Origin of the sequence: Methanothrix sp., from assembly GCF_016706325.1 — an archaeon.
Classification (GTDB): Archaea; Halobacteriota; Methanosarcinia; order Methanotrichales; family Methanotrichaceae; genus Methanothrix.
In genome coordinates this window covers 632,309-688,233 of record NZ_JADJJX010000001.1, presented here as the reverse complement: position 1 = coordinate 688,233, position 55,925 = coordinate 632,309, and the positions used below count along the sequence as shown (strand labels likewise).

At 55.3% G+C, this 55,925-nt stretch carries 60 protein-coding genes, 1 tRNA gene and 1 pseudogene (2 of these 62 running past the window's edge); 27 read left to right on the top strand and 35 right to left on the bottom strand.

Annotated features, from left to right (window positions below):
- Positions 1-123: the 5' portion of a hypothetical protein gene (locus IPI63_RS03595; protein WP_292476680.1), read on the bottom strand. It extends 42 nt beyond the left edge of the window; the window shows 123 of its 165 coding nt (coding positions 1-123); it begins with the start codon at positions 121-123; its stop codon lies off the left edge, out of view.
- Positions 124-195: 72 nt separating this feature from the next.
- Positions 196-384, bottom strand: coding sequence for a hypothetical protein (locus tag IPI63_RS03590; RefSeq protein ID WP_292476679.1), 189 nt, complete (start codon positions 382-384; stop codon positions 196-198).
- Positions 385-665: 281 nt separating this feature from the next.
- On the opposite strand from IPI63_RS03590, the gene IPI63_RS03585 reads away from it, so the two are divergent.
- The 9 genes from IPI63_RS03585 to IPI63_RS03545 all read left to right on the top strand — a co-directional run bounded on the left by IPI63_RS03585 (position 666) and on the right by IPI63_RS03545 (position 6,753).
- Positions 666-1,454 (top strand): DUF4198 domain-containing protein, encoded by a 789-nt coding sequence (locus IPI63_RS03585; protein ID WP_214065358.1) that lies wholly within the window; start codon positions 666-668, stop codon positions 1,452-1,454.
- Between the two features lie 65 nt (positions 1,455-1,519).
- Entirely contained in the window at positions 1,520-1,804 is a 285-nt protein-coding gene (locus IPI63_RS03580) for a hypothetical protein (RefSeq protein WP_292476677.1), read from the top strand.
- A gap of 213 nt (positions 1,805-2,017) precedes the next feature.
- Positions 2,018-2,809 (top strand): DUF4198 domain-containing protein, encoded by a 792-nt coding sequence (locus IPI63_RS03575; protein ID WP_292476674.1) that lies wholly within the window; start codon positions 2,018-2,020, stop codon positions 2,807-2,809.
- Positions 2,810-2,925: 116 nt separating this feature from the next.
- Entirely contained in the window at positions 2,926-3,696 is a 771-nt protein-coding gene (locus tag IPI63_RS03570; RefSeq protein WP_214065359.1) for a DUF4198 domain-containing protein, read from the top strand.
- A gap of 8 nt (positions 3,697-3,704) precedes the next feature.
- A complete protein-coding gene (gene cbiM / locus IPI63_RS03565; RefSeq protein WP_214065360.1) occupies positions 3,705-4,334 on the top strand; it encodes a cobalt transporter CbiM in 630 nt (209 codons plus the stop codon).
- Position 4,335: 1 nt separating this feature from the next.
- Positions 4,336-4,656 carry a hypothetical protein gene (locus IPI63_RS03560; RefSeq protein ID WP_214065362.1) on the top strand — a complete coding sequence of 107 codons (321 nt, stop codon included), beginning with the start codon at positions 4,336-4,338 and terminating at the stop codon, positions 4,654-4,656.
- A 4-nt stretch (positions 4,657-4,660) separates the two neighbouring features.
- A complete protein-coding gene (locus IPI63_RS03555; protein ID WP_214065363.1) occupies positions 4,661-5,068 on the top strand; it encodes a hypothetical protein in 408 nt (135 codons plus the stop codon).
- 59 nt (positions 5,069-5,127) lie between these two features.
- Complete coding sequence (gene cbiQ, locus IPI63_RS03550; RefSeq protein ID WP_214065364.1) at positions 5,128-5,877, top strand: cobalt ECF transporter T component CbiQ; 750 nt, start codon at positions 5,128-5,130, stop codon at positions 5,875-5,877.
- Between the two features lie 36 nt (positions 5,878-5,913).
- Positions 5,914-6,753 carry an energy-coupling factor ABC transporter ATP-binding protein gene (locus tag IPI63_RS03545; protein WP_214065365.1) on the top strand — a complete coding sequence of 280 codons (840 nt, stop codon included), beginning with the start codon at positions 5,914-5,916 and terminating at the stop codon, positions 6,751-6,753.
- Positions 6,754-6,916: 163 nt separating this feature from the next.
- On the opposite strand, the gene IPI63_RS03540 is transcribed toward IPI63_RS03545, so the two are convergent.
- The 5 genes from IPI63_RS03540 to IPI63_RS03520 form a co-directional block, all read right to left on the bottom strand.
- Positions 6,917-7,708 (bottom strand): hypothetical protein, encoded by a 792-nt coding sequence (locus IPI63_RS03540; protein WP_214065366.1) that lies wholly within the window; start codon positions 7,706-7,708, stop codon positions 6,917-6,919.
- A gap of 150 nt (positions 7,709-7,858) precedes the next feature.
- Positions 7,859-8,974 (bottom strand): fructose-1,6-bisphosphate aldolase/phosphatase, encoded by a 1,116-nt coding sequence (fbp, locus tag IPI63_RS03535; protein WP_292476670.1) that lies wholly within the window; start codon positions 8,972-8,974, stop codon positions 7,859-7,861.
- 235 nt (positions 8,975-9,209) lie between these two features.
- The gene (locus IPI63_RS03530) at positions 9,210-9,845 is read right to left on the bottom strand and encodes a hypothetical protein (protein ID WP_292478193.1); all 636 of its coding nucleotides are present in this window, start codon (positions 9,843-9,845) and stop codon (positions 9,210-9,212) included.
- Positions 9,808-10,605: a hypothetical protein gene (locus tag IPI63_RS03525; RefSeq protein ID WP_292476668.1), complete on the bottom strand. Its 798-nt coding sequence runs from the start codon at positions 10,603-10,605 to the stop codon at positions 9,808-9,810. Before IPI63_RS03525 ends, IPI63_RS03530 begins: the two co-directional genes overlap by 38 nt.
- Positions 10,606-10,685: 80 nt before the next feature.
- The gene (locus IPI63_RS03520) at positions 10,686-11,633 is read right to left on the bottom strand and encodes a class 1 fructose-bisphosphatase (RefSeq protein WP_292476667.1); all 948 of its coding nucleotides are present in this window, start codon (positions 11,631-11,633) and stop codon (positions 10,686-10,688) included.
- 286 nt (positions 11,634-11,919) lie between these two features.
- On the opposite strand from IPI63_RS03520, the gene IPI63_RS03515 reads away from it, so the two are divergent.
- The 11 genes from IPI63_RS03515 (at position 11,920) to IPI63_RS03465 (ending at position 21,880) form a co-directional block, all read left to right on the top strand.
- A complete protein-coding gene (locus IPI63_RS03515) occupies positions 11,920-13,083 on the top strand; it encodes a RuBisCO large subunit C-terminal-like domain-containing protein (protein WP_292476666.1) in 1,164 nt (387 codons plus the stop codon).
- 156 nt (positions 13,084-13,239) lie between these two features.
- A complete protein-coding gene (ahaH, locus tag IPI63_RS03510; RefSeq protein WP_214065377.1) occupies positions 13,240-13,566 on the top strand; it encodes an ATP synthase archaeal subunit H in 327 nt (108 codons plus the stop codon).
- 10 nt (positions 13,567-13,576) lie between these two features.
- Positions 13,577-15,592, top strand: a complete 2,016-nt coding sequence (locus IPI63_RS03505) for a V-type ATP synthase subunit I (RefSeq protein ID WP_292476664.1) — start codon at positions 13,577-13,579, stop codon at positions 15,590-15,592.
- A gap of 67 nt (positions 15,593-15,659) precedes the next feature.
- Positions 15,660-15,926, top strand: a complete 267-nt coding sequence (locus IPI63_RS03500; protein ID WP_013719982.1) for an ATP synthase C subunit, lipid-binding protein — start codon at positions 15,660-15,662, stop codon at positions 15,924-15,926.
- A gap of 27 nt (positions 15,927-15,953) precedes the next feature.
- Complete coding sequence (locus tag IPI63_RS03495; RefSeq protein WP_292476661.1) at positions 15,954-16,502, top strand: V-type ATP synthase subunit E; 549 nt, start codon at positions 15,954-15,956, stop codon at positions 16,500-16,502.
- A 41-nt stretch (positions 16,503-16,543) separates the two neighbouring features.
- Entirely contained in the window at positions 16,544-17,557 is a 1,014-nt protein-coding gene (locus IPI63_RS03490; protein ID WP_292476659.1) for a V-type ATP synthase subunit C, read from the top strand.
- A gap of 1 nt (position 17,558) precedes the next feature.
- Entirely contained in the window at positions 17,559-17,858 is a 300-nt protein-coding gene (locus tag IPI63_RS03485) for a V-type ATP synthase subunit F (RefSeq protein WP_214065381.1), read from the top strand.
- Positions 17,849-19,579 carry a V-type ATP synthase subunit A gene (locus IPI63_RS03480; RefSeq protein ID WP_292476658.1) on the top strand — a complete coding sequence of 577 codons (1,731 nt, stop codon included), beginning with the start codon at positions 17,849-17,851 and terminating at the stop codon, positions 19,577-19,579. Before IPI63_RS03485 ends, IPI63_RS03480 begins: the two co-directional genes overlap by 10 nt.
- 13 nt (positions 19,580-19,592) lie before the next feature.
- A complete protein-coding gene (locus tag IPI63_RS03475) occupies positions 19,593-20,981 on the top strand; it encodes a V-type ATP synthase subunit B (RefSeq protein WP_214080088.1) in 1,389 nt (462 codons plus the stop codon).
- A gap of 4 nt (positions 20,982-20,985) precedes the next feature.
- Positions 20,986-21,684, top strand: coding sequence for a V-type ATP synthase subunit D (locus IPI63_RS03470; RefSeq protein WP_292476655.1), 699 nt, complete (start codon positions 20,986-20,988; stop codon positions 21,682-21,684).
- Positions 21,685-21,691: 7 nt separating this feature from the next.
- Positions 21,692-21,880, top strand: coding sequence for a hypothetical protein (locus IPI63_RS03465; protein WP_292476653.1), 189 nt, complete (start codon positions 21,692-21,694; stop codon positions 21,878-21,880).
- A 200-nt stretch (positions 21,881-22,080) separates the two neighbouring features.
- Here the strand turns inward: IPI63_RS03465 and IPI63_RS03460 are convergent, their stop codons facing one another.
- From IPI63_RS03460 to IPI63_RS03440, 5 genes are all read right to left on the bottom strand, one after another.
- Positions 22,081-23,205 (bottom strand): ATP-NAD kinase family protein, encoded by a 1,125-nt coding sequence (locus IPI63_RS03460; protein WP_292476651.1) that lies wholly within the window; start codon positions 23,203-23,205, stop codon positions 22,081-22,083.
- Positions 23,206-23,228: 23 nt separating this feature from the next.
- Positions 23,229-24,581 carry a TrpB-like pyridoxal phosphate-dependent enzyme gene (locus tag IPI63_RS03455; protein ID WP_214064508.1) on the bottom strand — a complete coding sequence of 451 codons (1,353 nt, stop codon included), beginning with the start codon at positions 24,579-24,581 and terminating at the stop codon, positions 23,229-23,231.
- 172 nt (positions 24,582-24,753) lie between these two features.
- A complete protein-coding gene (locus IPI63_RS03450) occupies positions 24,754-25,545 on the bottom strand; it encodes a hypothetical protein (RefSeq protein ID WP_292476649.1) in 792 nt (263 codons plus the stop codon).
- Between the two features lie 202 nt (positions 25,546-25,747).
- On the bottom strand, positions 25,748-26,029 hold the full coding sequence (locus IPI63_RS03445; RefSeq protein ID WP_292476648.1) for a hypothetical protein: 282 nt from the start codon (positions 26,027-26,029) through the stop codon (positions 25,748-25,750).
- Between the two features lie 85 nt (positions 26,030-26,114).
- Positions 26,115-26,189 (bottom strand) — tRNA-Met (locus IPI63_RS03440).
- A 122-nt stretch (positions 26,190-26,311) separates the two neighbouring features.
- Here IPI63_RS03440 and rnhB point away from each other — a divergent pair.
- Together rnhB and IPI63_RS03430 are read left to right on the top strand one after the other, a co-directional pair.
- Positions 26,312-26,944 carry a ribonuclease HII gene (gene rnhB / locus IPI63_RS03435; protein WP_292476646.1) on the top strand — a complete coding sequence of 211 codons (633 nt, stop codon included), beginning with the start codon at positions 26,312-26,314 and terminating at the stop codon, positions 26,942-26,944.
- 34 nt (positions 26,945-26,978) lie between these two features.
- A complete protein-coding gene (locus tag IPI63_RS03430) occupies positions 26,979-28,124 on the top strand; it encodes an alanine--glyoxylate aminotransferase family protein (protein WP_366850521.1) in 1,146 nt (381 codons plus the stop codon).
- A 45-nt stretch (positions 28,125-28,169) separates the two neighbouring features.
- Here IPI63_RS03430 and IPI63_RS03425 read toward each other — a convergent pair whose 3' ends face one another.
- Together IPI63_RS03425 and IPI63_RS03420 are read right to left on the bottom strand one after the other, a co-directional pair.
- Complete coding sequence (locus IPI63_RS03425) at positions 28,170-28,913, bottom strand: MBL fold metallo-hydrolase (protein ID WP_292476645.1); 744 nt, start codon at positions 28,911-28,913, stop codon at positions 28,170-28,172.
- Positions 28,910-30,202: an ATP-binding protein gene (locus IPI63_RS03420; RefSeq protein ID WP_292476643.1), complete on the bottom strand. Its 1,293-nt coding sequence runs from the start codon at positions 30,200-30,202 to the stop codon at positions 28,910-28,912. The genes IPI63_RS03425 and IPI63_RS03420 overlap by 4 nt, the downstream gene beginning before the upstream one ends.
- A 213-nt stretch (positions 30,203-30,415) precedes the next feature.
- On the opposite strand from IPI63_RS03420, the gene IPI63_RS03415 reads away from it, so the two are divergent.
- The gene (locus IPI63_RS03415) at positions 30,416-32,077 is read left to right on the top strand and encodes an aldehyde dehydrogenase (protein ID WP_292476641.1); all 1,662 of its coding nucleotides are present in this window, start codon (positions 30,416-30,418) and stop codon (positions 32,075-32,077) included.
- A gap of 66 nt (positions 32,078-32,143) precedes the next feature.
- Here the strand turns inward: IPI63_RS03415 and IPI63_RS03410 are convergent, their stop codons facing one another.
- Genes IPI63_RS03410 through trpD form a run of 5 tightly spaced genes read right to left on the bottom strand, consistent with a single transcriptional unit; the run spans position 32,144 to position 36,531 of the window.
- Positions 32,144-32,875 (bottom strand): indole-3-glycerol-phosphate synthase, encoded by a 732-nt coding sequence (locus IPI63_RS03410; RefSeq protein WP_292476640.1) that lies wholly within the window; start codon positions 32,873-32,875, stop codon positions 32,144-32,146.
- A complete protein-coding gene (locus IPI63_RS03405) occupies positions 32,863-33,444 on the bottom strand; it encodes an aminodeoxychorismate/anthranilate synthase component II (protein WP_214066125.1) in 582 nt (193 codons plus the stop codon). The genes IPI63_RS03410 and IPI63_RS03405 overlap by 13 nt, the downstream gene beginning before the upstream one ends.
- Complete coding sequence (gene trpE, locus IPI63_RS03400) at positions 33,441-34,883, bottom strand: anthranilate synthase component I (RefSeq protein WP_292476638.1); 1,443 nt, start codon at positions 34,881-34,883, stop codon at positions 33,441-33,443. The genes IPI63_RS03405 and trpE overlap by 4 nt, the downstream gene beginning before the upstream one ends.
- Positions 34,874-35,500, bottom strand: a complete 627-nt coding sequence (locus tag IPI63_RS03395) for a phosphoribosylanthranilate isomerase (RefSeq protein WP_292476636.1) — start codon at positions 35,498-35,500, stop codon at positions 34,874-34,876. Before IPI63_RS03395 ends, trpE begins: the two co-directional genes overlap by 10 nt.
- Complete coding sequence (trpD, locus tag IPI63_RS03390; RefSeq protein ID WP_292476634.1) at positions 35,497-36,531, bottom strand: anthranilate phosphoribosyltransferase; 1,035 nt, start codon at positions 36,529-36,531, stop codon at positions 35,497-35,499. The genes IPI63_RS03395 and trpD overlap by 4 nt, the downstream gene beginning before the upstream one ends.
- A gap of 188 nt (positions 36,532-36,719) precedes the next feature.
- On the opposite strand from trpD, the gene IPI63_RS03385 reads away from it, so the two are divergent.
- Positions 36,720-37,481, top strand: coding sequence for a Rossmann-like domain-containing protein (locus tag IPI63_RS03385; protein WP_214066130.1), 762 nt, complete (start codon positions 36,720-36,722; stop codon positions 37,479-37,481).
- A gap of 93 nt (positions 37,482-37,574) precedes the next feature.
- On the opposite strand, the gene IPI63_RS03380 is transcribed toward IPI63_RS03385, so the two are convergent.
- Positions 37,575-37,853, bottom strand: a complete 279-nt coding sequence (locus IPI63_RS03380) for a hypothetical protein (RefSeq protein ID WP_214066128.1) — start codon at positions 37,851-37,853, stop codon at positions 37,575-37,577.
- A gap of 164 nt (positions 37,854-38,017) precedes the next feature.
- On the opposite strand from IPI63_RS03380, the gene IPI63_RS03375 reads away from it, so the two are divergent.
- Positions 38,018-39,142 (top strand): EF-Tu/IF-2/RF-3 family GTPase, encoded by a 1,125-nt coding sequence (locus IPI63_RS03375; protein ID WP_292476631.1) that lies wholly within the window; start codon positions 38,018-38,020, stop codon positions 39,140-39,142.
- Between the two features lie 10 nt (positions 39,143-39,152).
- Here the strand turns inward: IPI63_RS03375 and IPI63_RS03370 are convergent, their stop codons facing one another.
- From IPI63_RS03370 to IPI63_RS03345, 6 genes are all read right to left on the bottom strand, one after another.
- Positions 39,153-39,407, bottom strand: a complete 255-nt coding sequence (locus IPI63_RS03370) for a hypothetical protein (RefSeq protein ID WP_292476629.1) — start codon at positions 39,405-39,407, stop codon at positions 39,153-39,155.
- Positions 39,408-39,519: 112 nt separating this feature from the next.
- Positions 39,520-40,491, bottom strand: coding sequence for a methenyltetrahydromethanopterin cyclohydrolase (gene mch / locus IPI63_RS03365; RefSeq protein WP_366850855.1), 972 nt, complete (start codon positions 40,489-40,491; stop codon positions 39,520-39,522).
- A 232-nt stretch (positions 40,492-40,723) separates the two neighbouring features.
- Positions 40,724-41,308 carry a hypothetical protein gene (locus IPI63_RS03360; RefSeq protein WP_292476627.1) on the bottom strand — a complete coding sequence of 195 codons (585 nt, stop codon included), beginning with the start codon at positions 41,306-41,308 and terminating at the stop codon, positions 40,724-40,726.
- A gap of 133 nt (positions 41,309-41,441) precedes the next feature.
- Complete coding sequence (locus IPI63_RS03355; RefSeq protein WP_292476625.1) at positions 41,442-42,182, bottom strand: ABC transporter ATP-binding protein; 741 nt, start codon at positions 42,180-42,182, stop codon at positions 41,442-41,444.
- On the bottom strand, positions 42,175-43,335 hold the full coding sequence (locus IPI63_RS03350) for an FtsX-like permease family protein (RefSeq protein ID WP_292476623.1): 1,161 nt from the start codon (positions 43,333-43,335) through the stop codon (positions 42,175-42,177). Before IPI63_RS03350 ends, IPI63_RS03355 begins: the two co-directional genes overlap by 8 nt.
- A gap of 9 nt (positions 43,336-43,344) precedes the next feature.
- On the bottom strand, positions 43,345-44,532 hold the full coding sequence (locus IPI63_RS03345) for an FtsX-like permease family protein (protein WP_292476621.1): 1,188 nt from the start codon (positions 44,530-44,532) through the stop codon (positions 43,345-43,347).
- Between the two features lie 108 nt (positions 44,533-44,640).
- On the opposite strand from IPI63_RS03345, the gene IPI63_RS03340 reads away from it, so the two are divergent.
- On the top strand, positions 44,641-45,114 hold the full coding sequence (locus tag IPI63_RS03340; RefSeq protein WP_292476620.1) for a hypothetical protein: 474 nt from the start codon (positions 44,641-44,643) through the stop codon (positions 45,112-45,114).
- A gap of 5 nt (positions 45,115-45,119) precedes the next feature.
- On the top strand, positions 45,120-47,333 hold the full coding sequence (locus IPI63_RS03335) for a S9 family peptidase (protein ID WP_292476619.1): 2,214 nt from the start codon (positions 45,120-45,122) through the stop codon (positions 47,331-47,333).
- Here IPI63_RS03335 and IPI63_RS03330 read toward each other — a convergent pair.
- The 9 genes and pseudogenes from IPI63_RS03330 to IPI63_RS03285 all read right to left on the bottom strand — a co-directional run.
- Complete coding sequence (locus IPI63_RS03330; RefSeq protein WP_292476617.1) at positions 47,266-47,928, bottom strand: class I SAM-dependent methyltransferase; 663 nt, start codon at positions 47,926-47,928, stop codon at positions 47,266-47,268. The two genes, IPI63_RS03335 and IPI63_RS03330, sit on opposite strands and share 68 nt — an antisense overlap.
- Before the next feature lie 105 nt (positions 47,929-48,033).
- Complete coding sequence (locus IPI63_RS03325; RefSeq protein ID WP_214064457.1) at positions 48,034-48,591, bottom strand: 30S ribosomal protein S7; 558 nt, start codon at positions 48,589-48,591, stop codon at positions 48,034-48,036.
- Between the two features lie 5 nt (positions 48,592-48,596).
- Positions 48,597-49,025 (bottom strand): 30S ribosomal protein S12, encoded by a 429-nt coding sequence (locus tag IPI63_RS03320; protein WP_214064450.1) that lies wholly within the window; start codon positions 49,023-49,025, stop codon positions 48,597-48,599.
- A gap of 47 nt (positions 49,026-49,072) precedes the next feature.
- On the bottom strand, positions 49,073-49,504 hold the full coding sequence (locus tag IPI63_RS03315) for a NusA-like transcription termination signal-binding factor (RefSeq protein WP_214064451.1): 432 nt from the start codon (positions 49,502-49,504) through the stop codon (positions 49,073-49,075).
- Positions 49,501-49,809 carry a 50S ribosomal protein L30e gene (locus IPI63_RS03310; RefSeq protein ID WP_214064452.1) on the bottom strand — a complete coding sequence of 103 codons (309 nt, stop codon included), beginning with the start codon at positions 49,807-49,809 and terminating at the stop codon, positions 49,501-49,503. Before IPI63_RS03310 ends, IPI63_RS03315 begins: the two co-directional genes overlap by 4 nt.
- A gap of 5 nt (positions 49,810-49,814) precedes the next feature.
- Positions 49,815-50,954 (bottom strand): DNA-directed RNA polymerase subunit A'', encoded by a 1,140-nt coding sequence (gene rpoA2, locus IPI63_RS03305; protein WP_214064453.1) that lies wholly within the window; start codon positions 50,952-50,954, stop codon positions 49,815-49,817.
- Positions 50,951-53,578, bottom strand: a complete 2,628-nt coding sequence (locus IPI63_RS03300) for a DNA-directed RNA polymerase subunit A' (RefSeq protein WP_292476614.1) — start codon at positions 53,576-53,578, stop codon at positions 50,951-50,953. The genes rpoA2 and IPI63_RS03300 overlap by 4 nt, the downstream gene beginning before the upstream one ends.
- An 8-nt stretch (positions 53,579-53,586) precedes the next feature.
- A pseudogene (gene rpoB / locus IPI63_RS03290) lies at positions 53,587-55,381 on the bottom strand (DNA-directed RNA polymerase subunit B).
- A gap of 28 nt (positions 55,382-55,409) precedes the next feature.
- Positions 55,410-55,925, bottom strand: the final stretch of a protein-coding gene (locus IPI63_RS03285) for a DNA-directed RNA polymerase subunit B'' (RefSeq protein WP_292476612.1). The gene runs 975 nt beyond the window's last position; the window shows 516 of its 1,491 coding nt (coding positions 976-1,491); its start codon lies off the right edge, out of view; its stop codon occupies positions 55,410-55,412.

Sequence of the window (55,925 nt, the reverse complement as noted above, 5' to 3'; positions counted from 1 at the left end):
GCTTCTCGATGAGAGAATATCGCCGAGTTCCAGTAAGTTGAACTGCCTGATGCACAAAAAGTCCATCTCTATTGGTATGTCGGCATCACCATGGATGGAATTATCCTCTCTCCCTTCCCTCATACTCTCCTCCTTCCCTCATACTCTTCTTCTTCCCTCATACTCTCCTCCTTCCCTCATACTCTCCTCCTTCTCTTATACTCTCTCCTCTCTCCCGAGCCGATCTCCTTTGCAGTCGAGATCCTGATCTTCCCGGGCGCCCAGGCGGCGCCCCTCTGCACATTTTGACTGCTCTGTATTGCAGCAGCCTTTGATTATTCCCCGGTCTCTCCACCTTCTTCCCAGATCCTCTCCCATGAAACTGAGGATAGATGAAGATCTCATGCCGGTCAAGTTGGAAGGCTTTCCAGTTAAGCAAGCAATGAGAGTGCACTATGCTTACTATACTTCAATCAGCAACAATAATACTTATCAGCGATTCGATGCTCCATCCAGGCGGCATTCAGTCTCATCCTCCGTCCGGAGAGAGTTTTTCCTGATTCCAATTTAGGGCTACATCGACCTGATCTTCTATACGCAAGATGGTCTCTGATTGTCTTGACGATAGATGACGCGGCTTATTAAGCAGAAAGCTTTAAATGCTACAAAATATTACTATTCTTTTGGTGATTAATACGCGAAATGCATTAGTACTCTTCCTGCTCCTCATCGGAGCAGCGACGATGAATGCCAGCGCCCATGGCGTCTGGGTAGAGCTGAAGGATCTGGTTGATGTCGGCGAGAGCCAGGATGCCTATGTCTTCTACGGACATGCCAACGACCCGGCGGGCTTTGCCCTTCCCATCATGGACTCCCCATATCTCATGACCCCTGGAGGAGAGAAGATCGCATTGAATGCAAACAAGGTGGAAGGAGAATGGCTTCCCGGATATGGCTGGACAGGAGACTATGCAGTCAGCACCATTGTCGCTTACCTTCCTGGCAACTATGTCTATGTCGCGCCCCGCGCCCCCACCTACAGCAATAGAACCCTCCGCCTGACCTACAGCGCCGCTGAGGCGGTCATCAATGCCGGCAACGACAGCTCCGCCAGCTTCAGCTCTGGCCTGCCGGTGGAGATATCATCTGAAAAGCCCCTCTATCAGATCAAGAACAAGGAGAATGTGACCTTCACCGTCAAGTATAATGACCAGCAGGTCAATGCAACTTACTCCGCTTATCCTCAGATGACAGCGACCAAAGTGCAGAAGGGATTCACTGCTGATAAGGACTCCTTCGTCATCAACTTCAACCAGACCGGCATGTGGGTTCTCAACTGTTACTATGATGTTATCGGCGATGGGGAGTGGACTGCAACCTACGACTCCAGCAGCAATATCTTCAAGACCGGGGATGTAGTGCCCTTCAATACCACCAGGTACTCCACCATCCTCTCAGTCTGGGTCAGGAAGTAATTGAAGACAGCTACTCTTTTTTCTTTTTTTAGGTGATCATATTGAGATCTCTCATTCTTTTGATTTTGCTTCTGACATTGATGTCCGGAAGCATGACCGCCTGCGGGCACAGGATGTTCGTGGGGCAGAGCTTGACTGTAGGGCTCTCAGCAATCTATGATGATGGCGAGCCGGCGGCTCAGGCATCAGTCCAGGTCTTCCGGGACGGAGTGCTCTATTCCCAGAACCAGACTGATTCCAAGGGATTCTTTCGCATGACCTTGCCGGGAGCAGGCACTGGAGAGTGGCGGTTTGTAATCTCCGGAGATGACCATGAAGAGACGATCCAGTTCAGCATAAAGGAGGGCTAGCAGGGCTTAGCCTGAGAATGGCGGTAGATGAAGAAGAAAAAAGCAGGGGAGCCCTGCTGACCCCACATTGATTTACCCTTTTTTGTATCAGTCAACCCTCTTGAGATCGGCGGTCCAGGCCCCTCTCAACAGTATTATAATAATAATCTTAACACAAATTGTTACTAATGGAAAAGTATTTAACAATGGTGTACAATACGGACTGGTGATAACATGAAAAAGGCCCTTTTGATATTCCTGCTCCTGATCGGGGCAGCGGCAATGAACGCCAGCGCTCACAATGCATGGCTGGAATCGCGGGATCAGGTGAATGTGGGAGATAATGAGAGGCTGTATGCCCTTTATGGCCATCTCGATGATATAACCGGCATAACTGCACCGGCTATTGAATCTGCCATTCTGGTGGCTCCGGATGGGCAGAAGTCGAACCTCGAAATGGATACTGGCGATTGGCTGCCCGGATTTGGCTATGTGGGCTACGCTTACAAAGATGTGGCCTACCTTGAGCCCGGAGATTATGTCTTCGCCCTGCTCCGAACCCCATCTGTTTATGACCCTGCCTGGCATGGCAGCGGCCCCAGCAACCCCAGGCTGGGCTACAGCGTCGGCAAGTTGGTAGTTCATGCAGGAGATGGGAGCCAGGAGAGCTGGGATACAGGGATGCCTTTTGATATCAATCCCAATAAGGCTCCATATGAGATAAAGGTTGGAGATAGTGTAGAGTTTCTGGCAAAATACAATGGCCAGGCTGTGAACGCCACCTACAACGTCCTTCCCAATTTCAATCTGACGAACATCCAGAAGGGTTCTACTGGGGATGATGGGTCATTTACAGTCAAATTCGATGAGGGAGGGCTCTGGCAGGTAGGCGCCAGCTATGATATCAACGAGCCGTCGACCTGGACAGCGACAATGGAGAGCGCTGGCCGCTTCAAGGTTGGAGACTCTGTTCCATACAACACAACCCGGTACAGCACCTATATGTCTGTCTATGTGAAGAAGTGAGGGGGGCCTCCCTTCCACTTTTTCATTTTCTAGAGGAATATGATTTAATGAGAACATGAAAAGGTTTTTTAATACCAAAGAATATCAATTGATGTGGTAATATGAGGGCGGTTGCATTGCTAATCCTTCTGGGGCTGATGATATCATCAGCATCAGCTCATCAGCTCTATGCTGAGTTTCCCCAGAGACTCGACTCTGAAGCAGTAGCCGATTTCTGGATAGCCTACGGCCATGGCGGCTCTGCCGACACAAAGCTGGATTCCTTGCCGTTAGCCCGGCTGATATCGCCAGACGGGAGCGCAAGCGAGGTGGAAGTTGATCCATATCAGGACGGGCTAAAGGGAGCATTCCCTCTCAAAGAGCCGGGCTGCTATATACTGGATCTGCAGATGACGACCACCTTCTTTGATCCAGCCAGCTTTGGATCATCGGGCAGCAAGAGCCTGGTGGAGAAGTACGGCCGAGTTTTAATTCCCTACCAGTCGGGCGAGGGCTATGAGTGGTCGAGCGGGACGGGCCTGGAGATAGTGCCCAAGACAAATCCCTATCAGCTCAAATCAGGAGAGGAGTTCAAGGCCACAGCGCTCTGGAACGGCAAGCCTATCCCTGGCAGCTACAGCGCTGTAATCAATCGGCATCCTGAGGATGTACTGGTGGTCCAGCATGTTCAGGATACGGAGGTCACTGGAGAGAGCAGCGATGGCAGCATCAGCTTCCAGACCGACCAGCCGGGTTTATGGGTATTGAGCTTTGAGGCCACAGTCGCAGAGAGCGGAAGCTGGACTGCGGTTTCGGATGATCCCTCCGGGAACTACAAGAAAGGTGACAAGCTCGAATATGAAGAGGTCGCTCCCACTGCTTACCTCTCCTTCTGGGTGAACGAATGAGGCGGTAAATGGTCCATATATCCGATGGCGTCCTCCCCCCGGCCATGCTGGCCGCGGGGTTCCTCTTCACCATCATCCTGCTCATCCTCTCTATGAGGGGCATGATGATGGAGGAGATTCCCAAGATCTCATTGATCACAGCCGCACTGTTCGTGGCCAGCCTGGTCCACTTCCCTGTGGGCCCGACATCTGTGCACCTGATCATGAATGGCCTTGCGGGCATACTGCTGGGACGGAGGGCCTTTGTCGGTGTCTTTGTAGCCCTGACCCTGCAGGCGGTCTTCTTCCAGCACGGAGGACTCACAGTACTGGGCGTCAATGCCTTCAATATCGGCGTTCCCGCTCTATTCGCCTGGCAGCTATTCGAAAGGAGAAGAGGGCTGGAGTCTCCCCATCTGGAGGTGGTCTTCGGAGCCCTTGCTGGCGGGCTGGCCGTCCTGATGTCAGTGCTGATGGTCTCCTTGGAGCTACTGGCTCTGGGCGAGGCATTCACTGAGATATCGCTACTGGTGATAGGTGCTCACCTGCCAGTGATACTCATAGAGACAGCAGTTGTGGGAGGAGCAGCAGGATTTCTCTTTAGGGTCAAGCCAGAGATGCTGGCTGATAGCAATAGCAGGACTATGGAGGTAAATTGATATGAGGTGGATATCTGCGCTGATTATTGCCGCCCTGCTCCTGGCGGGGGCGGCCAGTGCTCATAGAATGTTTGTAGGCCAGCAGATAACTGTGGATCTCTTCGTCTTCTATGACGATGGCACCCCGGCAGCCAATGCCGAGGTGAAGCTCTATCAGGATAAAGAGCTTTTTGCCGAGAATGTCACCGATGCCACTGGAAGGTTTACCGTCGCCCTTCCGGGAAAAGGAACGGGAAACTGGAGCTATGAGGTCGTGGGAGGAGGACATACTGAGACGGGATCCATAATTATCAACAATGCTCTCTCAGGAACGAGCGGGTGATGGAATGAAGGCCCGATTGGCCCTGGTTTTGCTTCTCCTCTTGGCAGTTCATCCCTGCTCTGGCCACAGGATGATGATGGGCTATCAGGTAAATGAGGTTCAGGTGACCGCCCTTTACGACGACGGCACCCCGGCTCAGGGAGCGGAGATAGAGGTTAAAAGCGGCGGCGAGACCATAGAAAAAGGGATAACGAACGATAGGGGAGCCTACGTCTTCCGGCCCGGCAGGAGGATGGAAGATCTCACATTTGTGAGCTACTCCACTGGACACCGGGCAGAGCTCAGCCTTGATCTGGAGCAGAAGGAGGCCCAAGAGCATATCTCAAGGCCCCTCAGAGCGGCGTCTGGACTTGGCTATCTGCTGGGAGTTGCAGGATTGGCCATGATATTTATATCCAGAAAGAAAAAATAAAAACCCAGGGGAGACAGAAGCGATGGTGAGCGAAAAGCGAAGGTTGAGCAGGGAAGGGCATGAGCGGCTTCGATCCGGAGAGGTACTCGGGGATTGATTCGCCCTTGCACCGCTGGGAGACGCGGGTCAAGCTCATCTCCCTCTTTATCCTGACGATATCCATCGTCATCGTGGGAGAGATCGGTCAGGCCCTGGCAGGGCTTATAATCGCAATTATGCTGGTCTTGATATCAAGGCTTCCATTGCATCACATCCTGAGATTTATGAAGTGGCCTTTCATATTTCTTCTGCCCTTGGTCATCATCCTCCCCTTCACCGTCAAGGGAGAGGCTCTCTTCAGCTACCACTCTCTGGCGATCAGCCGCCAGGGTCTGGATCTCGGACTGCTGTTTTTGATTCGGGGAATTGCCGCCACTACGTTGGCCCTGATCATTGCGGGAACAGCACCATTCAATGTGAACATCAATGGCTTAAAGAGCCTTGGCATGCCCGCCCCTCTCACTCAGATCTTCCTTTTCGCCTATCGCTACATCTTCCTCTTCAATGAGGATCTGCAGACAATGAGAAGGTCTCTTGCATCCAAGGGATTTGAGATGAGGTCATCTGCCAGATCCGCCCGCATAATGGCGATGGCTGTGGCAATGCTCCTCATCAGAAGCTACGAGCGATCGGAGAATGTCTTCAATGCCATGCTCTCTCGCGGCTATCAGGGAGTACTGCCCTCCAGTCAGAAGATGATGCTTGAAAGCAGCGATCTGATCAAGGGCTTTTCGGTCTTGGCCGTGGCTCTATTTATTCAATTTATCTGAAGGATATTCATTTGATCGGCACGATTGGCAGGTATTATGATGAACCGGGAAATGGCCGTAGAGGTTGAGGACCTCAGCTATACCTACTCAGACGGAACGCGCGCCCTGGATAAAGTCAGCTTCTCCCTGGCAGAGGGGCAGTCCCTTGCCCTCCTCGGGCCCAATGGGGCGGGCAAGTCCACACTGCTGCTTCACTTGAATGGCCTTTTAAGGGGTCAGGGGAAGGTGAAGATTCGAGACAGAGAGATAAGCGATGAGAGCTTGAGATGGGTCCGGAGCCAGGTGGGAATGGTCTTTCAGGATCCGGATGATCAGCTCTTCATGCCCCGTCTGGATGAGGACGTGGCCTTCGGTCCGGCGAATATGGGCCTGACTCAAGAGGAGGTGGATGAGAGGGTGAAATGGGCATTGCAAAGCGTCGGCCTCTCCGACCTCTCGGCAAAGGTACCTCATCGCCTCAGCTTCGGCCAGAGGAAGAGGGCCGCTTTTGCCACCGTCCTGTCCATGAGGCCGCCGGTGTTGGTCCTGGATGAGCCCACATCCAACCTGGACCCCCGTTCCAGGATGGAGATGGTCTCCCTTATCCGGGAACAGCAGAGAAAGGGAACGGCGATCATCACCGCCACTCATGATGTGAATCTGGTGCCGCTGCTGGCGGACAGGATTCTTCTTCTCAATAAGAGCATTGTGGCTGAGGGGGATATTCACCAGATCATGAACAGAAGGGATTTGATGGATGATCTGAGCCTGGAGATGCCCATACTCGCCGATCTTTTCAAGACTCTGCAGGAGGAGAGCCTGTATTCCGGAGCCATTCCTTTCAGAAAGGATGAGGCCATTGGGGCGATAAGAGAGATGCTTCAAAAGAAGGCGTGAAGGATCTGTCTGGCAGTTATGCCCTCACCAGATGACTCAACAAGGCCTATGCCGAGTTCTCCTGGGCCCTGAAAAAGACAAAGAAGCCCAGGGAATACTCCTGGGGCTTCAAGGGTCCCTCCTGGAGGGGATGAGAGAGAGGCTCGATCAGAGCCAATGATGATTATTTTAGATGAAATATATAAACAAGCTTTCTCTTCTCCGGCGGAAGCAGAGCCGCCACCGCCTTCTCCACCTCCTCCTGAGCCGGTCCACCTGCGATTATGATCCCCTCGATGGTGGCAAACCAGCCCTCTTTGATCCCAATCTCGCGGAGCCGCTTTCGATGTCTTCTGGCATGCACCTTGCCCATCTCCTGGCTGTAAACAGCCAATAGCTCCGGATCTTTCCGGATCATCTCCTCGATCTCCTGCCAGTGAATGTCCCTGCTCTCCTGGGAGCTCAACAATCCCCTCAGCCTCTCTGAGTCTGAGCTCGCTGACTCTTCTGGGGAGAAGGGAAGGGTGGTTATTATCCCATATCCTGCCTTGGCCTGGCGGAAACGGTCGAGGATATTTCTTTTCATCTCCGGGCCGAAGAAGAGATTGTAGCAGCTGAACGTCCCATCGAAGATGATCTTGTCCTTAAAGGGGATCAGCGTGGCCTCGAGGATCCGGGGCAGATTGGTGACCAGGTCCCACTGCATAGCCAGTCCTTTCACCCCATATGCTCGAGGCGGATGGCTCTCATCCAGGAATACAGCATAGCTTTTCATAAAGCGAATGAGATAGAACCTCCCTTTGATGAAATGCCGCCAGCTGGATATGATCTTCAGCTCTTCATCTGAAAAGCCAGCCGGATTTTCCTGGACATAGGAATCGATCTGGCCAGGGTCTGAGTAGAGCCTCTCCTTGAGCCTCTCTATCTCCTCTGGATCCCGATCGAAGATATCCTTATTTTGGCTGAGGTTTTCCACGATTTTATATTTATTGTTCACATAAATTAGTAACGAATTATAAAGTCTGAGAAATTGCCTCCTTTCATTATCTGGAAGGTTCATAGCCTTGCATAGGCGTTTCGAATACTTAAATCTAATCAGCAAAATGTAATGAAGTCCTCTCGCCAGCTACTCAGCATCCACAAATCGCTCCCTCAGGCATCTTATCACATCGGGCAGGGTGGTGTACTCCATCTCCTCCTCTGCCAGGCGGTGCGGCTCGAAGGGGCCGTGTGCCCTCATATAATCGGCGATCTGCAGGCATCTATGCCGAGCGCGATCGAAGGCCACATCATTGAACAGGTCGACTGGGCCGATGAAGCGCCCATCAGCAAGCTGGAAGCCCGCGGTTATGACCCGGGGCGGGCCATCGAGCCTGGTGGGATGGGCGGTATCAAAGGAGCAGGGCATTATAGGGCCATTATGACTCCCCCGCATCCAGCCGCTCACCAGATGCCCCAGGGCAAAGGGCTCGAGCACCTCACCCAAAGCGGGCAGTCCGGACTGCGCCCTCACTAAGGCCACGGGATCGTCCTTGCCCACATACCTGCCCGCAGTCTGGTAGAGCTTCTCTGTGCTGATTGCCGCCACTGGCTCATCCTCAGGGAGCTTGCCCCCCGGCCTGCAGTAGACCCTCTTGATCACATAGCGGCTCTTGGCACCGATGAGGGCTAACATATCGTACATCTCCTCCGGGCAGTTCATCAGGACCTTCTTATGCTCGAGGACATCCCAGATCTCGAAGGAGAAGCCTTGGTGGAAGGAGGGGTCTATCACCAGGCCGGCGGTGTTGAAGGGATCGGCGAACATCTTGAAGATGGGGAGGTTGAAGGCGCCAGGCTCAGTCTTGTCCATCATAAAGGCGACTATGGGCTCGGCTGTGCGCTCAGTGATCTCCATCTCCGCCACCCCGGGGCCCAAGCCTTTGATGTTGCCGGAGAAGGCATCAGCCAGAAGGTCCTGGCCGCAGCCATAGAGCTTGAGGGCTTCAGCCACCTCAGTGGCCCGCTCGAATGTCTCCCAGGCCAGGCCGTGGATATCGCCACAATCGCAGCCTGTCCTGTGGCTCATGAGCAGCTCCAGGTCGTCCCCGCAGGACATCACCCTGTAGTCCACCAGACAGCCGGCCCTCCTGGCCTCCTCCAGCTTCTCCTCTGCAGCCTTGATCAATTCGGGATGAACTGAGCAGTGGCCGGGATAGCCGCCAACATCGGCTTTTATCAAACTTATAGTGGTCTTTGTCATATCGATCCCACCTGATGCTCCTGGAAGCGATGCTATCAGGAGAATTGCCAATTGATCAGAATCTTCAATCTATCATTATTATCCCTAATCGACCTGTCGATTTATGGCTCTTTTGGTCCTGGGCCTTTGCGGTCCAAAAATATCTTCTGCTGGACCCAAAAGAGTAGAGAGCATCTGGGCCTCCCCCAGATCATTCCCGAGATCATTTGCTTTTTTGCCTGCTCAGCAGATTGCTTCACCCTTTCAGTGCCGCCGGTCTTTCAAGCGGCACATCCACAGGCTTCACAAATCGATCCAGGAGCTGCCTGGTTCCATTGATCTTCAGCTTATCGAACAGGAAGGCGAACTTCCCTTCCAGCTCGGAACAGATCTCATCACGAACATCCGCCGACAGTTCCCACAGCTCCTGCTTGAACGGCCCGAAGCCCTTCTTGCGGGTCTTGTAGATGAACTGCTCCTCGGTATCCTTCTCCTTCCACTCCCCTTTCAGCTCCGAGCGCAGGTGATCGTAGACCTTTGCCCGCAACTGGCCAGGGAAGCTCTTGCTGTCATAGATGATATTCTGAAAGCCAGTGGCCAGATGAATCTCTGCGGTTTGCGTCGCAGGAAAGCGGTCAAAGGCCTCGTCGGGCAATGTTGACGCCCCGTGCTGAACAGCGCCCGCCAGGCCATACCGGGCGCGGGCGGTCTCCGATAGCTTTTGCAATACCTCAAAATCGATCTTGACCTTTGCCACTGTGCCATCTGCCAGGGGCACGCCCCCATGGGTGGTCCCGGTCTGGACGCTGATCTTGCTGATTCCTTTGAGAGTTGGCCCCCTTCTCTCAAGCTCTTCAAGATAACCATCCATGAAGGCCTGCAGCTCCTCCACAGTGCTGTTCTTTCCCCCAACCTCGCCGATCTCCCCCCCCACGGACACTGTAATGCCATCCGGCTCCAGGTCGCGAATCAGGGGCGGTCAGCTCCGCTGCTAAGGTGAAGTTCATTCTCTGCTGATCCTTGATAGTGGGATGAGAGAGATCGACCAGGGTGGAGGTATCGATGTCGATATTATAAAAACTGGCCAGGATGGCCTCTCTGATCAAATCCCTGACCGCCTGTGTCTCCCTCTCCCCCTCCGCCGCGAACTTCTTGGCGTTTATCTGAAAATGATCTCCCTGCAAGAAGACCGGGCCTCGCCAGCCGGTCTTGATCGCTGCTGCCAGCACAGCACAGGCATACTCCAGGGGCCTCTGCCTGGTGTAGCCTATCTCCGAACGGGCGATCTCAAAGATAACCGGACCTGCATCCCCCTTCTTTGCCGCCCGAAATACCGCCTGTGCCACATCGTAGGTAAGGCCACGGATATTGATCGCTGGAACAGTAAATCCACTGACCTCGCCTTTGCCCATGGCCTCATACAGGGATTGGATGGATGCTGGAATGATCCCCAAACGGGCCGCTCCCCGGCGAATCAGAAATGCCGCTGCTTCTTGAATCACTGAATCGGGGCTGAATACGGCAGTGTAGATCAGATCATCGATCAATTCCTCTTGAAAGCTGCGCTCATCCAGGATGCGAACATCACCCTCTCTCCAGTCGAGTATGGATTGGCATCCTTCTTTTAGCTGATCCTCATTCTGGTAAATCATTGCTACACCTCTCCCCTTTAATTGCATTGCCTTATATTACAACTTATATTACTATATAGTTATATTTATTTATTATTACGTTAGTAAGATTCTTCAGACAGGAATTCCCTCGCCATCGCCACCTCTCTCCGCGATCCGATGTAGATGGGCGAGCGTTGATCGACTGAGGATATTTTAAGAGCGAGTATGTCCTCTTTTCCGTCTATAGCCATGCCTCCCGCCTGCTCCACAATGTAGGCCATGGGCTGGAGTTCAAATAGCAGTCGCAGCTTTCCCTGAGGGGCCTTCTTGAGGGCGGGATAGGTGAATATCCCTCCCCGCTTGATTATCACCTGATTGATGTCGGGGACGAATCCACCGCTGTAGCGTAGCTTGTAGCCATCCATCTCCAGCTTATCGATATATCTCCGGTGGCTCTCCGTCCAGTCCCTGCGAAGGCCACCGGGGGAGAAGATGGATCCCCTCTCATTGAGGCGGATATTCTCCTCAGAGAGGACATACTCCCCCTCGCGATCCAGCACGAACTCATGTACTCCCTTTCCGGCGGAGTAGATCATAGTGATGAGCGGGCCATAGGTGATGTAAAGGGCAGCTACCATCGAATTTTTGCCGCAATCAAATATTGAATTTTTGTGAATGCCGATGATCGTCCCGATGGCCAGGTTGGTGTCCACCAGGGAGGAGCCATCCACTGGATCGGCGGTAACGATATATTTTTCCTGACCATGGCCGATGGTGATGATATCATCCAGCTCCTCAGAGGCATACTCGCGAACGAATCCGGAGTTGCGCATCATATTTTTTAATATCTCATCGGAGATGCGGTCCAGAGCCAGTTGGTCCTCGCCGTAGACATTCTTGAAGCCGGCCAGCTTGCGGTTGGACTCATGGATCTTTGCCGAGATATACTTGCCCATCACAGCAATCTGCCAGATGAGCCGCCGCAGCTCTACCTCGATGCCGCTCTTCCACATGTGCCGCCTCAGATCAACAATGAATCGAGTGCGATCATTTATTCTGTTAGCCATGGATTCTCCCCGATATCTTTTTAGCAGTCTGCAGGTTATTCTTTGAAAATAAAAGTGTTGCCCCCATAGCGAAGGATTATGGTTTTGGCCTTCTAGCTGATGTTTTAGTATGAATCAGAAGAAATGAGAAGGGATGAGGAGGGGTGAGAAGGGATGAGTTTTATATCTGCCAGAGATCATCTATGACTGGAACTGGCCGATGAGGCCTCAATGCCACTGGGAATGAATCGTCCTGCTCAGGGGCAGGGGATCTGGCTGGCTTTAGGTTGAGAGCAGGAGAGGTAATATGGAGCTTGTTGCAAAATACCATGTAGAGACGGACCTTCCCATCCAGAAGGCGGCGGAGGCCATAGCTGCTGAGCAGTCCACAGGCACCTGGACTGAGGTGCGGGGCCAGGATAACCCCCTGGCTGCGTGGGTGATATCCGCCCAGGGGAATGAGGTTGAGATCGGCTTTCCCGGGGAGCTCTTCGAGCCGGGGAATGTGCCCCAGTATCTCTCAGTGGTGGCAGGAAACCTCTTCGGCCTGGGGGCTATCCAGAAGGTGCGCTTGCAGGATGTCATCTTTCCTCAGAGCATAACCCGGGCACATAAAGGTCCACGGTTTGGAATAGAGGACGCGCGCAGGATCCTGGGCGTCTTTGGCCGCCCCCTGGTGGGAACCATCATCAAGCCCAAGGTGGGCCTGAACCCGAAAGAGACGGCAGCCGTGGCAGAAGCAGCAGTGCGCGGTGGACTGGACCTGGTCAAGGATGACGAGACCCTCACCGATCAGAGCTTCTGTCCTCTGATCCCCAGATTAGAGGCGGTCATGTCTGCTTTGGATCGGGTGGAGAAGGAGACGGGCAAGAAGGCATTTTATGCCGTCAATGTCACCGCCGGAGCGGAGAAGATCCTGGAACGGGCGGAGAGGGCTGTCGAGCATGGGGCCAATATGGTTATGATCGATGTCCTCACCTCAGGCTTCTCCTCACTGGAGATCCTGGCCCAGAACCTGAATGTTCCCATCCATGTGCACAGAACTATGCATGGGGCCTTCACCCGTGACAAGAGCCACGGCATATCCATGCTGGTGATAGCCAAACTGGTGCGCATGATGGGAGGCACAAATCTCCATACTGGAAGCTATATGGGCAAGATGTCTTTGGAGAGGGAGGAGAACGACCTGTGCCGCGATGCCCTGCGAGATGTCTGGGCGGGCTACAAGAGGGTCTTCCCTGTGGCCTCGGGCGGAGTCTATCCGGGCAAGGTTCACGGAAATCTGGATGGCTATGGCATAGACTGCATCGTCCAGGCAGGTGGGGGAGTACACGGCCATCCCGATGGCACCACTGCTGGAGCAAGGGCGATGGTGCAGGCAACTGAGGCCTGGCAGAAGCATATTGCTCTTGAAGAGTATGCGAAAGACCACAAAGAGCTGGAAGTTGCTCTTAAATTTTGGGGCCGTTGAGCGAGAGAGGGGATAGCCTCTCCTTTCCCTTGACTAAAACCGAAGAGTTTATATTGGTAGATGAGGATGCAAAAGAGCGTTTATCACGAGCCAAAAGCGATGTAGCGCTGTTTGAAAACAGGAGTGGTGTAGTGAGGGAATATGTAGAGGGATCAGATGGCTAGAGACGAAATCTTATCGAAAATCAAATCGGCAGAGGCTCAGGCCAGGGTTGCAGTCCAGCAAGCTCTGGAGGAGAAGGAGAAAAAGATAGCCGCTGCCACTACCGAAGCAATGAACCTCGTCAAATCCGCCGAGACTGATGCACAGGACTACTATGACAAGAGCGTTGCCAAAGCAGAGAGCGATGTGAAGGTAAAGAAGCAATCCATCATCCAGAGTGGTGATAAAAGCGTCGCCTCAATGAGCGGCAGCGCCAGTGCCAAGCTGGACAAAGCAGTTGAATATTTGTTAAAGGAGTTTATGGGGTCGTTACATGCTTAGGCCCGTTAGTATGAGTCGCGTAGTCGTAGCCGGGTCAAAGGACGTAATATCTCCAGTAGTAGAAAAGCTGCATGAGTTGCGCTTATTGCACATTGTGAATTACAATGGCGATCAGCCTGAGTTTGAATTGGGAAAGCCCATAGGCAAAGCGAGGGAGTACTCAGAGAACCTCATTAAGCTCAGATCAGTCACCAGGTACCTTGATATGAAGAACAAGGCTCCTGAGAGAACCTATCCTGAGTCCCAGGTTCTATCCGAGATGGACAATCTCTTAAACAACGTAGGGGGCGATGTCACTGCCACCTTCGAGCGCATAACCGAGATTGAGGCCGAGATCAAGTCCAAGCAGGATCAGATCAAGTCTTTGACTCCTCTGTCCGTCATTCCTTTGCCCCTGGAGGCTTATCATGGTTATGATTCTCTGGCGACATTTGTTGGCACAGCAGTCACGCCTGTGGAAGCAGACGTGGCAAGGGTCTCTCCAGCAAATGAGGTCTTCACCGGAACCGCCAAGAATGCGACTTATGTGGCAGTATTTGTGCCTGTAGAAAAGGCCAGCGAGGTATCTGCAGTCCTTTCCGAGCACGGCTTCTCTGAAATGTCCGTTCCCAAGCTGGAGGGCAACGTCGATTCGGCTATTGCTTCACTGAATGGCAGCATAAAATCTCTGGAAGGCGAGCTTGCTCCTCTCCGAAAGAAGCTTGTCGATGTGAGAAAGCAATACGAAGATCTGATGATGGCAACGGATGAATACCTGTCCATGCAGGTCAACAAATCCGAGTCTCCACTCCGCTTCGCTGAGACGGAGAATGCCTTTGTCATCGATGGCTGGGTTCCAAGCGACCAGTACAGCCGGCTGAAGAGCGAGCTGGAGAGTGCTGCTGGAGGGAAGCTGGATGTCCAATTGATCGCCGACAAGGAGGCAGAAGAGCTTGTCAAAGGCGGGGAGGATGTCCCAACCAAGATGGACAATCCAAGCATTGTCAGGCCATATGAGCTGATCACCAGGCTATTTGCCATCCCGGAGTACAAGGAATTCGATCCAACCCTGCTGATATTCATCTTCTTCCCGATCATGTACGGAATGATCCTGGGGGATGTCGGCTATGGTGTTATCATCCTGCTGATTTTGACATTGCTCAAGAAGAGATTCAAGACTGAAGGATGGCAGCAGCTCACCAGCCTCTTCATGATATCGGGAGTATGGGCGGTCATATTCGGCATACTCTATGGTGAGATGTTCGGGCCCCTTGGCCTGTGGAACTACATGGTAGGGATGATCTCTCATCATGAGATGGAAATGCTACAAAATGCCGGCCTGTTCTTCGGCGAAGGAACATTCGGTCCGCTGGGAAGGCTTGGCCCGCTGGGAATCTTCCCGTTGTATAGATTGGCAACTAATGCTGTTCTGCTTTTGATAGGCGTAAGTTTGTTCGTCGGCGTTATCCATTGTTCAGTGGGATCCATTCTGGGAATCAAGACAGAGCTGAACTATGGCGAGAAGAAGCATGCCTATTTCGAGCGGCTTCCCGTGATGCTCTTCCAGGTGTTCTTCGGCCTGGCATTGCTTGGGCTGGTCATGGGACTGATGGCTATGGTATACATCAGTGTGGCAGTGATTGTGATATCCATAGTGATGATGGTCATGGGTCCGGAGGGAGCCATGGGCCTGGCACACGTGCCATCTTATGTCAGCAATCTGATATCCTACCTTAGGCTTCTGGCCATTGGTTTGGCTTCAGTGGGCTTGGCATATGCTGCCAACCAGTTGTCGTTCTATGTGATAATGCCCATGCTTAGCGGTGGAGCGACGAACAGTGCCGACTTCTCAATACCTGCAATCATAATAGGTATATTGGTATTGGTATCGGTGCACTTCATCAACATCCTGCTGGGAATTCTCTCCCCCTTCATGCATCCTCTCAGGTTGCATTATGTGGAGATGTTCACCAAGTTCTACAGCGCACATGGTGGTGGAGTGGAGTATAGCCCCTTCGGACATGTCCGGAGGTTCTTGAAGGCATGAAGACGACATTTGAAATCAGAAATTTGAGCACAGATTGTAATATTCATAAAAAGGAGGATTGAGGAAAATGGTAGTTGTAGCAGATGCGGGAATACTGTATGGATTGATAGCTGTGGGTGCTGGCCTTGCTACTGGATTGGCAGGCATCGGTGCAGGTGTTGGTGAGCAGGGTATTGGAGCCGCTGTGGTGGGCGTCGTGGCTGAGGAGCCTGGATTCCTGGGTAAGGGTCTCTTCCTCATGCTTCTGCCCGAGACTCTGATCATCTTCGGCCTCGCCGTATCTCTGATCCTGATGTTCGCCTGGACGCCTTTCTCTGCCATAGTGACACCCTGAGCTGGCCATTCCAAAGGGTGAGAGGCAATGGCACTTGATGCAGTTATTGAGTCGGTTCTGGCAACCAGCAAGGATAAGGTCGCTCAGGTAGAGAGCGAAGGAGACCTTGAGGTTGCACGAATACTCAATGAAGCTAGGGAACGTGCCGCTGAAATCAAATCCAGGAAGGAAGCTGAGGTGGGACACGCAGTAGAGGCTATCGAGCGCAGGGAGATCTCCAGCGCCAATCTCGAGGTCAAGAGAGCGGAGCTGAATGTACACAAGGATCTCCTGGAGAAGGCAAGGACAATGCTCCTTGAGAAGATCGCCAATCTTTCCAAGAAGGATAATGAAGCCATGCTCAAAAAGCTGCTCGAGCCCTACGAACTCAAGGATATGAAGGTCTACTCCAATAAGAGGGATGAGGCCTTCATAACCTCTCTCGCCCCTAATTACGGCGGGAACCTGGATATCGCAGGCGGCGTTGTGGTTGAGAGCAAGGATGGAGCTCTACGTTATGATTTGTCATATGAAACTCTTGCGCGTGAGGTCTTCAGTAACCACATGAAAGAGGTTTCCAAGATATTATTCGGGTGAGGACAATGCCTGTACTACGTTTGCCGAAGTTCGGTTTACCGGTGAAGTACGCTTACATCACGGGCAGAGTCCGGGCGATGAAGACCAAGCTCATCCCGGCGGAGATGTATCCCCGCATGATGAACATGGAGATGTCAGAGATCGCACGATACCTGGAGGAGACTCAGTATAAGGATGAAATCGACGCGCTCGCCAAGGATTACTCCGGTGTGGATCTGATTGAGCATGCCACATTTGCCAATATGGCAAAGACCTTCAGGAAGCTGGCTGAGGTCTCTATAGACGAGCCATCCTTCCTGATTCTGGAGTATCTGAGGCGCTGGGATGTCTGGAACATCAAGACCCTCCTGCGAGGAAAGTTCTCGGGGGCCGCCGATACAGAGATCATGAAGTATCTCGTTCCGGCGGGCGAGCTATCCCCTGAGTATCTAGAGGAGCTGGCGAAGAAGGATAGCATTCAGGATATCATCACCGCCTTTGATGGGACCGACTATGCCAGCGCTTTTGCGCAATACGATGGCAAGAATCTCGCATCTTTGGAGAACGCTCTGGATAAACTCTACTACTTCAGAATGGAGCGCGCTGTAGGCGGCACATTGTCGGTAGGTGGAGGACTGCTGCTCAAATATGTTCGCAGGGAGATAGATATCAAGAATCTGATCACTCTCTTCCGGATGAACAAGGCAGGCATCGATGCAGCCATAATACAGGAGAATCTCATTCCTGGAGGAAAGCTGCATGACGAGCTGTCCCGCATGGCAGGCCAGCCTTTTGGCGAGTTCCTGCGTGGACTGGAGGGCTATCCCTTCTGGTCATCAATATCTGATATCGCAACGTCGGATCTTGATGCCGTGAGCAGAGTGGAGGCCAGATTGAAGGCTTATCTCATACGGTATGCATGGGCTCTTTCCAATTATCATCCGTTATCCATCCTGCCGGTGCTCGGGTACATGGTGAGCAAGGAGACAGAGATCTCCAACATCAGGAAGATCGTTAGAGGAAAGGAGGCCGGACTTCCTGCTGAACTCATAGAGGAACAAGTGGTGGTGGCATAGAATGGAGATTGCTTTTGTAGGTGGAAGCGAGAGTGTCCTCGGGTTCAATCTGGCAGGAGTGAAGAAATCATATGCTGCCAACACCGAAGATGAGATGATCTCCAAGATCAATGAGGTCATGGCAGATTCTGGCGTTGGGATCCTGGTGTTGAAGCAAGCGGACTATAACAGGCTGCCCAAGAGGCTTCAGGAGCAGCTATCAGAGTCTATTAAGCCAACCGTCATTTCCATTGGAACCGAGCATAGCACAGAGATGAGAGAGAAGATTAAAAGGGCGATAGGTGTTGATTTATGGAAGTAGGGAAAATAAAGCGAGTCGCCGGACCACTTGTTCAGGCAGTTGGCCTGAAGTCTTCCATGTACGACCTGGTACTGGTCGGTGAGGAAGGTCTGATGAGCGAGGTCATCGGTATTTCCGGCAATAAGCATATCATTCAGGTATACGAGGATACGGGCGGCGTCAGGCCTGGCGAGCCCGTCAAGGAGACAGGCGCTCCCCTCGTAGCGCAGCTGGGTCCTGGCATTCTGACCCAGATCTATGACGGCATCCAAAGACCACTGCCAATGCTGGCAGAGTCCTCAGGGGACTTCATCAGCAGAGGCCTGTTCGTGGACGGAATCGATCACAAGAAGAAGTGGGAGTTCAATCCCGAGGTGAAGAAGGGCGATGTTGTCAAGCCTGGCCAGTCCATAGGCTGGGTTCAAGAGCAGCTTCTCATCAAGCACAAGATCATGATCCCACCCAATCTCAAGGGTGGAACCATCAAGGAGATCCACAGTGGAAACTTCACTGTCGAGGAGACTGTGGCAGTCCTGGACGATGGAACCAAGATCACCATGATGCATAAGTGGCCGGTGAGACAGGCCAGGCCCGTGACCGAGAAGCTGGCACCCACCATTCCCCTCAGCACTGGGCAGAGGGTCATTGACGGATTCTTCTCCCTGGCCAAGGGCGGAACGGCAGCCATTCCCGGCGGTTTTGGTACTGGAAAGACTGTTATGCAGCAGACACTCTCCAAGTGGGCAGATGTTGATGTTGTGGTCTATGTGGGATGCGGCGAGCGCGGCAATGAGATGGCCGATCTGCTCTATGAGTTCCCAGAGCTGCAGGATCCAAAGACTGGACGGCCCTTGATGGAGAGGTCCATCGTTTACGCCAATACCTCTAACATGCCTGTGGCTGCTCGTGAGGCTTCTGTTTACACCGGAATGACCACCTCTGAGTATTACAGGGATATGGGCTATGATGTGCTCATGACTGCTGACTCCACCTCCCGGTGGGCAGAGGCCATGAGAGAGATGGGCTCCCGTCTGGAGGAGATGCCTGGTGAGGAGGGCTATCCTGCATACCTTGGTGCCAGACTGGCCGACTTCTATGAGCGCGCCGGGCGGGCTGAGGTCTTGAATGGTGGTCAGGGCTCAGTCAGCATCGTGGGAGCAGTCTCCCCGCCTGGTGGAGACTTCACCGAGCCTGTGACACAGAATACTCTGAGAATGGTTAAAGTATTCTGGGCCCTTGACTCCAAGCTTACCCAGCGCAGGCACTTCCCGTCCATCAACTGGCTTGACTCCTACTCCCTCTATGATCTGGACCTGGAGCCCTGGTTTGTGGAGAACGTCAGCGCTGATTGGAACAAGAACAAGAGAAGGGCCATGGCCATTCTGCAGGAGAACGCCGAGCTGGAGGAGATTGTGATGCTCGTCGGATCTGATGCTCTGCCCGAGGACCAGCAGGTCACCCTCGAGGTAGCGAGGATGATCATCAACTTCTGGCTGGCACAGAATGCCTTCCATCCTGTGGACACCCACTGCCCCTACAAGAAGCAGTTCGATCTTCTGCAGGCCATCCTGAAGTACAGGGATTATGCCTTTGAGGCCGTCCAGAAGGGCATACCTGTGGGCCAGATCACATCCCTGCCATCCAAGGATGCCCTGGCCAAGGTCAGACTGGAGGATGAGTACGAGCCCATCCTGGCAAAGGTGATGGCTGATATGGAGAATGAGTTCAAGGCGCTGAAGTGAGGAGGGTTCAAAAATGACAAAGGAATACAAGACTATTACTGAGATCTCTGGACCTCTCATCTTCGTAGAGAAGACTGAGCCTGTGGGCTACAATGAGCTCGTTGAGATCAGGACAGGTGGAGAGCTGAAGAGGGGTCAGGTTCTGGACTCCTCAGATGAAATAGTCGTCGTTCAGGTGTTTGAGGGAACGGGCGGCCTGTCCAAGGAAAGCGCCGTCAGCTTCACTGGGGATGTCATCAAGATGCCTCTATCCCCTGCCATTGTGGGCCGTGTCCTGTCAGGATCGGGAAGGCCCAGAGACGGCGGCCCGGAGATCGTTCCCGATGTCTCAAGGGATATCGCTGGAGCGGCCATCAATCCCGCGTCCCGTGAGAAGCCCCGTGCTTTCATCCAGACGGGCATCTCCACCATTGATGGCACCAACACCCTGGTGCGCGGCCAGAAGCTGCCCATCTTCTCTGGTGCCGGTCTGCCTCACAATGATGTGGCTTTGCAGATCGCCAGACAGGCCAAGGCCCTGGGCGAGGCTGAGTCCTTCGCTGTCATCTTCTGTGCTATGGGCATAACCAACGAAGAGGCACAGCACTTCCTCTCTGACTTCGAGAGGACAGGCGCCCTGGAGAGGGCAGTGGTCTTCCTCAACCTGGCCGACGACCCGGCTGTGGAGAGGATCTTGACCCCCAGGCTGGGACTGACCACTGCTGAGTATCTGGCATTCGATCTGGACATGCACGTGCTCATCATCTATACGGATATGACCAACTATTGCGAATCCCTCCGTCAGATGGGAGCGGCTCGCCAGGAAGTGCCCGGAAGGCGTGGCTATCCTGGGTACATGTACACCGACCTGGCCTGCCAGTATGAGCGCGCAGGGATCATCAAGGGCAAGAAGGGATCCATCACCCAGTTCCCCATTCTGACCATGCCCGGCGATGACATCACCCATCCCATACCCGACCTGTCCGGATACATCACTGAGGGCCAGATCATCATCTCCCGGGAGTTGCACAGAAAGGGCATCTATCCGCCTGTCGACATCAGACCCAGCCTGAGCCGGCTGATGAACTCTGGCATTGGAAAGGGCCATACTCGCGAGGATCACCGGGCAGTATCGGATCAGCTCTATGCTTACTATGCAGAGGGCAATGATCTGCGCGGCCTGGCAGCCATCGTGGGCAAAGAGGCTCTCTCGGAGAGGGATAAGCTGGTCCTTGAGTTCGCTGACAAGTTCGAGAAGGAGTTCGTCAATCAGGGAAGAGATGAGGACCGGTCGATCTTCGATACCCTTCAGATCGGATGGGATCTCTTAGCTGACCTCCCAGAGGCGATGCTCACCAGGATCGACGACAAATTCATCAAGCAATATCACCCCAAGTACGCTGCAAGCGCCGCGAAGAAGTGAGATCATGGCCATAATTCCTGGAACGAAACCGACCAGGGCGGTCTTGATCGCTCTCAAGAGGAGGATGAAGGTCGCCGAAACTGGTCACTCGCTCCTCAAAATGAAGCGTGACGGCCTCATGATTGAGTTCTTCGAGGTGCTGAACAGGGCCAAGACAGTGCGAAAGGAGCTGGTAGATGCCCTGCTCAAAGCTGAGCAGAGGCTTCAAATGGCCTCGGCCATCGAGGGCTCGGTTACCATAGGAAGTGTGGCCTATGCCCTCCAGAAGGAGCCAGCCATCCAGCTCGATTCCCGCAACATCATGGGCGTTGTGGTTCCCAAGATCGAGGCTGAAGCCGTGCAGAAGAAGATGTACGAGCGGGGCTACGGTGTGATAGGGACCAGTGCGGCCATTGATGAGGCGGCAGATGCCTATGAGATCTTGCTGGACAAGATCATACTGGCTGCAGAGGTGGAGACCGCCATGATCAGGCTGGTCGAGGATATCGACAGCACAAAGAGGCGGGTCAATGCTCTGGAGTTCAAGGTGGTTCCTGATCTCAAGGATACCATCAAGTTCATTGGCATGGCCCTGGAGGAGATGGAAAGGGACAACATAGTCAAGCTGAAGATGCTCAAGGACAAGGCCGAGAAGAAGGCGGCAGAGGAGGAGGCTAAGAAGAATATTGAGTTGGCTGCCACCTCTGCCAAGGCCTCTGCATGACCGGATAGTGATGTCAAACTGGTTCGAGCGAAAAGCGGAGGACTGGTTCGGGACGCCCGAAAAGAAGATGCGTCTTCTGCAGTGGTTGGTGTATATCACCAACCTCTATGTTATTTTTGGAATATTTGTTCTGATCTGGCTTCTTTATGGCGACTATATCATTCAGGCCTGGGAGTATTTCTCCGGTGCAAGCTGAGAGAGCAGACTGCCCCACTGATCCTACCTATTGATCCTACTGATTGTTTCTACTGACTGTTTCTAATCACTGATCCTGCTCACTGATCCTACCGATTGATCCTAATGACTGTTTCTAATGACTGATTCTACTGACTGCTTCTAAAGGCTAAAAAAAACCTATATGCTGAGATATTTTGTGCGGCAAGATCCATTACAACATCACAACATCGAGGCGGCAAGGGTATCCTTCATCTGCGCTATTCTATAGCCGGTCACCACCTGCCTTCTGCCTGCCAGGGCACAGTCCAGGTCCAGATCTCCCGTATCCACAAGCAGATGAGGGATCTCAGCCAGCTTGTGGGGGGTGGATACTATTATCAGGTTATCTGTGCCCACCCGGCGGACGACATCAGCGCTGAGCTGCTGGTTGCCTCTGCCCAGGATGAAGCCCTGAGCGCCGATAGGAGAGAGGATGATCTTCACATTCGCTTCCCGGCTGAGCAGCTCCAATAGCTCCCTCTCAGAGGCATCCTTGATCATCAGCCTTCCATCCTGAATCACATCCACCCCCAGTAGGGTCTTCTCCACCCCCAGAATATCTGCTATCCGGCTGGTGGTGCTCCCCGCCCCCAGGATGTAGATTGAGCCATCCCTCATAAACTCGCTGGCGAAAAGGGCGATCTGATCCTTGAATTCATCCTCTTGGCTGGAGCTGTAGATCCTCTTTCGCTCCGAGACCAGGACTGGGAGATAGGGGGTCTTGGCCAGGGCGTAAAGCCTCGTCTGGAGCACCCCCCTGCGGTAGAACTCCTCGTCGACATCCACGATCTCCGTCTCCCTCAAATTCAGCTCTCCCTTAACAAATCGCCCTACCAGATCGGCGGCCGCCTGAGGGCTGGCGGCAAAAACCCCGGAGTGCATCTTCACCCCGGCGGGAATGCCCAGGATAGGGGTGTGGCCGGCAATCCCCGCCACATCCCTGGCTGTGCCATCCCCGCCACAGAATAGTATGAGATCTACCCCTTCTGCAATGAAGGCCTGACAGGCCTGGATGGTATCTATGGCGCTGCTCTTGAGCGGACTGGAATAGACCTCCTTGCATTCAAGGCTGCACCCATCAAGGCAGTCTCTGCCCATGGAGCCGCTGGCTGTGAGAAAGAGAATCCTGTCCTTCATCCCAGATAGGAGGCAAAGGCAAGCCCTGGCCCTCTCATTTGCCCTTGCCCTTCCCCCCTTCGATTCTGCCTCCTCAGCCAGGCCATCAGTCCCTTTCAGGCCGACTGGGCCGCCCATGCCGGCTATGGGGTTGATCAGAAAGCCTATCCTGGCCCCAGGGGCTGCCATTCTATCTCGCTCTTCATCCTCGATCAGGGCTTCGGCAGCTTGGCCAGGGACTGACGGACCAGCTCGGCAGGATAGACGTAGTCGACAAGCTTGCCATCATTGTAGGCATCATATGATGCCAGGTCGAAGTGTCCGTGGCCGCTGAGGGAGATGAATATGACCTTCTCCTCTCCAGTCTGCCTGCACTTGAGGGCCTCATCTATGGCCGGCTTGATGGCATGGGCCGATTCCGGTGCCGGGATTATGCCCTCGGTGCGGGCGAAGAGAGTTGCCGCCTCGAAGACCTCGTTCTGCTGCAGAGCTGTGGCCTCGATCAGGCCGTCATGCACCAGGTTGCTCAGCAGTGGTGCATCCCCATGATAGCGCAGCCCTCCAGCATGGATGCCGGGTGGTATGAAGTCATGGCCCAGGGTGTACATCATGATCACCGGAGCCATGCCTGCTGTGTCGCCATAATCGTAGGCGAAGAGACCTTTGGTGAGGGTGGGGCAGGCAGTGGGCTCGCAGGCGACCATTCGCAGCTCCTTTTTGTCCTTGAGCTTATCGGGAATGAAGGGGAAGACCATCCCCGGGAAATTGCTCCCTCCGCCGCAGCAGCCGAACATCACATCGGGATAGTCCTCAGTCAGATCGAACTGCTTTTTCAGCTCAAGCCCTTCTATCGTCTGATGGAGGAGGACATGGTTTAGAACCGATCCCAGGGCATAGTTGGTATCATCATGGCCTGCTGCATCCTCCACCGCCTCGGAGATGGCTATTCCCAGGCTTCCTGGAGTGTCGGGCATCTTCTCTCTTATCTGCCGGCCGTAGTTCGTCCTCTCCGAGGGGCTGGAGAGGCATTCTGCACCCCAGACTCGCATGGCGCTCTTGCGATAGGGCTTGCTATCAAAGCTCGATCTTACCATGTAGACAGTACACTTCATGTCGAACAGGCAGGTGGCCAGGCTGAGGGCTGAACCCCACTGGCCGGCTCCGGTCTCAGTTGCCAGCCTCTCTATCCCCTCTTTCATATTGTAGTAGGCCTGGGGGATAGCAGTATTGGGTTTATGGCTGCCCGCGGGGCTCACCCCCTCATACTTGTAATAGATCTTGGCAGGGGTCTTGAGCTTCTCTTCCAGGGAGGCGGCTCGATAGAGGGGGGTGGGCCTCCAGAGGCGGAGGATATCCCTTACCCTTTCTGGTATCTCTATCCAGCGTTCAGTGCTCATCTCCTGCTGGATGAGCGCCTTGGGAAAGATCGCCTCCATGTCCTGGGCGGTCAGAGGCTTCAGCGTTCCCGGATGCAGAGGATGTTTCAGGGGCGTTGGCATATCTGCAGCTACGTTGTACCATCTCTTTGGCAGCTCTTCTTCATCGAGCAAATACTTGATTTTCATCTGGGACCTCCATCTCTATGCTGAGATGCAATCTAATGTACATCGATGATGCATCCCGTCTTTATTTAAATGCTTTGAAATGGTCTGAATAGTTTTGGGCAGATATAAATGCCATTACTGTTAAAATATTTTAAAAATAAAAAAGGATGTGATTCTCATCACTCAATGCTGCTCAGGCTGCATTCAGCCATCTATCTATTCCAATTGCCCAGGCGATGTCGTTATCCGCACTGCTCCAGTACTCACTATTGATCAGCTTCTGATACTCCTTTAATGCCGCCTTGTTATCCAAACCGGCCTGAGGGCCGAAGCTGGTCTTGGGAACGCCATAGACAGATCCCAGATAATCGGGGCTGGTTACAGTGGTTATGCCCGCCGGTGCTTTTGTGGCAGTTACAGTGCTCAATACATCCACATTCACTGTATTGCTGGCCATTCCATCTACGATGAAGGAGATCTGGTATCTGCCAGGCTTGTCTGCATAAAGCCGGAGCTGGCTGGCGGGGAAGAGGAAGTAGTTGAACTCATATCTCTGACCGCTGGGATGGTATACGATGAAGGTTCCCTGTCCCTCCTTGCTGGAGATGGCCAGAAGATTCACCATTGATCCCTGGGGGACCACAGCATACTGCGACCAGCTAGTTGCTCCAGCAAGCCACAGGGAGTTGCCCACAGCAGCTGGTTGATAGGTGGAATAGTCGACCTTCTGCATAGCCGTGCCGAAATACACATATGCTGGTGCCTTGCCAGTCAGATCAACCTGGACGGGAGCACTGAGCAGAGTGGCTGGCGCTACGCCCATGGTGGATCCATAAAAATCATTGTACAGGGCAGAGTTTTCAAAGTCGATAACTGCACTGCCTTGATAGCCGCTTAATGCCACCGGTTCCGCTGCATTAGCTCCTAGAAGACATGCAAATAGAATGAATGCCATCAGGGCTGATGATAGCCAGTTGATTTTCATATTTCATCCTCCAAATATTGATCTCATCGGGTACGGTTAATTCCATGTATATCTATTTTGCCCGTTAAAGCTAGGCATTAGAATAGTTGGATCTATGATATTTATACGTTTTCTGCCACTGATATTCATATTTATTTTTAAAAGTGATCTATCAATTCAGATCATTTTAAAAATTCAATGACGGATGGCGATAGATCTCTGATTATTCATAACTGGTAAATGGATAGAGATCATCTGGGAAGACCAATCTGAAATCAGCATTCAATGATGCCATCATTACAGCTATCGATGATGCCATCATTACAGCTATCGATGATGCCATCATTACAGCTATCGATGATGCCATCATTACAGCTATCGATGATGCCATCATTACAGCTATCGATGAAGCCATCATTATAGCTATCGATGATGCTATCATTGCTGCGACCATTGATGCTGTCATTACAGTGATCAATGATGTAATCATTATATTATCTATCATTTGCCATCCTCGGGGGGAGGATCTCCCTGCTGCAGCGCTCCTACCAGGGATATATCGCGATTGGCGATAATTGAGAAAAAATTTATAGCGGGGAGTAGATTTGAACTACTGGTCTACGGGTTATGAGCCCGTCGGGATATCCTGACTACCCTACCCCGCTGCATATTGGACATACTCACTGATTTATCCTAGCTTATAAGCCTTGCGCGCAGGAGCCCTGCTTGCAGAGTCCATCTTCGTCAGATTCGCTTACTTAATGTATCAGCAGCGCAATCAACTCTTATGCTGCTGATGGGTGCAGATGAGGCAGGAAAGGGGCCGGTGATCGGCTCCATGTTCGTCGCCGGCCTGGTGATCGAGGAGGAGAGGCTCTTCGACCTGGCTGCCCTGGGGGTGAGGGACTCCAAGATGCTCTCCTCAGTGAAGAGGGAGTCTCTGGCGAGAAAGATCACCTCCATTGCCACAGATCAATACATCCTGGAGGTCAGGCCGGAGGTGATAGATGAACTTCGCCAGGTCATGACCATGAATGAGATCATGGTGAGGAGCTTCTCCCAGGTGGTGGAAAGGCTCCATGCCGACAGGGGCGTGCTCGATGCCTCCGATGTCAATGCGGAGAGGTTTGCCCGTGCAGTTCGCAACCGCTGCAAGAGCAGCATGGATCTGATCGCAGAGCACAGGGCAGATCAGAGGCATCGGGTCGTCTCTGCGGCCTCAATTCTGGCCAAGGTGCGCCGGGATCAGTCCATGCGGGAGCTGGAGCAGAAGATGCAGTGCACCATAGGAAGTGGATATCCCCATGATCGCGATACCATCGCTTTTCTCTCCGGATGGGTGAGGGAGAATAAGGAGCTCCCCTCCTGCGCCAGGCATAGCTGGTCAACGGCGCAGCGCATCAAAGCTAGTTTTATATAGGCTGCCTGAAATCAGGATGCTAAGAAGGGATCAAATGGATATAGAGGATACTTTGCTCATGATTCCAGGGCCGGTCAAGGTCGCGCCTCGCGTGCTGCGAGCTATGTCCAAGCCAATGATCAGCCACAGGAGCGCTGAGTTCGGAGCTATTTACAGCGAGTGCATGCAGCTGCTTGGAGAATTCTTTGAGACCAGAAACCAGATCGCGATAATGACGGGCAGCGGGACTTTAGGCATGGATGCTGCTGTAGCCGGGATCATCGGTCATGAGGATAAGATAGTCACCATATCCAATGGCAAGTTCGGTGAGCGCTTCACTGAGATCGGCGAGAGGTATGGCCAGTCCATTCCCGTGAGATTCGATTGGGGCATGCCCTTCGATCTGGATCGAGTTGCAGCCGCCCTGGAAGAGGGGGCCAAAGCTGTGGCCATGGTCCATAATGAGACCTCTGTGGGCCTCACCAATCCGGCAAAGGAGGTGGGAAGGCTGGCAAAGAAGCATGATGCTGTCTTCATTGTGGATGGCATATCCTCCATCGGGGGCAATGAGTTCCCCACAGACGAGTGGAATGTCGATATCGCCGTCACCGGCTCGCAGAAGGCCCTGGCTGTGCCCCCTGGCCTGGCAGTGGTCTCAGTATCTCCCAGAGCGGAGGAGAGCCTCCTGCCCCAGAGCGCCAGCTACTATGCCGATCTGAAGGCCCATCTGAAGAGCGCGCGAAAGGACCCCGCTCAGACCCCATTCACCCCCGCAGTTCCCCTGTTCTTCGCCATGCAGGAGGCATTGCATATGGCGGCGGAGGAGGGGTTTGCTGCCCGGAGGGCGCGAGCAGCAAAGCAGGCGGAGTCGGTTCGCTCAGCTGCCAGGGCGCTGGATATAGAGCTCTTCCCCCAGACCAATGAGCACTCTCATTACTCCAATACTGTGACCGCCATGAAGATGCCCGCGGGCGTATCGGACGACAGGCTGCGCGGGGGCATGAAGAAGAAAGGGGTCATAGTCTCCGGGGGGCAAGAGCAGCTCAAGGGCAAGATCTTCCGCATCGGCACCATGGGGGTATGCTCCAATGGCGATCTACTGAGGACCATTCAGACCCTGGAGCTGATTCTGCTCAAAGAGGGCAAGCTGTCCGCCTGCGGCGCAGGGGTGGAGGCGATGAGCAGGGTGCTGGAGAGCTGATGCTCTTTGGGCAGGGAATTTATTCCATAAAAAAACCCAACTTTTTTATAATACTATCTCCATCATATCGTGCCCCAGAGGCCACCTCTTCAGAGCCTCCTCATGAGGTGGGTACAGATGGCTCAAATGGGTGAGAATCAGCCTCTTCGTCCCCAGCCTCTCTGCCAGCTCTATGGCCTCATCCGCCGTCATGTGCTTGCTGATGGTATAGCCGGGAGGGGTGATGGCATCGGCTAGCATCAGATCGGCATCTCTCATCAGCTCCAGGCTCTTTTCCGGGATCTCCATCTTGGTATCGCTGGTGATGATCACCACCTTGCGGCCGTCGTCTATCCGTACTCCAGCGGTCTCTATTGGAGGGTGGTTGACCTCGAAGAGGGTGAACTTCATTCCTGCGATCTCAAAGGGCTGCCCGGCTATGACATCATGGCGCACGGGGGCCAGGAAATAGAGATAGTTGAGGATATAGTCCATTGTATCCTTCAGGGCATAGACATCCACGTGGCTTTGCACCCGGTGGAAATCCCCAAAGCCCGCATAATGATCATAATGGGCATGGGTCCAGATCACACCGTCCACGCTTGCTATATCCTTCTTCAATAGCTGCCAGCGCAGGTCCGGGCTGGTGTCCACCAGCACCCGGCCATCATCCTCATCCGACTCGATGAGGACGGAGAACCTCATCCTCCGGCTGCGTCCCCCCCGCAGGGCATCCATGCAGGCCGGACACTTGCAGCCTATCTTGGGAGTGCCTATAGCATCGCCTGTGCCCAGAAGGGTGATCTTCATGAGGAGATGCTCCGCTTGTAGTCAGAGATCCTCTGGCGGAAGTCATCGATGGAGTTGAGGAGATCCTGCTGGCATAGCTCTCTTCTGTTCTCCAGCAGGGCATTGAGCACCGCCTCTCTGATCACCAGCCGCAGGTCGGAGCCCGAGTAGCCGTCGGTCATCTCCGCCAGGGTTGCAGTATCCACATTGGCGTTTATGGGCTCGAGGATCTTCTCCAGGATCCTCTTTCTCGTATCCAGATCGGGCAGGGGGAAGTTGAGCACCTTATCAAACCTTCTCCAGGCGGCATAATCCAGCAGTTGGGGATGGTTTGTGGCTGCCAAGAGAAGGACGCCATGCTCGACCAGATTGATCTCATCTATGGCCTTGAGCAGGGTGTTGACTGCCCTTTTCATGGCGCCATGCTCATCTGAGGTCCTGGTCTTGGCCACGAAATCGAACTCATCAATAAAAAGTATGCAGGGGCTGAGCCTTTTGGCCAGCTCGAATACCTTGTCTATGTTCTTGGAGGTCTCCCCCAGGTACTGGCTGGTGATCATGGATAGGCGGACCTCCACTATGGGGAGGGAAAACCAGCTGGAAAGCGCCCGGGCGGTGGAGGTCTTTCCCGTTCCCGGCGGGCCGATGAAGAGGAGCTTGCCGATCTCATACAGGCCTATCTGGCGGAGGTATTCCCTGTTCTCCAGCGCCTTGCCCGTCTTCTCGATCTCCGTCTTCTGCTCCTCGGTCAGTATCAAGCCAGAGATGCTGTCTCTCACATCCTCTGGCGCTTTTATATAGGCCAGCTTGAGGACCTCATCTGCCTCCTTTTCATCCCTGCACAGCTCCTTTATGCGGGCATTTATCCATTCCCGGTCTGCAGAGAGGGGCTTGTTGTCCTGTCTGGCCTCGGAGTAGCTCACCCCAATGGAGTCATAGTTCTCATAAAAGAAGGCAAGGGTGGGATTGGATCTGATCCTGGCCAGATCCTTCTGATTGGCAAACCATCTGGCGGCGACATCAAATACAGTAAGCCTTAGCTGCGACCCGAACTCCTCAAAGGAGATAAAGCTCAGATCCTTGATGACTGCTTTGACGTTCTCTATGCCATAGATCTCTCGCACATCGCTGCTGGTCACATAAATCGGACGCTTTACGCTCTTTGTATCTGCATCGAAGTAATGCTTGCGAATACTGGGTGGCAGATCATCCTCTGTCAGATTCTCTTTGCGGTTGTACAGATCTGCCGTCAAGAGCAGCTCTGCAACCTCAATCGCTCCGCACTTCTCTAGATCGTTCTCTGTGCCCATCTATCCAACTCTCCGGAACTGAACTAAGGCAGTGGACCATAAAATGAGATAAAGCTTTCTGTGGTCGTGAAGGGATGATCCAGGAAAGGAAGAAGCACCAGCCCGAAATAGGCCAGAGCACAGGAAGATTCCAGGCAGTGTATCAGCCGCACAGCTAAGTTGAGGGCCAAAAATATATGGCGCCCAGAGGATGAAGTCTTGGAGGATGGTGATATGCCAGAGATGAAGACAGATGGAGATGATCTTGACCTGAGGCTGAGCTCTGCCTTTGATGGAATCTATGAGATGGCCGGCGGCCTGCCCACCTTCAGGATGCTGATCGATGGCGCCTGGAGGGAGAGCGAGCGGGATGAGGCCTTTGCTGTCCGCACTCCTATAAACGGCAGCAGCATAGCAAGAGCCCAGGCAGGAACAAAGAGCGATGTGCAGCTCGCCTGCCGCTCAGCAAAAAGGAGCAGAGGAATAAGGGAGATGCCCGGCTGGGAGAGGATGGAGATCTTCAGGATAGCAGCGCAGATGTTAAAAGAGCACCAGGAGGAGTTTTTGCATGCGAGCGATGTGCAGCTCGCCTGCCGCTCAGCAAAAAGGAGCAGAGGAATAAGGGAGATGCCCGGCTGGGAGAGGATGGAGATCTTCAGGATGGCAGCGCAGATGTTAAAAGAGCACCAGGAGGAGTTTTTGCATGCTCTGCAGCTTGAGGCCGGGAAGACAAGATCCGATGCTCAGGGAGAGTTCGAGGCCACAGTGCGAAGGCTGGAATTCACCCGCCAGGAGGCGGGCCGCTTTTATGGCGACTGGATACCAGGGGATTGGAATAAGGGGACAGAAGAGAAGATGTCTCTTGTCATCCGTGAACCCCTGGGAGTTGTAGCGGCCATAGTTCCCTTCAACTATCCTCTCTTCATAGCCGCAACAAAGGTTGTGCCGGCCCTCTTGGCAGGAAACTCTGTGGTCGTAAAGCCGTCGAGCACCAACCCGATCTCGGCCACTATGCTGACAAGAATTCTGCAGATGGCGGGGGTCCCGGAGGGCAGCTTGAACCTGGTCACGGGCAAGGGATCGGAAGCGGGCGATGCACTCGTCGAGAGCGATGATGTGGATATGATCAACTTCACCGGGAGCACGCCCATCGGGAAAGAGATAGCAGGGAAGGCTGGATTTAAACGGCTTCACCTGGAGCTGGGCGGAAAGGCCTACGCCATTGTCCTGGAGGATGCAAATCTCGATCTGGCTGCCAGAAGGTGCGTTTATGGATCGCTGAAGTTCTCCGGGCAGAGGTGTGATGCCGTGAGCGCCATCCTGGCTGTGGAGGGGATAGCGGATGAGCTTGTGGAGAGGATGGTTGCCGAGGCGGAGGGGTGGGAGCTTGGCGACCCCAGGGACAGCTCTGTGAGCATAGGCCCCCTGATCGATTCCCGGGCGGCGGAGAGGATAAGCGATCTGGTCAAAGATGCGACGGAGAAGGGAGCCAGGCTCTTATTGGGCGGCGAGCATCATGATGCCTATTTTGAGCCGACTGTACTTGATCATGTCCCCAAGGAGGCTGCAGCGGCCAGGGAGGAGATCTTCGGGCCTTTGGCAGTGGTCATCCGCTGCAAGGATGAGGGCGATGCCCTGGGCTTTGCCCTGGGGTCAAGGTATGGCCTGGAGTCGGCAGTATTCACAGAGAACCTCCATAGCATGTGGCGGGTGGCCAGGGCGCTGGAGTGCGGCGAGGTGACTGTCAACGACTGCCCCTCTCACGGGGTGGGCTACTTCCCATTCGGCGGCAAGAAGGACTCAGGAGTCGGGCGGGAGGGGATAGGCTACAGCATCGATGAGCTGACTGCTCTCAAGACAATCGTCTTCAACCTGGGGCCCGCAGGCAGGGAATAGAGGGATAAGAGAAGATACCGCCTGCGGGCAGCAATGGGCTGGAGGACGGATAGATGCCGTTGCCTCTCAGAGCCTGTTTATCTCCTCCAGCCTCCAGGGCTCTGCCATCAGCTCCGTTCCCACCAGCAGGGCATCTGCCCCCGCCTGTACCATCCGCCTGGCGTCTTCCGGTGTGTGCACCCCGCTCTCCGCCACCAGGAACACCCCTGCCTCCCTCGCCCGCGGAGCCAGCCGCTCGAAGGTCTCCAGGTCCACCTCCAGTGTCTTAAGGTTGCGATTGTTTATGCCGATGATCTCTGCCTCCGTCCCCAGGGCTCTCTCCAGCTCCTCCTCTGAATGAACCTCCACCAGCGGCTCCATCCCAATGGCCCTGGCTGCAGCAATGAAATCGTCCAAATCGATATTTAAAGCAGCGATGAGCAGCACGAGGTCCGCCTGGACCTCGGAGAGCTGCTCCTCACTGAATATGAAGTCCTTTCTCAGCACCGGCAGTCCCGCCTGGCGGGCGGTACGGGCATTCTCCAGGCGGCCTAAAAAGTGGGTGGGCTCGGTGAGAACGGAGATGGCGCAGGCACCGTACTGGGCATAAGCGCGGGCATAAGCGGCCACCTCTTCCTGAGCGAGAGCCCTGCCCAGGGCCTTGGGTTTGATCTCGGCGATGATGGGGATCATGCCCCTGCCCCTCGCCGCCCGGGCAGAGGCGACCAGATCCCTCCTCTCCTCCACCGGCCAGCCCTCCCCGGCCCCCGGCCCGCGAGCCCGGGAGCTCTGCAGAATGTCATCGATCAATGAATGCAACCTTCCACCTCCTCCACCCAGTTTTGGATGATCCTCTTTCCCGAGGGGGTGAGAACCGACTCCGGATGGAACTGCAGACCGGAGTGAGGCCGGCTCTTGTGGCGGATGGCCATCACCACCCCCTCTGCGCTCCGGGCACATACATCCACCTCCGGGCTGAGCCTCTCTATGGCCAGGGAGTGATATCGTCCACCCTGTAAGGGGTTTTCCACTCCCCGGAATATCCCCCGCCCGTCATGCCCGATCCGGGAGCTCTTTCCGTGCACGGGCCTGGTATGGGAGGTGCTCCCCCCATAGGCCAGGTTCAGGGCCTGATGGCCCAGGCATATCCCCAGGATGGGAGTATGGGGATGGCCGAGGATGATATCCAGGCAGTTGCCGATGTCCCTGGCCCTGGACGGATGGCCCGGCCCGGGGGAGATCACAATCCCCCTGGGCTTCAGCCTCTCCACCTCCTCCAGACTGATCTCATTGGGGAGGACGATGGTGTTATCATAAAAGACAGAGACATAATCCACCAGGTTCCAGACGAAGGAGTCGTGATTGTCCACAAAGAGAATAGGCCTCATGCCGTCACCCCCAGGGCCCTTTTCATGGCCGCCATCTTCCTTTCCGTCTCCAAAAACTCCTTCTCCGGATCGGAGTCGACCACTATTCCCGCTCCCGCCTGCACTGTGGCCACACCATCCTGAAGGAGAATGCTTCTGATGGCTATGGCGAAGTCGGCACTCCCGTCCACTGAGAAGTAACCTATGCCTCCGCCGTACAACCCCCGGGGCTCCTCCTCCAGATCATCGATGATCTCCATCGCCCGGAGCTTTGGAGCGCCGGATAGGGTTCCGGCTGGAAAGACCGATCGGGCGGCATCGAACTGATCGCACTCAGCACGCAGGTCGCCCACCACAGTGGTCTCGATGTGCTGCACATGAGAGTACTTGAGAACGGACATGAAGTCCTCGACCTTAACCGTTCCCGGCTGACAGACCGCCCGCACATCATTTCTGCCCAGGTCCACCAGCATGATATGCTCTGCTCTCTCCTTTTCATCCTGGAGCATCGCCTGGGCCAGGGCGGCATCCTCCCCCTCCGTCCTTCCCCTCGGGCAGGTGCCTGCAATGGGGTTCACCCTCAGCCTTCCTGCAAAGGCCGAGAACAGGGTCTCGGGCGAGGCGCCGACGATGGTCAGGGGGCCGAACTCGAAGAGATAGGTGTAAGGGCTGGGATTGATGCTGCGCAGGCGGCGGTAGAGGCCCACGGGGTTGCTGCAGCTCACCTGAGCAGACCGGGCCAAGACCAGCTGTAAGATGTCGCCATCGATGATATGGGCCTTGGACTGGGCCACTCCCTCCTGGTAGATTGACGCCTCCCCCATCCTCAGAACCCGGCCCTGCAGATCCTCTGCCTGGCTGTCCTCGGGATCGGCTCCCTGAATGACCTCCACCAGGTCCGTCTTCGCCCCGGGGAGTATGGGGGCCACGGCGAAGTAGACCCTTCTGATGAGATGGTCGAAGATGAATGTGCTCTCCATCACTGCAAACTGAGCATCAGGGGTGGCGGAAAGGGACCTCCTGTTCAGCCGCTCCATCACCAGGTCGTAGGAGAGATAGCCTATCCCTCCCCCGAAGAATACCTGCCGGCCAAAGCTATTGGCCTCAGAGGATCTCCGGCAGGGGATGGCAGAGCGCAGGGCATCGAAGAGGTCAAACCCCTCTTTGATCGGCCCCTCCAGCCTCTTATCCGATTTGCGCAGGTCTATGCAGTTGGATAGGCGCTCTTCCATCCTCTCTATTCCTCCATTGAAGAAGTCCATGACCAGATAACGGTTCTTGATGGTCACCAGAGCAGAGGGATCGGCGCCCACAAAGGAGAAGCGGGCCCGGTTCCCTGACTTCTCCACCGACTCCAGGAGGTAGGGGTGCCGGCGGGACCTCAGCCTCATATAAAGGGTGAGCGGGGCATCGACGCTCACCTTGTCTGTGACATCAACCATCACCGGCTCTAGCGGCATGATCTCACCTGCTCTACAAACTGCTCCATCCTCCCTCTATCCTTTCTCCCTTCTACCTCGACCCCGCTGGCCACATCAACGGCATGAGGGCGGACGGTGCGCACCGCCTGGCAGACATTATCCGGCCCAAGGCCTCCGGCCAGGATCACTGGGACCTTCAGCTCCCGGACCAGCCGGGCACTGAGATTCCAGTCATGGGTCTCGCCGGTCCCGCCCAGCACACCGTTCTTGCAGGTATCAAGGAGGATGGCGTCTGCCAGCGGAGCCATCTGGAGGGCCTCATCTCCCTCTGCCCGGCAGGCGATGATGATCCTCTGGGAGACGCTATCCCTCAATCTCCTCAGCTCCTCCCTTTTCAGTCTGCTGTGAATCTGCAGCAGATCAGCACCGGTATCCTCTGCGAGACGCAGAGCATCATCCAGATCGCGGGGATGGATCACAGCCACACTGGCGACGAAGGGCGGGACCATATCGATCAGCTCCCGGGCAGCGGAGGCGGATATGCAGCGTCGGCTCTGCTCAATCTCTACAATGAATCCCACTGCATCTGCCCCCGCCTGCAGTGCCCCCTCAAGGTCGAGCCCATCCTTGAGGCCGCAGATCTTGACCCTGGTCATAAGAAGCGCTCCAGCCTCTCTGGCTCTCCACTTGCATTTACCATCCTCTTCAGGGTCTTTAAGGCCTCTCCGGAATCGATGGCCTCCTCGGCCATGCTCGCCCCCTTCCTCAGAGTGGAGGCGAGGCCGGATACATAGACCGCTGCCCCGGAGTTGATGACGATGATATCCCGCGCCGGGGAGGGCTCGCCCCTCAGCACCTCCACCAACCGGCGGGCATTCTCATCGGGCATCCCGCCAGCGATATCGGAGCTCGTTGCCTGCGGATAGCCCAGGTCCTCTGGATGGAGGGTGTAGCTCTTCACCGATCCATCATTGAGCTCAGAGATGCGGGTCTCGCCGGTGTTGGTGATCTCATCCATGCCCTCGCCGTTCACCACCATCGCCCTCCTCGTTCCCAGGACATGCAGCACCCGGGCCAGCTTCTCGCACAGAGCGGGATCGTAGACCCCCATCACCTGCGCCTTCGCCCCGGCGGGATTGGTCAGCGGCCCCAGGATATTGAAGACGGTACGAATGCCAAGCTCCTTTCTCACCGGGCCCACCCTCTTCATGGCAGGATGGAATGCCGGGGCCAGCATGAATCCAATTCCCACCTCCTGAATCAGAGACTGGACCTCAGCCGGGTCGGAGCTGATCTTCACCCCCAGAGCATCCAGGACGTTTGCACTGCCGCACTTCGAGCTTATGGCATAATTGCCGTGCTTGGCCACGGGGATGCCGCAGGCAGCAGTGACGATGGCTGCGGCGGTGCTCACATTGATGGTATTCGAGCCGTCTCCTCCTGTGCCACAGGTATCGACCAGATTGCCATTGACTGAGGGCTCTATGCGGATGGCGGACTCTCTCATCTTCCTGGCAAACCCCGCGATCTCGGATACCGATTCGCCCTTCCTGCGCAGCGCCACCAGAACGGCTCCGATCATGGCATCGGATGCCTTATTGAAGATCTCGTCCATCAGGGCCTCAGCCTCCTCCAGGGAGAGGTCCTGCCCTTCCATGATCTTTTGCAGATAGCTCAAGTGAATCACCAGATCGTTTAATGTACAATTTTGTACTATATTGATTGAAAACATACATCGTATTTATAGATTATGCACCACTGGCTAACTCAGGTCGCTGAACGGGCCGCCTCTGCCGCAAAGGGGATAATCCAGAAGGGCAAATCACAGATTCACCTGCAATGAATTGCAATGAAATCCAAGCCCAAGAGGTGAGCATGACCAGTGGAGAGCTATTAAAGGAGGCAAAGAGGCGTTTTGTCAGGCTGCTGCAGTCTCAGGGAGATGAGGCATATCGCCGGGAGCTGCAAAGCGAGGTGGTCGTCAGCCGGCCGCTCAGCTCTGCCGAGGCCATCGGAGATCCGGGACGGGATGACTTTCCCATAATCAGGGGACGGGAGGTCCTCATGCAGGCGACCTTCAAGGGGGCTGTCGGTCAGGCGTTCACCGCCGCTCAGGGCAGCTTCAAAGGGACCTTGGGGGATGTTCTGGCCTTGCCCCTGGAGGAGAGCTTCGAGCGAGCGGTCTTTGTTTCCACCATGAATGCAGCACTCAGATACCTGGAAAAGATAGAATTGACAGTCCACTGCCGGGATGATGGCCCGAGGAGTTGCTCCTCACAGGTTGCGGACTGGCTGAGGGATCAGCAATGGGAGAAGGTGGGTCTGGTGGGCCTGCAGCCAGCGATTCTGGATGCTTTGGTCAAGGCCTTCGGCAAAGAGAGGGTGATGGTCTCCGACCTGGCAGAGGCGGGAAGCATTCGCAGCGGAGTCAGGGTTCTGGATGGCCTGAACTCCATGGAGATATTCGAGCAATGCCAGATCATTCTGATCACCGGCTCCACCATAGTGAACGGCACCATCGACGAGCTCCTGGACCGGGCACGGGAGCATGAGAGGAGGGTGGTTCTCTTCGGTGTGACCATAGCCGGGGCGGCATACCTCATGGGGCTGGAGAGCTGGTGCGCCTGCTCGAGTTGAATGCCCCTGGCAGGAGGGAATTGCAAAAAATATGAAATATAAAATGGTGTTGGCCCGGGGTGAATTGGCCTGGTGAATTGGCCTATATCAGGCCTACCATTTGCCAGTCTCTATCACATTGAGCTTATCCAGGAGCTGAGCTATCGCCTCTGGGCTGAGATCGTTCTTCCGGCTTATCTTCAGAACACGCGTCAACTCTGTATTCTGATCGGTTCCTGTGAGCTGAGCAGCATATATCTCTGCTGCATCCAGGCCCTTTTCCATGACCACCCTCTTGGCCTCCTTGAGGACATCCCCGGTTATGCAGCTCTTGGCAGCGCCGATCTCCTCAATCGCCCTTCCCATGGCCTCCAGTTCCTTTGAGCTTAGCATATCATCAACCCCACAGATTCTAAACGATAGATAATGGAGCTTGATATCATAAATATCTATCGAAATTCCTTATTATTATAGAAATTCTATCATAATGTGTAGGCATAAATAGAGAGTTCAAAAAAAAAAGCGGAAAAGGGGATCAAAAAGCGAATAAACTGAGGGTGAAAAGAGCTGGAAAAGACATAAAAAGAGGGCAAGAGGAGGAGCAAAAGAAAAGCATACTGAAATTGGCCGAGAGGGTCATAGAAGGGAAGGAGAAGGGTCTATCCAATCTGCAGCCCCGCCACCGCAAGGCCTATCATCCCAAGGATAGATTCAGGCATTCTATGTCCAATCTCAATGTGGCGATACTGGGCGCAGCTGATTATGGCAAGGAGCTGGGGAAGAAGGGCACCGTCAGCGATCTTACCTTCTATAATCTGAAGAAAGGGGAGAGTACAGTAACCCTAATCGAGCCGAGCAGATATCCGGAGAGGATAGCACCCTTATTCTATGCCATCTCCATGTCCCAGAAGATTCTATTGATTGTGGATCACATAGATCCCGCCTTTGGGGAGACGGTCCTCATGCTGGACTCCCTGGAAAAGAAGGAGGGCATGGTGATACTGAGAGATTTCATAGATAAAGATCAGGTCATGCCCTTCATCAGGGGCACAGTGGTTGAGGGTTATGAATTTTTAGATGATGATAAGAATGCCCTTCGCGAGAGGCTCCTGGCCCTTTCTGAAAAGATCAAGACCAACTACGACTCTCCAACCGGGACCATGCCTGTGGATCACTTCTTCAATGTACGGGGTATAGGCACTGTGGTCTTGGGATCGGTGGCAGAGGGGGCATTGAGAAAGCATGATGAGTTGATGCTCCTTCCCGGGGAGAAGACCGCCCAGATCCGCTCCATTCAGAGGCATGATGAGGACTTCGATGTCGCCGGAGCGGGTGAGAGGACGGGAATCGCCCTCAAAGGGGTCGATGTTGGGGATCTGGACCGGGGAACCATCCTCACCAATGACAAATCGATCAAAAAGGCCTCAGAGCTCCAGGCCACGGCCCGGATAGTTAAATACTGGCCAAATCCCCTCAAAGAGGGAATGGTGCTTCACATCGGCCACTGGATGCAGTTCGTTCCAGCCAGAGTACAGGAGGTCCTGCCGGAGGCTGACTGGCACCGGGCTGAGCTGAAACTGAGGCTGGACAGGATGCTCGTCTTCCGGGCAGGCGCAAGAGCAGTCCTGACCTATCCTGAAGGAGCAAAGCTCAGAGTGGTGGGGACAATAGATCTTCCCTGATGGCCGGAGCTCAGTCCTCAGGGGATGGGGATGCCACCTCTTGCCAGTGCTCGCCCCTGGACGGAGCCTGCCTCAATGCCTCTTCCCTCTCGGCATTCATCAGGCCGTCCAGCCAGTCATTGAGCTTCTTGCCGGTGTTATGGGCTGCCCAGTATGACTGGAGCCTGACATGCTGGTCACAGCGATGGTTGAGGCTTATGCCACGCTGGCAGATGGGCCCGCCGCATGGCCCATGGCCCTTAAGGTCGCATTCTGTTGAGTTCATCTCATCTCTCCAGATGCCTGGAGGTTTATCTAGATTATCCCGGAGCCATTCTCATTGTATCCCTCTTCCTCCCATATCAGCAGGAGGATGCGCCGCCCCATCCCGGGAGCCATCAGCTCAAACCGGGATCTTCCAGGTGGAACGACTCCGCAAGCACCTGGGGATTGGTCTTCCCGCATACGAATGTCCTTCGCGATTTGACCTCATTCATCACCACTTTGGCCGGGGCGAAGACATTGTGATCCACCTTGAAGAAATCAAAACCAGCGGCCTTGAAGGTCTGGTAGAAAGGCGCTCCCCAGTCCCGGGAGGAGGAGGAGGGCATCGCCTTCAGGTATCTTTGCAGTTCCTCGATATCCTCATAGACTAGGGTGTAATAGGTCTCGCCACCATAGATTATGGCGTCATTGGAAGAGCCCATGCAATGGGTCATATCCCCGCTGATGGGGGAGATGGGCGCCCTCCCCCAGCCGCTTTTGATGCTGTTGATGTCAAATCCCATAGTGAAGAGCTTGTGCAGGCCGGTCTCCACCACCCGCGCTGATACCTGCACCAGGCCGGCTATGGAGTCGGTGGGGGCCACGGCAATCCTCAGATCGGCAGGATCGATTCCACACCTCTGGGCGATCAATGCCGAGACCTTCTCATCCGGCAGCCTGCTCGACTCCAAGAAGAGGACGGCGATGTCTGAGAACTCCTCGAATCCTATCTTCTCATACAGCTCCCTGGTCTTTCCCGCCAGCACCCTCCCCGGTCCGCTTCCCATGGCGAAGTACTTCTCCGCCTTGATCTGCCACATGGCACACTGAGAGGCCATACAGGATACAGCTGGATAATCTGTGGCCACCTGCACTCCGGGAAGGAGGACTCCGCCAACATCACAGGGTGTGAGCTGAATGTCGGCCAGATCGCTCATGCACAGGCGGGAGAGATATATGCCCGCCCCGATCCCTCCCTGGGCCTCAACTCCTGCGTCTATCACCACTGTGCCGTTCTCAAGCTCATGAACCTCTATTTGCAGCTCATCTCCATAGTCGAGCATCTCCTCAAAGACCTCGAAGCCCATCTCATTGATTCCCATCAAGGTGAACACCTTTCCGCATCAAAAGAGCCACTGTCCATAAAAGTCTATCGACTGGCAGGAGATCGATTCCTGAAAATAAATGCAGGCAGGAAGAGCCTCTGGGGATCTTGCCCCCTCTTCAGAGCATCGGCTAGCCCAGAGGGGGAGGCTGAAGGCCTCTTCCTGCTCTCATCCCGGTGATCAGCCGGGGAGAGCGCCTCAACCGGGAGGCTTCCTTCGAGCTTGATCTGCCTTAAAGGCCGATTGTGGATTTGGCAGGGGAGCCTACGGTATAAGTCTCCCTGGCTTTGGTGGCGCCCACCTGGACAGTCTCGCCGGCACCAAGTCCGCTGCCGACGATGAAGGTTGGTTTGATCTTCATTCCCAGTGCCACTGCCTGGGCCGGCCTGGTCTCCATCTTGCCCAAAATTCCCTCCTTCGGGACAACTGCCGGAGCGCTCACCACAGCAGCTTCCGTCTCATTGACTGCAGGGGGGGCCTCAATTACCTCCGGAGCGGTCACATCCACCACAGCTGGGGCCTCGGTCACACTCTCAAGAGCAGCCTCGACTGGAGGAAGGGTCTCGTTGGCGGCCACAACAACGCTGGCATTCTCTGTGGCTGGAACTGTCTCATTCAATGTGGCATTGTCCAGGGCAATGGTGGCATTGTCCAGGGCGATGGTGGCATTGATGGTTGTATTATTCAATGTGGCGTTGATGGTTGTATTATTCAATGTGGTGTTGTTTGCTGTGATGTTCTTTATAGTGGCGTTCAGGGCAGGGGAGCTGTCATGGGCGGAGACGACCAGGGCTGCGGCCATCATCAGTAGGAGCACGCCTGCAAAATATATTATCTGTTTGGTCATATAATACCTCGACCTTCTTTCAAGTCTTCAAGCTTATCAATTTTCCCATCCAATTGGCTTGCACCCCCTTGCTCCCCCAATGGGGCCGGCGGAGCAGACCACCCTACTCTGCCCGCTCGCAATAATCAGTGGTAACGAAATCTTCCCCCGCCCGCTTCATCTCGCAGACTATCTTGCCATCCACTATCCTCAGTATGCGGTCGGTCTTCTCCGCCAAAGTCATGTCATGGGTCACCAGGATGAATGTCTGGTTGATCTTCCGGTTCAGCTCTCGAAGCAGATTGTATATCAGCTGGGAGGATTTTGTATCCAGGTTTCCTGTCAGCTCATCTCCTATGACGATGGAGGGGTCATTGGCCAGCGCCCTGGCCACAGCCACCCTCTGGTTCTGGCCGCCGGATAGCTGATTGGGCCGGCTGTGCAGCCTATCCCCCAGGCCTACAGAGGCGAGAAGCTCCTCTGCTCGCAAGTGAGCCTCGGCCTTGCTCTTATTGGCGATGAGCATGGGCATCATCACATTCTCCAGGGCAGTGAACTCCGGGATCAGATGATGATACTGAAAGACAAATCCAAGCTCCTGGTTTCGCAGGCGGGCCCTCTCATCCGGGCTGGCGCGGCTGACATCGATCCCCTTGAGGGTGATATGGCCTTGGCTGGGAGTATCCAGCAGGCCGATCATATTGAGCAGAGTGCTCTTGCCGCTGCCGCTCGGGCCGACGATGGCCACGAACTCCCCCGCCTTGATCCTGAGGCTGATTCCGTCCAGGGCGCGGACCTGGACCCCATCTCCATAGATCTTGGATAGATCCTTCAGAACAATTATATCATCATCTCTGTTATTCACTGCCAATCGCCTCCACCGGGTCGAGACTTGCTGCTGAATATGCTGGATAGAGCCCGGAGATGAGGTTCAAAGAGAGGGCGAAGAGCAGGGCAAGGGCGAAGTACTCTGGCCTGGGATCGATTACTATCCTGCCATCTCCTGCTGCTGCGCTGGTCACATTCATGGGGAGAAGAGCTATCGCCCGGGCGGCAGCATAGCCCAGGGCTGCCCCCAGGGCTCCCGCCGGCAGGCTGATGAGCACATTCTCCAGCAAGAATATCATCAGTATAGAGCGCCTTCTCGTTCCCATGGCCATAAGTATCCCAATCTCCCGCTTCCGTTTGCTCACCACCATTATTGTGGTATTGGCTATGACGAAGGCTGATATTAAGAATATGAACATGTAGAAGAGTATATTGGTGACCCCCTGGTTTCCCACGAACCTGGCGATCTCCGGGCTGAAATCCTGCCAACTGGTGGCCTCATACTGGCTGATCTCATTCCACTCCCTGGCCATGGCCGGGGCCTGGGTGTAGTCCGAGAGCCTCACACCAATCTCAGTTACCACATCACCCTCCTCCAGCAGCTCCTGGGCAGTGTCCAAGGATATGTAGACCAGGGTCTGGTCCTTGATCGTCCCCTTCTCCATTATGCCCATCACCTTCAGCCGGAGGGAGTCGTTCTTAAGGTGGAGATGGAAGTCTCCTCCTTCTCTGATATTGAGATTCTGGGCCAGCCTGGACCCCAGAAATGCCCCCCTCTTATTGAACCTCAGCTGAGAGAAGTCCCCGGAGATGGCCGACTGCTGAACCTTCATCAGCTGGTCCTCCAGACCGGGATTGACCCCCACAAACTCCACCGATTGCACATTGTCCTGGAAACGGGCTGCACCCTGTCCCACCAGCCGGGGGGAGAGGGCAGAGACCCCAGGATGAGAGCGGAGCTGACTGGAGAGAGAGCGGTACATATTGATGTAGCTCTCGCCCTCCTTGGGGCCTACCAGGATATGGGGGTTCTTGTTCACAGTGTTCTCTATGATCTGGCTGCTCACGCTCTCAGTCATACCCAGGGACATGATGATAATTGCCACAGCTATAGCCACTGAGAGCAGAGTGAAGGCCGTGCCTCTCCTATTGGTCAGCATATGCCTCAGGGCAATATCCAGCTCGAACATATCCTCCAGTTATCCTCCCCTCAGGGCGATCACTGGATCGATTCTGGAGGCTCTCCTGGCTGGGTAGAGGGCGGCCACTATGCTCAGAGCTATCACCAGAAGATCGAGAAGCAGGATATCCCAGGGGTTCAGGATGAGGGGCAGAGTGGTGATCACGCTCCCCCCGGCTGCGACCTCGAAGGGGACCCGTCCCAGATAATGGACGCCCACCACGCCCACCACCGATCCCGCAGCTGCGCCTAGAAAGCCCAGCAGGCTGCTCTCCGCCAGAAAGATGTTGCGGATGTCCTTTGGCCTTGCCCCCATAGCCATGAGCATGCCGATCTCTCTTGTCTTCTCCACCACCATCAGGTTCATGATGCTGGCCACGCCGAAGAATGCCACCACCATGAAGAGCAGTATAGAAAGTCCAGTCCAAAAGCCGCCGATGTTTATCGCCCTCATGATCTCCGGGTTCTTCTCCTCCCAGCTCCTGGCATTATAGCCCCAGGAGCTGATCAAGCTGGCCAGGCTCCCTGAGTGGCGGATATCATCCAGGCTTATATCCACAGCATTTATCACATCTCCCTCCCCCTTGAAGCTGTGGGCAGTGCCCAAGGAGACAAATGCCACCCGCTCGTCCAGAGGAGTGCCGGTCTGGAAGATCGCCACCACCTTCAGATCGAGGGGGTGGGAGCGGGGAAATGTGGCCTGGACCTGGTCTCCGAGCCTGAGCTGCAGGGATTTGGCCAGCTTAACTCCGATCGCAGCAAATCCCTCCTGCTGAGCATTGATGAAATCCCCCTGGAGCAGCGATCCTTGTATCTTGTATATCCTGTCTATTTCCAGGGGGTCGGACCCCTTCAACAGGGCGTTCTTGCTCTTATCCTTGCGGGAGAGGGTGGCAGGGGTGGTGAGGGAGGCAGCAGCAGACCTTATCCCCGGCTGGGAGGCGATCCGGTCTAAAAGGCTCTTGTAAAGATGGATGAACTCCTCATTCTCCCTGGGCTCGACCACCACATGGGGCATTTTCTCCTCCACCAGGTTGGTGAGTATCTGCTGCTGGCCGTTGATCAGAGAGGAGAACATGATTGAGATGCTCACCGCCAGGCCCACCGCCAGAAGGGAGAGGAAGGTCTGCCGCCTCCTCCGGAGCACATGCCGCAATGCTACAGTCATGGGAAGCGAGCCTGGAGTATCAAGGATATTCAGATCCATTCTCTTCGATCCATATAGAGATCGCTCCCGCCCATTTAGACCTGACGGCATTGGAAAAAATATTTAAGGAATTTCCCCCATCATCCTCAGAGCCAAAGAGGGGACTAAATGCTCAGGGAAGCAGTAAGGCCGATTGTGATTCTATTCATCCTGCTGGCGTTTCTCTGCCCGCCGGCTCCGGGGGCAGGGAACAAGACAGCATACACCCGGGACGGGGTGCACTTCGTCTCCAAGGAGAGGATGGAGGAGAATATATTTTATGAGTATGCCAAGCCGGGCGACTATCGGGAGGTTCTGGTCCCTTCAGATACAATAGTGGTCGGTGCATCGGTCATACCCCAATTGGCAGAGGAGGAGCATCTGGCGCAGGAGCCAAAGGGGACGCCGGGGGATGAGGAGGAGGGGGCAGGAGGCTCTTCAAATAAAAGAGAGGGCTCTTCTGATGGGGGAGAGGACGCCCCCAAATACCCCTATGCCGCCATTGGCATAGGACTGCTTTTGGTCTGTGGCCTGCTTGCATCTTTAGCCTGGGTCAGGAGCCGGAAGAGCCGGCGGAGACGCAGAAGTCTCAGGCGGAGGTAGAGATCTTGGCCAGTGGGAGAAGAATCCAGGCCCATGCGATCGGACATAAACCCTCCCCTCTTCTGGCCGCCCTTTTCGGACTGCTGCTGATCCTCTCCTCGGCCCCGGCCAGGGCAGAGCAGCTGCAGGATGTATCTGAGGATTCCCTGAACCTGACCTTTCTGATGCTGCAAAAGCTCAGTGGCACAGCAGCAGCAGGCGCAGACCTGTATAGCAATGGGGGCGAGGACGGCCTCAAGCTCATCTCTCGCCAGCTGTTGTTCGGCATTCCGGAGAGGGTTGGGGTTCAGATCAGCCCTGATGGCAGCTGGCTCAGCTATCTCTCGGCGGAGAGCGGTTTTTTCAACATCTGGATAGCTCCTGTGAACAGGCTCCCTGCCGCCTCTGAGGGGAGATGGACCCTGAAGCCCGATCTATCCTCGGCCCGGCCGCTCACCAATGAGACCATTCGGGGCATTGAGAGCTACTTTTGGGCCGACACCGGCCGCCATATCATCTTCTCCCTGGACACCTTCGGGGATGAGAACTGGCATATCTACTCACTGGACATAGAGACCGGAGAGAGGCTGGACCTCACCCCTTACGGCAACGTCAGCGCATATGTGCTGGCCACGAGCAACGAGATTCCCGAGGAGATTTTAGTGGGCATAAACGAGAGGGATCGGGAGTATCACGACCTGTATCAGATCAACATCACCACTGGAATGAGAAGCCTCGTCCTGAGGAATGACCGGTTTGCTGGATTTCTGGCCGGCGATGATCTAAGGGTCCTCCTGGCGGTTGATGTGATGGCGGACGGCATTGAGTACCTGCAGACTGACGGCATAGGCTCCTGGAAGCCCTTCATGAAGATAGATTACTTGGATAGCGCCACCACTTACCCCCTGGGCTTCGACAGGAAGGAAGATATTCTCTATATGGCTGAGGGCCGGGGCAGAGATACTGCAGCGCTGACATCCTGGAATCTGCGGACAGGAAGAACTGAGATCCTGGCCCAGGACCCCAGCTCAGACCTGGGCTGGGTCCTCTTCCATCCCACAAGCCCCATCGTTCAGGCGGTGAGCTTCGAGTATTACCGGCATAACTGGACGGTCCTGGACGAGTCCATTCGCCCTGATCTGGAGTATCTGCAGCAGCTCAACCCCGGTGACCTGATGGTCACCTCTCGCACCTCAGACGATAGCATCTGGATTGCCGGATTCATAAGCGACTCTGCTCCTGCCAGGTATTATCTGTACGACAGGAGGGGCAGGGTCGCTGAGCCTCTCTTCAGCGCCAATAGGATGCAGGAGAGGCTGCCCCTCTCAAAGATGCATTGTGTAACCATAAGGTCCAGGGATGGCCTGGATATGGTCAGCTATCTCTCCCTCCCTCCCTGGACGGATGAGGATGGTGACGGAATGCCAAATGAACCCCTTCCCATGGTGCTGTATGTTCATGGCGGGCCCTGGACGAGAGACTCCTGGGGCTTTGACGAGACCCATCAGCTCCTGGCCAACCGGGGATATGCCGTCCTCAGCGTGAACTTCCGCGGATCTTCGGGATTCGGCAAGAGGTTCATCAACGCCGGGGATGGCGAATGGGGAGGGAAGATGGAGGAGGATCTATTAGATGCCGTCCGCTGGTCGATTGAGAAGGGGATTGCAGATCCGGACCGGATCGCTATATTGGGGCTAAGCTATGGCGGCTATGCCGCACTGTCTGCACTGGCCAATACTGGAGGGCTCTTCGCCTGTGGAGTGGACATCTGCGGCCCCTCCAATCTCACCTCATTCCTTCTCACCCTCCCCGAGTACTGGAACCCCTCCCTGGAGGTCAAGCTCCGGAGGGTAGGCGACTACAGAACTGAGGAGGGCAGAAGGATGCTGGATGAGCGCTCCCCCCTCTCCCGGGCTGACCGGATCGAAAGGCCCCTATTGATCGCTCAGGGGGCGAATGATCCGCGGGTGAAGAGGAACGAGTCAGAGCAGATCGTCAGGGCCCTGGTGGAGAGGGGCGTCCCGGTGACTTATGCCCTCTTTCCTGATGAGGGTCACGGCTTTGTCCGGCCGGGAAACGGCCTGGCCTTCTATGCCCTCACCGAGGCCTTCCTGGCAGAGCACCTGGGGGGAAGGTACGAGCCCATAGGCCCGGCCCTGAACGGCTCGTCCATCACCGTCCCGGTGGGGGCGGATCAGATACCAGGACTGGCTCAGGCTCTGGCCCATAAGAGCCCTTGAAAAAGATCCCTTCCACCTGGGAGCGAACCAGATCGACTCCTCTTGCTCGCATCTTCCAGCAGCGGTTCTCGATTGAGAGGGGAGTCAACGGGAAGAAGAGCTCTTTGGCCTCAGATACTGTGAAGTAATGGGTGACGACGCCCGTCCCGCGCAGAAATGTGGCCTCCTCCACCTCCAGGCCCCGGCCCATGCGCATATCCTCCCTCCCAAAATCCCGAAAGAAGAGCTTGCCGCCGGGAAGGAGGACCCGCTCTGCCTCTTGGGCCAGAGAGCTGCGACCGGGCAGGAGGAGATGGCCGGCCACATGATAAGCGAAGATGGCCGCAAAGCTCTCCCCCTTAAATGGAAGCCTCTCCGCCTCGCCTAAGATCAGATCGGATTTCGACCGGGCACAGAGGCGCAGGGCAGGGAGAGAGATATCCAGGGCAGCGATCCTCCAGCCCTGAGGCATAGCAGAGAGGGTCTTGCCATCCCCGCAGCCCAGCTCCAGGACAGTGCTCCCCGCGGGCAGATCGGGCAGACCGCTGACACCCCCTCCCCAGAGCCGCCCCCGCATAGTGTAGTCACTATCCCAGGCCTTCATGTTCATGTGCATACTGCCTGTGATAGGCGAGAATAGATTGTATAGGCGCTATGAATTGATACCCAGCGCCTATATCTTTCTGCTTAATTGAAGATCTCTCTGCTTAATCGAAGGAACTTACCTTGCTGCTTTGGCCACCCGTTCCACACTGTCCTTGTGATTGATGGAATAGCTCTTAACATCGCGATTGGCAGCAGCAATGATCTCATCGGCCAGGGCGGCCTCCACCGTCTTGGCTTTCTTGAATGAGGCGGCATGAGCTCCCTTGGCGATGAACATCAGGGCAGTGTCCACCCTTCTCTGGGGGGCGGTGTCCACAGACTTGGGCACAGTTATGCCTCCGTACTTGAGTCGGACGACCTCTTCCCTCGGCCCGGCATTGGCTATGGCCTGGGCGAGGATGTTAAGGGGATTCTCTTTGGTCCTCTTGGCGATGATATCGAAGGCCCCTTCCACTATGGCATAAGCCTTGAACTTCTTGCCGGTGTTCCTCTCTTTGCGCATCATCTTATTGACCAGGCGCTCGACGATATGCTGCTCAGACTTCTTGAACTGCTGCTTGGCATGCTTTCCGCCGGAGTGCATGACCGCCCTTGGCATAAGGTTCATGTATCCTCTCACACCGGGATCCAGGACCTCTGCCTCGATATTATCCCATTTGCCGAATACCTTCATCTCGATCACCTCACCGGCTTCTCCTTCTTCCCTCGCACGAGCTCCTGCAAGGAGACATTATTGACAGCGATGACCTTGAATCTGACTCCAGGGATATCCCCCATGGACCGGCCCTGACGCCCGCCGATGCGGTCTACCAGGACCTCATCATGCTCATCTATGAATCCGATGGCTCCATCGCCCGGGGCAAAGGCTGTAACCTGGCGGCCGTTCTTGATCAGTTGTATGCGCACCGCCTTTCTTATGGCCGAGTTGGGCTGCTTGGCCTCAATGCCGACCTTCTCCAGGACGATACCCCTCCCCATGGGCGCTCCGCCCAGAGGGTCGGCCTTCATCTTGCTCCCCGACATCCTGCGGATAAACTTGGGATGGCTCCACCTCATCGTCTTCCTATCACTCTCCAGTTTCCTGGCTGCATAGATTCCATTTCCCATTCATTTCACCTTGAATAAATCGTGATCTGCCACTGAAATCAGGTTCATCATTGAATTATGATATCATCAACGCCATGGTGCCTCTGTGCAAGCATCTTGGCTTTAAGTATGTTACGACCATCCCTGCCGATGGCAATTCCCTTGTCCTTGTTTGCTACCTCTACATAAGCCAATCGCTTGCTGTTCTTGTTAACGACCATGATATTCTTGATGGCTGCGGGCTGAAAGAGGTTCTCCAAGAAGACCTTGACATCCTCGCTGTACTCCACAATCTCGATCTGCTTGCCGATCGATTTCTTGACCCGGTTGATGTTGGAGCCCTTCCTGCCTATGGCTGCGCCCATATCTCCCTTTTTGATGACGAAGATGATCCTATCGTTCTCCTCGTCCACTACACAATCCCTTGCCACGCCTCCTGTGAGGCTCTCGAAGAGTGCTATGTATCTTATTCCTTCAGTGGTGAGCTTGAACTCACTCATGCCTCAACACCCCGGATCTCCCGCTGCAGTGCCATTATCTCCGAGTCGCCTGGCTCGATGATGGCCAATGCAGCCACGGAGAAAGGTTTTCCGCAGGCAGATCCGAGATCCTTTCCCATGCCCTGATAACTGTAGACCGGCAGGTCCATGGTCTCCAACTGCATGCGCACGCCTACAGGGCAATCCAGGGCATAGATTATGAGCTTTGCCTCTCCGCTAAGTCCTGCTTCAACTGTCCTATTCGATCCTAGCATTACATTTCCTGTTCTGATGGAACTTCTCAACGCTCTATCTACATTGATCATCGTTATTACCTCTTGCTTGCTACCAGCTTAACGTCTCCGGTGCCGAGCTGTATCGGCTGGCCAACGATGACGTTTTCTGTTACGCCCTTGAGGTCGTCTACATCTCCTCTGATGGCCGCATCCAGGATATGGTTGACAGTGACCTCGAAGGCTGCCCTGGCCAGAACGCTGGCCTTCTCGCCTGAAACCCCATGCCGTCCAATCTGCTTGAGCTCGCCATCCACCGTCATGATGTCCGCCACCAGCATGATGTGGCGGACGTCCACTGATAAACCCTGTTCGCGCAGGGTATCAGTGGCCTCGTTTATGATGGCATTTCTGGCTGCTTCTATGCCCAGCACCTCACCGATCTCGTTTATATTGTTGGTCTTGATCCGGGTGGGGTCCACCCCCTCAAACTGCATGATCTTCTTGAGGGAGGAGCCTTCAGTATAAAGGATATATTCGTCCCCCTCTTTGCGGATCACCACCCTCTTGATGCCCTCCACTCCTTTGAGGGAGATCTTCTTTATCTTCTCCACCAGTTGGAGCAGCTCCCGGTAGGAGGCCTCCTCCGGTGCCATCACCAGCAGGTTCTCCTTCTGGTCCACATCCAGCCCCGTCTCCTCCTTCAGCTTTGCTGCCACCTCCTCAGCAGTGATCTTGCGCTGCTCCAATGCCCCGGGGCTGAGATCGATTATCACATTCATCTCCGCCAGGTCAGTGGCAATAGAGCCCAGGTGGAGGATGGAGGAGGACTCTATGGCCCAGGCAACCTCTCTGGCCAGGTCTCGATCGTGTGCATACTCGGGGGTGAGCTTGATGGTCATGGTGGGTGTGGAGGGGATCTTTCTGGCGTCAACGATCTCTATCAGCCGGGGAAGGCCCAGGGTGACATTGATCTCAGCCACACCGGCATAGTGAAAGGTACGCATGGTCATCTGGGTGCCGGGCTCGCCTATGGACTGGGCGGCAACCACGCCCACAGCCTCACAGGGCTCCACCCGGGAGTGCTGGTAGTCGGCCATCACCCGGGATATGATCTCCTCCATCTCCTCCGGAGTGATATCCGCCCCTTTCAGCTCGTTTTGGATGGCCTCTCTGATGCTCGGGGGAAGCTCCACCTGATCCAGCCTCTCCTGGATCTCCTTTTCTGATAGGCTCATGCCGACTCCCTCTTCAGCACGCTCTGGACGATCCGTTTGACGTTCTCTGTGCTGGCATAGTCCCTTCTGGAGGCATCGACTCCGTCCTCGCCATATTGGAACTGGACGATCATCCCCCTCGTCTCTTTGACTGTGCCATCGTACTTGACCTCCAGGTCCTGCAGGGCATTGACCAACCTTCTTTGCAGATAGCCGCTCTGGGATGTCCTGATGGCTGTATCCACCAGGCCCTCGCGACCGCCAATGGCATGGAAGAAGAACTCTGTGGGATTGAGACCCCCCTTATAGCTGGACTCCACAAAGCCGTGCGCCTCCGCCCCCAGATCTCCCCGCTGGAAGTGGGGCAGGGTTCGGCCGGCATAGCCGCGCATGATCCTCTCTCCTCGAACTGATTGCTGGCCGACACAGGCCGCCATCTGGGTCAGGTTGAGCATGCTGCCCCTGGCACCGCTCAATGCCATCACCACCCCGGAGTTGTCCAGGCCCAGGTAACGGCTGGCGATCTTGCCTGCACTATCTCGCGCCTTGCCCAGGGTCTGCATGATCCTCATCTCCAGGGTCTCATCCAGAGTGCGCCCGGGCAGGGGCTCCAGCTCTCCAGCTTTGTAGGCCTCGATCAACTGCTGGGCCTTCTCTCGAGCGGTACGAGTGGTCTCTTCGATCTGTTCCACTGCTTCTGGAGGGATGTCCTCGTCATCTATTCCGAAGCTGAAGCCGGCATGCATTATGCCCCTCAGGGCCAGGCGGGTCATCCGGTCCAGGAATTGGCTCGCCATGGAGGGATTGTACTCCTTTATTATCCTGTCTGTTATCTTGCCCTTGAAGGCGCCAACAGCCTTGGCGTCTATCGTCCCCATCTCAAGCTGACCGTCTCTTATGACCACATAGGCATCGCTCTCGCACTCCTCTCCCTTGCAGACATCGCAGTTGTAGCAGAAGTCAGCCTTGAAGGTCAGGTTCAGGCCCCGGGGAAGGATGAGGCTGAAGATCTGCTTTCCCGTCCAGTAGGGCTCGCCATCCGCCTCCCCCTCCGGGGCGGGAAGCTCGGATATATCGAACTTCTTCAATAGCTCCATTGCCTCCTGGCGATGGATGGGTTTTCGTCCGTGCGTCAGCAAGAACGAGCCGGTCACATAATCGTGGATGCCGCCGATGATCGGCCCGCCGAACCGGGGGGAGAGGATGTTCTCCTGTACCCTCATCAGGATCTCAGCCTCTGCCCGCGCCTCCTCAGTCTGGGGCACATGCATGTTCATCTCATCGCCATCAAAATCGGCATTGTAAGGTGGACAGACCGCCGGGTTGAGCCGGAAGGTCTTGTAGGGCATGACCTTCACCCGGTGGGACATGATGGACATCCGGTGCAGAGATGGCTGGCGGTTGAACAGGACTATATCGCCATCGGCAAGCTGACGGTCGATCCTCCAGCCGATATCGATCTGCTCTGCGACCTCCTCGCAGTTCCTGTCAGTGACCTTCACCCTCCTCTGATCGGGGCGGGTGACATAGTTCACTCCCGGGTGCCTGTCCGGGCCGCGGCGCACAAATGTCTTCACCATATCGATGTTCCTGGGGTTGGCTATCATGGGCACAGAGAGCTCCATGGCGATCTCCTGGGGGACTCCCACCTCGCCAATGCTCAGATTGGGATCGGGAGAGATGACCGTCCTGGCACTGAAGTTGACCCTCTTGCCGGAGAGGGAGCCCCGGAAGCGTCCCTCCTTCCCCTTCAGCCTCTGGGAGAGGGTCTTGAGAGGCCGGCCGGAACGGTGGCGGGCGGGGGGCACGCCGGAGACGGTATTGTCAAGGAATGTGGTGACGTGGTACTGCAATAGCTCCCACAGGTCCTCTATGATCAGTTGGGGGGCGCCTGCTTCCCGGTTCTCCTGGAAGCGCTGATTGATTCTGATGATATCCACCAGCTTATGGGTGAGGTCGTCCTCGCTCCTCTGGCCGGACTCCAGGGTGATGGAGGGGCGCATGGTCACTGGAGGCACGGGGAGGACGGTGAGGATCATCCATTCCGGGCGGGCCGTGGCGGGGTTCATGCCCATCACCTTGATGTCCTCGTCCGGGATCTTCTCAAACCGGTCGCGGATGTCTGAGGCGGTGAGCTTGTGGCCGTCCTCGATATAGGATAATGGCCGCTCAAACTTGATCTCCTGCTGAGGAGCGCCGCAGTAGGGACAGGTCTTGTTCTTCCTGGCCTCGGCGAAGACCTTGTTCACTGTGTCATCTGTCATCTGGCCCAAACGTTCCAGCTCCTGGATCTGCTCAAGGTACATCTTCTTCTCATTATCCTTGAGCATCAGGCGGGAGCAGTCTCTGCATACTGCCCGCAGGATCTTCCGGATAAGCTTGGCGAAACCAACGTGGATGACAGGAGCGATGAGATCTATGTGGCCGAAGTGGCCCGGGCACTCACCCGGCCTGCCGCCGCAGGACCGACATCGCAGGCCGGGATCGATGACGCCAAGCCTGGGATCCATAAGCCCCATCTCGATGGGAAAGCCGTCATCGTCGTAGGTGTCGGCGGTGATGATCTTGACAACGCTCATCTTTCTAAACTCTTGGGGCGAGATCAGGCCGAAGCGGATCTTGCCTATCCTCTTGGGTACAGTCATGTTCACTCCTAAACAGCATCTTCCAGGATCAGTCGTGGTGCTACACCCAGCGATTTGATCTCATCCAAGAGGAGCTTGAAGGCATAGCTCATCTCCACTGGATAGATCTCCGTGTCTGCTCCGCAGGTGGGGCAGAAGTCAGCATTCCTCCGCCGGTCGTGAATGGCGATCATGCCGCAATGGCTGCAGACCAGCTCTGTGACCTTGTCCGATTCATCCACCAGCCGCTCTTTGAGCGCCAGAGCAGCACCGTGGGCGATGAGCACATCCCTCTCCATCTCTCCGAACCTCAGACCTCCCTCTCTTGCCCGACCCTCTGTCGGCTGCCGGGTCAGGACCTGTACCGGGCCGCGGGAACGGGCGTGCATCTTGCCTGTGACCATGTGATAGAGCTTCTGATAGAGGATCACCCCCACGAAGACGTCGGCCATGATCTGTTCGCCAGTGGCCCCATTGTACAGGATCTCCCTGCCGGTATGGGAGAACCCGAACTCCTTCAAGGCGGCGCGCAGTTCTGGCTCGTTCTCTCCTAAAAAGGCAGTGGCATCGATGAACCTGCCCTCCAGGGAGCCGACCTTGCCGCCGATCATCTCCAGGACGTGGCCCACTGTCATCCGGGAGGGGATGGCATGGGGGTTGAGCAGGAGGTCCGGGACTATGCCCGACTCGGTGAAGGGCATATCCTCCTGGGGGACGATCAGACCCACCACCCCCTTCTGGCCGTGGCGGGAGGCGAACTTGTCACCCAATTCCGGGATCCTCTGGTCGCGGGTCTTGACCTTGGCCAGGCGGTTGCCCGTTTGATGATTCCGTCAGGATGACCATGTCCACCACCCCTCTCTCATTGGAGCGCATGGTCACCGAGGTCTCCCTTCTCTGCTGGGGGGTCAGGCCGAACTCCGAGGGCTCCTCCAGGAAGCGGGGCGGGCTGGTCTTGCCGATCAGAACATCATTGGGGCCCACATCGGCATTGGGATTGACCAGGCCATCTGAGTCCAGTTGATCGTAGGCCTCGCTTCCTCTTGCCCCCCTGACCTCGACGTCCGGTATCTCGAACTTGTCCTCCTGGCCGCCCGGATACTTGCGCTCCTCTGCTTCCGAGACCCGGAAGAAGTGGCTGCGGGAGAGGCCGCGCTGGATCGAGCCCCGGTTCAAGACCAGAGCATCCTCAATGTTATATCCCTCATAAGCGAGGACAGCCACCACGAAATTCTGGCCGGCGGGCCTCTCATCAAAGCCTATGGCCTTGGAGGTCTTCGTCCGCACTATAGCCTTCTGGGGGCTGTTGAGATAATGGCCGCGGGTATCTGGTCTGAGCCTCATATTGGCGGTGGACATGCCCAGGCATTGCTTGACCATTCCCGCTCCCATGGTGTTCCTGGGGCTGGCATTGTGCTCGGGATAGGGGACCAGGCCGGCGGCGATCCCCAAAATCATAGATGGATCAAGCTCCAGGTGGGTGTGATCGGGGGTTATATCCTCCTCCCAGATGGCGATGAGGCTGTTCTCCTCCTCCTCGGCATCCAAATACTCCACCAGCCCTCCGGCCACCAGATCATCGAATGTCATCTCTCCTCTCTGGATCTTGCTGACCTGCTCTGCCGTTACCTGGGCCCGGCCATCCTCGACCACGATCAGGGGCCTCCTCGCCCGGCCGGAGTCGGTGTTCATGAAGATCTCCCCCGTCTCCTCGAAATAGGCCACATTCATCTGATTGCTGATGCTCCCCGAGCGCCGGAGGCGGCGGATGCTCTCGATCAGGGCTCCGGGTTCATCATGATAGCCCACTATCTCACCGTTCACATATACTCTAGCGCCACCTGTTGGTGCTTCAGACAATGCTACCACCTACTGAAATTACTCCTAAATCCATGAGAATCTTCTTGATATCATCCGAATCGTCTATCCCTTTGGAGAGCTCGACGCCCTGGGCGAAGTTCTTCACCAGGCCGCAGTTGGGGCCCTCAGGGGTCTCTGAGGGGCAGATCCGCCCCCACTGGGTGGCATGCAGATCTCGAGCCTCGAAGTGGGGCTGGGATCGGGATAGAGGTGAGATCACCCGGCGCAGATGGGATAGGGTGGCCATATAATCGGTCCTGTCCAGGAGCTGTGAGACGCCGGTCCTCCCTCCTACCCAGTTGCCTGTGGCCAGGGGATGGATCATCCTCTCTGTGAGGACATCCGCCCGGACGGTGGTCACCACATTCAGATCCCTGTTTCTCATGCTCGCCCGCTCCAGCTGATACTTTATGTCCCGGGTCAGGCGGTTGAAGGCCACCCGGAAGAGGTCCTCCATCAGGTCCCCGGAGAGCTTCAGCCTCTTGTTGGAGTAGTGGTCCTTGTCGTC

Bases quoted from the DNA above. Each gene is read 5' to 3' on its own strand.
- IPI63_RS03590 (WP_292476679.1), bottom strand. From the start codon at position 384: ATGAGATCTTCATCTATCCTCAGTTTCATGGGAGAGGATCTGGGAAGA.
- IPI63_RS03575 (WP_292476674.1), top strand. From the start codon at position 2,018: ATGAAAAAGGCCCTTTTGATATTCCTGCTCCTGATCGGGGCAGCGGCA.
- cbiM (WP_214065360.1), top strand. From the start codon at position 3,705: ATGGTCCATATATCCGATGGCGTCCTCCCCCCGGCCATGCTGGCCGCG.
- IPI63_RS03560 (WP_214065362.1), top strand. From the start codon at position 4,336: ATGAGGTGGATATCTGCGCTGATTATTGCCGCCCTGCTCCTGGCGGGG.
- IPI63_RS03555 (WP_214065363.1), top strand. From the start codon at position 4,661: ATGAAGGCCCGATTGGCCCTGGTTTTGCTTCTCCTCTTGGCAGTTCAT.
- cbiQ (WP_214065364.1), top strand. From the start codon at position 5,128: ATGAGCGGCTTCGATCCGGAGAGGTACTCGGGGATTGATTCGCCCTTG.
- IPI63_RS03545 (WP_214065365.1), top strand. From the start codon at position 5,914: ATGATGAACCGGGAAATGGCCGTAGAGGTTGAGGACCTCAGCTATACC.
- fbp (WP_292476670.1), bottom strand. From the start codon at position 8,974: ATGACAAAGACCACTATAAGTTTGATAAAAGCCGATGTTGGCGGCTAT.
- IPI63_RS03525 (WP_292476668.1), bottom strand. From the start codon at position 10,605: ATGATTTACCAGAATGAGGATCAGCTAAAAGAAGGATGCCAATCCATA.
- IPI63_RS03520 (WP_292476667.1), bottom strand. From the start codon at position 11,633: ATGGCTAACAGAATAAATGATCGCACTCGATTCATTGTTGATCTGAGG.
- IPI63_RS03515 (WP_292476666.1), top strand. From the start codon at position 11,920: ATGGAGCTTGTTGCAAAATACCATGTAGAGACGGACCTTCCCATCCAG.
- ahaH (WP_214065377.1), top strand. From the start codon at position 13,240: ATGGCTAGAGACGAAATCTTATCGAAAATCAAATCGGCAGAGGCTCAG.
- IPI63_RS03505 (WP_292476664.1), top strand. From the start codon at position 13,577: ATGAGTCGCGTAGTCGTAGCCGGGTCAAAGGACGTAATATCTCCAGTA.
- IPI63_RS03500 (WP_013719982.1), top strand. From the start codon at position 15,660: ATGGTAGTTGTAGCAGATGCGGGAATACTGTATGGATTGATAGCTGTG.
- IPI63_RS03495 (WP_292476661.1), top strand. From the start codon at position 15,954: ATGGCACTTGATGCAGTTATTGAGTCGGTTCTGGCAACCAGCAAGGAT.
- IPI63_RS03485 (WP_214065381.1), top strand. From the start codon at position 17,559: ATGGAGATTGCTTTTGTAGGTGGAAGCGAGAGTGTCCTCGGGTTCAAT.
- IPI63_RS03480 (WP_292476658.1), top strand. From the start codon at position 17,849: ATGGAAGTAGGGAAAATAAAGCGAGTCGCCGGACCACTTGTTCAGGCA.
- IPI63_RS03475 (WP_214080088.1), top strand. From the start codon at position 19,593: ATGACAAAGGAATACAAGACTATTACTGAGATCTCTGGACCTCTCATC.
- IPI63_RS03470 (WP_292476655.1), top strand. From the start codon at position 20,986: ATGGCCATAATTCCTGGAACGAAACCGACCAGGGCGGTCTTGATCGCT.
- IPI63_RS03460 (WP_292476651.1), bottom strand. From the start codon at position 23,205: ATGGCAGCCCCTGGGGCCAGGATAGGCTTTCTGATCAACCCCATAGCC.
- IPI63_RS03455 (WP_214064508.1), bottom strand. From the start codon at position 24,581: ATGAAAATCAAGTATTTGCTCGATGAAGAAGAGCTGCCAAAGAGATGG.
- IPI63_RS03450 (WP_292476649.1), bottom strand. From the start codon at position 25,545: ATGAAAATCAACTGGCTATCATCAGCCCTGATGGCATTCATTCTATTT.
- IPI63_RS03445 (WP_292476648.1), bottom strand. From the start codon at position 26,029: ATGATAGATAATATAATGATTACATCATTGATCACTGTAATGACAGCA.
- rnhB (WP_292476646.1), top strand. From the start codon at position 26,312: ATGCTGCTGATGGGTGCAGATGAGGCAGGAAAGGGGCCGGTGATCGGC.
- IPI63_RS03430 (WP_366850521.1), top strand. From the start codon at position 26,979: ATGGATATAGAGGATACTTTGCTCATGATTCCAGGGCCGGTCAAGGTC.
- IPI63_RS03425 (WP_292476645.1), bottom strand. From the start codon at position 28,913: ATGAAGATCACCCTTCTGGGCACAGGCGATGCTATAGGCACTCCCAAG.
- IPI63_RS03420 (WP_292476643.1), bottom strand. From the start codon at position 30,202: ATGGGCACAGAGAACGATCTAGAGAAGTGCGGAGCGATTGAGGTTGCA.
- IPI63_RS03415 (WP_292476641.1), top strand. From the start codon at position 30,416: ATGCCAGAGATGAAGACAGATGGAGATGATCTTGACCTGAGGCTGAGC.
- IPI63_RS03405 (WP_214066125.1), bottom strand. From the start codon at position 33,444: ATGAGGCCTATTCTCTTTGTGGACAATCACGACTCCTTCGTCTGGAAC.
- trpE (WP_292476638.1), bottom strand. From the start codon at position 34,883: ATGCCGCTAGAGCCGGTGATGGTTGATGTCACAGACAAGGTGAGCGTC.
- IPI63_RS03395 (WP_292476636.1), bottom strand. From the start codon at position 35,500: ATGACCAGGGTCAAGATCTGCGGCCTCAAGGATGGGCTCGACCTTGAG.
- IPI63_RS03385 (WP_214066130.1), top strand. From the start codon at position 36,720: ATGACCAGTGGAGAGCTATTAAAGGAGGCAAAGAGGCGTTTTGTCAGG.
- IPI63_RS03380 (WP_214066128.1), bottom strand. From the start codon at position 37,853: ATGCTAAGCTCAAAGGAACTGGAGGCCATGGGAAGGGCGATTGAGGAG.
- IPI63_RS03370 (WP_292476629.1), bottom strand. From the start codon at position 39,407: ATGAACTCAACAGAATGCGACCTTAAGGGCCATGGGCCATGCGGCGGG.
- IPI63_RS03350 (WP_292476623.1), bottom strand. From the start codon at position 43,335: ATGTTCGAGCTGGATATTGCCCTGAGGCATATGCTGACCAATAGGAGA.
- IPI63_RS03345 (WP_292476621.1), bottom strand. From the start codon at position 44,532: ATGGATCTGAATATCCTTGATACTCCAGGCTCGCTTCCCATGACTGTA.
- IPI63_RS03340 (WP_292476620.1), top strand. From the start codon at position 44,641: ATGCTCAGGGAAGCAGTAAGGCCGATTGTGATTCTATTCATCCTGCTG.
- IPI63_RS03330 (WP_292476617.1), bottom strand. From the start codon at position 47,928: ATGCACATGAACATGAAGGCCTGGGATAGTGACTACACTATGCGGGGG.
- IPI63_RS03325 (WP_214064457.1), bottom strand. From the start codon at position 48,591: ATGAAGGTATTCGGCAAATGGGATAATATCGAGGCAGAGGTCCTGGAT.
- IPI63_RS03320 (WP_214064450.1), bottom strand. From the start codon at position 49,025: ATGGGAAATGGAATCTATGCAGCCAGGAAACTGGAGAGTGATAGGAAG.
- IPI63_RS03315 (WP_214064451.1), bottom strand. From the start codon at position 49,504: ATGAGTGAGTTCAAGCTCACCACTGAAGGAATAAGATACATAGCACTC.
- IPI63_RS03310 (WP_214064452.1), bottom strand. From the start codon at position 49,809: ATGATCAATGTAGATAGAGCGTTGAGAAGTTCCATCAGAACAGGAAAT.
- rpoA2 (WP_214064453.1), bottom strand. From the start codon at position 50,954: ATGAGCCTATCAGAAAAGGAGATCCAGGAGAGGCTGGATCAGGTGGAG.
- IPI63_RS03300 (WP_292476614.1), bottom strand. From the start codon at position 53,578: ATGACTGTACCCAAGAGGATAGGCAAGATCCGCTTCGGCCTGATCTCG.